This window comes from Lentzea kentuckyensis, assembly GCF_002150765.1.
GTDB lineage: Bacteria > Actinomycetota > Actinomycetes > Mycobacteriales > Pseudonocardiaceae > Lentzea > Lentzea kentuckyensis.
On sequence record NZ_MUYM01000081.1, the window covers coordinates 57,672 to 99,903 of the forward strand.

The 42,232-nt window shown below is 66.2% G+C and carries 34 protein-coding genes (1 of these 34 running past the window's edge); 19 read left to right on the forward strand and 15 right to left on the reverse strand.

Features of this window, described 5'->3' with window-relative positions; genetic code table 11:
• The 3 genes in view from B0F77_RS33865 to B0F77_RS33875 are tightly spaced (each overlapping or abutting the next) and all read right to left on the reverse strand, a layout consistent with a single transcriptional unit that may run on beyond the window.
• On the reverse strand, positions 1 to 807 hold the 5' portion of the coding sequence (locus tag B0F77_RS33865) for a cysteine desulfurase family protein (protein WP_086667101.1). Its footprint begins 342 nt before the window's first position; 807 of the gene's 1,149 nt are visible here — the first part of the coding sequence; its start codon is at positions 805 to 807; its stop codon lies off the left edge, out of view.
• A complete protein-coding gene (locus B0F77_RS33870; RefSeq protein WP_245848986.1) occupies positions 804 to 2,042 on the reverse strand; it encodes an MFS transporter in 1,239 nt (412 codons plus the stop codon). The genes B0F77_RS33865 and B0F77_RS33870 overlap by 4 nt, the downstream gene beginning before the upstream one ends.
• The gene (locus tag B0F77_RS33875) at positions 2,039 to 3,391 is read right to left on the reverse strand and encodes an MBL fold metallo-hydrolase (protein ID WP_086667102.1); all 1,353 of its coding nucleotides are present in this window, start codon (positions 3,389 to 3,391) and stop codon (positions 2,039 to 2,041) included. Before B0F77_RS33875 ends, B0F77_RS33870 begins: the two co-directional genes overlap by 4 nt.
• Positions 3,392 to 3,445: 54 nt before the next feature.
• Here B0F77_RS33875 and B0F77_RS33880 point away from each other — a divergent pair, with 54 nt between their 5' ends.
• From B0F77_RS33880 to B0F77_RS33895, 5 genes are all read left to right on the forward strand, one after another.
• A complete protein-coding gene (locus tag B0F77_RS33880; protein ID WP_086667103.1) occupies positions 3,446 to 4,099 on the forward strand; it encodes an ArsR/SmtB family transcription factor in 654 nt (217 codons plus the stop codon).
• 11 nt (positions 4,100 to 4,110) lie between these two features.
• Complete coding sequence (locus B0F77_RS33885; RefSeq protein WP_211294182.1) at positions 4,111 to 5,322, forward strand: MFS transporter; 1,212 nt, start codon at positions 4,111 to 4,113, stop codon at positions 5,320 to 5,322.
• 94 nt (positions 5,323 to 5,416) lie between these two features.
• Positions 5,417 to 6,307 carry a carboxymuconolactone decarboxylase family protein gene (locus tag B0F77_RS33890; RefSeq protein ID WP_086667104.1) on the forward strand — a complete coding sequence of 297 codons (891 nt, stop codon included), beginning with the start codon at positions 5,417 to 5,419 and terminating at the stop codon, positions 6,305 to 6,307.
• Positions 6,308 to 6,377: 70 nt separating this feature from the next.
• Complete coding sequence (locus B0F77_RS49280; RefSeq protein ID WP_211294183.1) at positions 6,378 to 6,719, forward strand: YciI family protein; 342 nt, start codon at positions 6,378 to 6,380, stop codon at positions 6,717 to 6,719.
• Positions 6,716 to 7,900 carry an RNA polymerase sigma factor gene (locus B0F77_RS33895; protein WP_245848988.1) on the forward strand — a complete coding sequence of 395 codons (1,185 nt, stop codon included), beginning with the start codon at positions 6,716 to 6,718 and terminating at the stop codon, positions 7,898 to 7,900. The genes B0F77_RS49280 and B0F77_RS33895 overlap by 4 nt, the downstream gene beginning before the upstream one ends.
• Here the strand turns inward: B0F77_RS33895 and B0F77_RS33900 are convergent.
• Genes B0F77_RS33900 through B0F77_RS33910 form a run of 3 tightly spaced genes read right to left on the reverse strand, consistent with a single transcriptional unit; the run spans position 7,890 to position 9,813 of the window.
• Complete coding sequence (locus B0F77_RS33900; protein ID WP_086667106.1) at positions 7,890 to 8,513, reverse strand: class I SAM-dependent methyltransferase; 624 nt, start codon at positions 8,511 to 8,513, stop codon at positions 7,890 to 7,892. The genes B0F77_RS33895 and B0F77_RS33900 overlap by 11 nt on opposite strands.
• On the reverse strand, positions 8,510 to 9,211 hold the full coding sequence (locus tag B0F77_RS33905; protein WP_211294184.1) for a helix-turn-helix domain-containing protein: 702 nt from the start codon (positions 9,209 to 9,211) through the stop codon (positions 8,510 to 8,512). Before B0F77_RS33905 ends, B0F77_RS33900 begins: the two co-directional genes overlap by 4 nt.
• A 26-nt stretch (positions 9,212 to 9,237) precedes the next feature.
• Positions 9,238 to 9,813, reverse strand: a complete 576-nt coding sequence (locus tag B0F77_RS33910) for a TetR/AcrR family transcriptional regulator (protein WP_245848989.1) — start codon at positions 9,811 to 9,813, stop codon at positions 9,238 to 9,240.
• 91 nt (positions 9,814 to 9,904) lie between these two features.
• On the opposite strand from B0F77_RS33910, the gene B0F77_RS33915 reads away from it, so the two are divergent.
• The gene (locus tag B0F77_RS33915; RefSeq protein ID WP_086667108.1) at positions 9,905 to 11,086 is read left to right on the forward strand and encodes a cytochrome P450; all 1,182 of its coding nucleotides are present in this window, start codon (positions 9,905 to 9,907) and stop codon (positions 11,084 to 11,086) included.
• On the opposite strand, the gene B0F77_RS33920 is transcribed toward B0F77_RS33915, so the two are convergent.
• On the reverse strand, positions 11,055 to 11,807 hold the full coding sequence (locus B0F77_RS33920; protein WP_211294185.1) for a hypothetical protein: 753 nt from the start codon (positions 11,805 to 11,807) through the stop codon (positions 11,055 to 11,057). The two genes, B0F77_RS33915 and B0F77_RS33920, sit on opposite strands and share 32 nt — an antisense overlap.
• A 533-nt stretch (positions 11,808 to 12,340) precedes the next feature.
• Positions 12,341 to 14,509, reverse strand: coding sequence for a hypothetical protein (locus B0F77_RS33925; protein ID WP_086667110.1), 2,169 nt, complete (start codon positions 14,507 to 14,509; stop codon positions 12,341 to 12,343).
• Between the two features lie 833 nt (positions 14,510 to 15,342).
• Here B0F77_RS33925 and B0F77_RS33930 point away from each other — a divergent pair.
• Entirely contained in the window at positions 15,343 to 19,074 is a 3,732-nt protein-coding gene (locus B0F77_RS33930; protein ID WP_086667111.1) for an HYR domain-containing protein, read from the forward strand.
• Positions 19,075 to 19,700: 626 nt separating this feature from the next.
• On the opposite strand, the gene B0F77_RS33940 is transcribed toward B0F77_RS33930, so the two are convergent.
• Entirely contained in the window at positions 19,701 to 23,057 is a 3,357-nt protein-coding gene (locus tag B0F77_RS33940; RefSeq protein WP_158102893.1) for an NACHT N-terminal Helical domain 1-containing protein, read from the reverse strand.
• Positions 23,058 to 23,138: 81 nt separating this feature from the next.
• Between B0F77_RS33940 and B0F77_RS33945 the strand changes: the two genes are divergently transcribed.
• The 7 genes from B0F77_RS33945 to B0F77_RS33975 all read left to right on the forward strand — a co-directional run bounded on the left by B0F77_RS33945 (position 23,139) and on the right by B0F77_RS33975 (position 31,305).
• On the forward strand, positions 23,139 to 24,299 hold the full coding sequence (locus B0F77_RS33945) for a DUF5677 domain-containing protein (protein WP_086667114.1): 1,161 nt from the start codon (positions 23,139 to 23,141) through the stop codon (positions 24,297 to 24,299).
• A 430-nt stretch (positions 24,300 to 24,729) separates the two neighbouring features.
• The gene (locus tag B0F77_RS33950; RefSeq protein ID WP_143467026.1) at positions 24,730 to 25,179 is read left to right on the forward strand and encodes a hypothetical protein; all 450 of its coding nucleotides are present in this window, start codon (positions 24,730 to 24,732) and stop codon (positions 25,177 to 25,179) included.
• Complete coding sequence (locus B0F77_RS33955) at positions 25,169 to 26,167, forward strand: tyrosine-type recombinase/integrase (RefSeq protein ID WP_086667116.1); 999 nt, start codon at positions 25,169 to 25,171, stop codon at positions 26,165 to 26,167. The genes B0F77_RS33950 and B0F77_RS33955 overlap by 11 nt, the downstream gene beginning before the upstream one ends.
• Before the next feature lie 108 nt (positions 26,168 to 26,275).
• Positions 26,276 to 27,091 carry a hypothetical protein gene (locus B0F77_RS33960; RefSeq protein ID WP_143467027.1) on the forward strand — a complete coding sequence of 272 codons (816 nt, stop codon included), beginning with the start codon at positions 26,276 to 26,278 and terminating at the stop codon, positions 27,089 to 27,091.
• A 163-nt stretch (positions 27,092 to 27,254) separates the two neighbouring features.
• On the forward strand, positions 27,255 to 29,000 hold the full coding sequence (locus B0F77_RS33965) for a translation initiation factor IF-2 N-terminal domain-containing protein (RefSeq protein ID WP_086667118.1): 1,746 nt from the start codon (positions 27,255 to 27,257) through the stop codon (positions 28,998 to 29,000).
• A 92-nt stretch (positions 29,001 to 29,092) separates the two neighbouring features.
• Positions 29,093 to 30,169 (forward strand): hypothetical protein, encoded by a 1,077-nt coding sequence (locus B0F77_RS33970; RefSeq protein ID WP_245848992.1) that lies wholly within the window; start codon positions 29,093 to 29,095, stop codon positions 30,167 to 30,169.
• Complete coding sequence (locus tag B0F77_RS33975) at positions 30,166 to 31,305, forward strand: hypothetical protein (RefSeq protein ID WP_086667120.1); 1,140 nt, start codon at positions 30,166 to 30,168, stop codon at positions 31,303 to 31,305. Before B0F77_RS33970 ends, B0F77_RS33975 begins: the two co-directional genes overlap by 4 nt.
• 206 nt (positions 31,306 to 31,511) lie before the next feature.
• Here B0F77_RS33975 and B0F77_RS33980 read toward each other — a convergent pair whose 3' ends face one another.
• Both B0F77_RS33980 and B0F77_RS33985 read right to left on the reverse strand, forming a co-directional pair.
• A complete protein-coding gene (locus tag B0F77_RS33980) occupies positions 31,512 to 32,048 on the reverse strand; it encodes an ImmA/IrrE family metallo-endopeptidase (protein ID WP_245848993.1) in 537 nt (178 codons plus the stop codon).
• A 30-nt stretch (positions 32,049 to 32,078) separates the two neighbouring features.
• Positions 32,079 to 32,465, reverse strand: a complete 387-nt coding sequence (locus B0F77_RS33985) for a helix-turn-helix domain-containing protein (RefSeq protein ID WP_086667122.1) — start codon at positions 32,463 to 32,465, stop codon at positions 32,079 to 32,081.
• Between the two features lie 162 nt (positions 32,466 to 32,627).
• Here B0F77_RS33985 and B0F77_RS33990 point away from each other — a divergent pair, with 162 nt between their 5' ends.
• The 5 genes from B0F77_RS33990 (at position 32,628) to B0F77_RS34010 (ending at position 40,331) form a co-directional block, all read left to right on the forward strand.
• On the forward strand, positions 32,628 to 32,903 hold the full coding sequence (locus B0F77_RS33990) for a multiubiquitin domain-containing protein (RefSeq protein ID WP_086667136.1): 276 nt from the start codon (positions 32,628 to 32,630) through the stop codon (positions 32,901 to 32,903).
• Between the two features lie 5 nt (positions 32,904 to 32,908).
• A complete protein-coding gene (locus B0F77_RS33995) occupies positions 32,909 to 33,283 on the forward strand; it encodes a hypothetical protein (protein ID WP_245848994.1) in 375 nt (124 codons plus the stop codon).
• Positions 33,265 to 34,623 (forward strand): ThiF family adenylyltransferase, encoded by a 1,359-nt coding sequence (locus B0F77_RS34000; protein ID WP_086667124.1) that lies wholly within the window; start codon positions 33,265 to 33,267, stop codon positions 34,621 to 34,623. Before B0F77_RS33995 ends, B0F77_RS34000 begins: the two co-directional genes overlap by 19 nt.
• 223 nt (positions 34,624 to 34,846) lie before the next feature.
• Positions 34,847 to 38,476: a toll/interleukin-1 receptor domain-containing protein gene (locus B0F77_RS34005; RefSeq protein WP_143467028.1), complete on the forward strand. Its 3,630-nt coding sequence runs from the start codon at positions 34,847 to 34,849 to the stop codon at positions 38,474 to 38,476.
• A 568-nt stretch (positions 38,477 to 39,044) separates the two neighbouring features.
• Positions 39,045 to 40,331, forward strand: coding sequence for a M14 family zinc carboxypeptidase (locus B0F77_RS34010; RefSeq protein ID WP_086667126.1), 1,287 nt, complete (start codon positions 39,045 to 39,047; stop codon positions 40,329 to 40,331).
• A 274-nt stretch (positions 40,332 to 40,605) separates the two neighbouring features.
• On the opposite strand, the gene B0F77_RS34015 is transcribed toward B0F77_RS34010, so the two are convergent.
• The 4 genes from B0F77_RS34015 to B0F77_RS47335 all read right to left on the reverse strand — a co-directional run bounded on the left by B0F77_RS34015 (position 40,606) and on the right by B0F77_RS47335 (position 42,161).
• The gene (locus tag B0F77_RS34015) at positions 40,606 to 40,917 is read right to left on the reverse strand and encodes an EthD family reductase (protein WP_086667127.1); all 312 of its coding nucleotides are present in this window, start codon (positions 40,915 to 40,917) and stop codon (positions 40,606 to 40,608) included.
• 218 nt (positions 40,918 to 41,135) lie between these two features.
• Positions 41,136 to 41,333: a hypothetical protein gene (locus B0F77_RS47325; RefSeq protein WP_143467029.1), complete on the reverse strand. Its 198-nt coding sequence runs from the start codon at positions 41,331 to 41,333 to the stop codon at positions 41,136 to 41,138.
• 139 nt (positions 41,334 to 41,472) lie between these two features.
• Positions 41,473 to 41,892, reverse strand: coding sequence for a transposase (locus B0F77_RS47330; protein WP_158102894.1), 420 nt, complete (start codon positions 41,890 to 41,892; stop codon positions 41,473 to 41,475).
• Positions 41,892 to 42,161 carry a hypothetical protein gene (locus B0F77_RS47335; protein WP_143467031.1) on the reverse strand — a complete coding sequence of 90 codons (270 nt, stop codon included), beginning with the start codon at positions 42,159 to 42,161 and terminating at the stop codon, positions 41,892 to 41,894. The genes B0F77_RS47330 and B0F77_RS47335 overlap by 1 nt, the downstream gene beginning before the upstream one ends.
• Between the last annotated feature and the right edge of the window lie 71 nt (positions 42,162 to 42,232).

Genomic DNA, 42,232 nt, shown 5'->3' on the forward strand with positions numbered 1-42,232 from the left:
GTGGCCGCCTGATGCGAGGTCTTTCGCGGCGAGTTCGGCGGCGGTGCCGAGGGCGACGGCGAGAGCGACGTTCTCGGTGCCCGCGCGCAGGCCGTGCTCCTGGCCACCGCCGTACACCAACGGCTCCAGGGGTACACCGGGCCAGATGCACAGGGCGCCGATTCCCTTGGGTGCGTACATCTTGTGCCCCACCACCGTCACGAGATCGAGCTCGGTCGCGTCGAACTGGATCTTGCCGATCGCCTGGGCGGCATCGGTGTGGAACACCACGCCGTACTCGCGGGCGATGCGGGCCAGTTCGTCGATCGGTTGCAGGGCACCGGTTTCGTTGTTCGCCGCCATGACGGACACGAGGACGGTGCGCGGGTTGATCGCCGCGGTGAGATCGGCCGGGTCGACCAGGCCGTCGGTGTCGACGGGCAGGAACGTGACCTCCGCGTTGTGCCAGCGGCGCAACGCCTCGCACGCTTGGAGCACGGCGGGATGCTCGGTGGGCTGGGTAATCACGTGCGGCCGGTTGACGCCGGAGGCGAGCACGGTGCCGCGGATGGCGAGGTTGTCGGCCTCGGAGCCGGACCCGGTGAACACGATCCGCTCAGCTGACGTGCCGAGAAGCGCTGCGACCTGATCACGGGCGTGGTCCAGCGCGATGCGGGACTCGCGGCCGTAGTGGTGTGTGCTGGACGGGTTGCCGAACTCCGCGGTCAGGTACGGCAGCATCGACTCGGTCACCGCTGGATCGATAGGTGTGGTGGCGTTGTAGTCGAGGTAGATCGGTCCGTCGAGGAGTCCACGTGGGACGGTCACGTGTTGACCTTCCTGTTGGAATGGGTTTCGTACATGCGCACGGCGACCACGATTCCGGACAGCGCTGTGAGTGCGGCGACCACCCACACCGCGGCGCGCAGGCCCCAGAGGTCGGCGACGATGCCGCCGAGCAGAGCGCCCACCGCAAAGCCACCGTCGCGCCAGAGCCGGTAGACGCCAACCGCTCGCGCACGCCACGCTGGGTGCGCGACGTCGCCGATCGTCGCCAGCAGGGTCGGGTAGACCATCGCGGTGCCTGCGCCCAGCAGCACGGCCGCCACCAGCCACACCGTGAAGGTGTCGGCGACCGCGACGAGCGCGAGCGCGGCAGCTTGGATGAGCATGCCTGCGGTGATCAGGTGTTTGCGGCCCCACCGGTCTGACAGCGGGCCGGTGACCAGTTGCCCGAGGCCCCACACGGCCGGGTAGACGGCGGCCAGGACACCGATCTTGGCGACCGAGAGGCCGGCGGTGGCGAACAGGATCGGGAACAGGCCCCACGCCAGACCGTCGTTGAGATTGTTCACCATCCCAGCCTGGCTCGCCGCCGACAACGCGGGCTCCCGCAGGCTCGTGCGGGTGAAGATCTCCCGGTCACTCGGCATGCCCTCAGCGGCAGCGGGGTGCTGTGTCGCTTCAAGCCGGGCGTGTTCTCGGGTCTCCCGCACGGCGAACACGGTCAATCCGATACCGAGGACCACATAGGACAGTCCGAGCAGGAACGGTGCCGGCCGCAGGCCGTAGCGGGCGGCGAGATAGCCGGTGGCGAGCGCGGTGACCGCGACGGCGATGTAGCCGGCGGCTTCGTTGAGGCCCATCGCGAGGCCACGGCGGGACGGTCCGGCCAGGTCGATCTTCATGATCACGGTGGTGGACCAGGTCAGGCCTTGGTTGACGCCGAGCAGCACGTTCGCCGCGACCACCCAGCCCCACGACGGCGCCCAGATCAGCATCAGCGGCACGGGGATCGCGGCCAGCCACCCGGCCAGCAGCACCGGGCGGCGCCCGAAGCGGTCGGACCAGGTGCCCGCGAAGTAGTTGGTGGCGGCCTTGGTCAGACCGAACGCGACCACGTAGGTGAGCACGAACGTATAGCCGGTCAGGCCGAACTCGTCCTTGGCCAGCAGCGGCAGCACCGCGCGTTCCTGTCCGAGCACACCGCCGACCAGTGCGTTGACCGCGACGAGCAGGCTGAACTGGGCGAGGTTGGCGCGCAGGCCGAGTTGGAGGCTCACCGGCCGCTCTCCAGGCGTCCGCCGGTCGCGTCTGCCCAGTCCTGAGGTCCGCCGGTGAGGACGGCGACGTCGCGGTGTCCTGCCTGTTCGAGGAGGCTGGCCGCGCCCATAGCGCGCTCCCCGTGGCCGCACATCACGACCAGCGGCTCCTGTGGGACTTCGTCGACGCGGCTGGGCAGGTCACCGAGTTCGACGTGCTGCGCGCCCGGCAGGTGCCCGGAGGCGAACTCGGGCTCCTGCCGGATGTCCAGGACCGGTCCGCTCACCTGGTCCGGGCCCACCAACCTGGTTGTGGTCGTGGGAAGTTCGGCGGCAGTCCACGCGTCCATCCCGCCGGCGAGCTCGCCCGCGAGGTCGAGGTAGCCGATCTTGGCCGCCTGCCAGACGATCTCCGCCGGGTCCTGGCCAGCGCCACGCACCACGACGAGCGACTGGTCGTGCGGCGCCAGCCAGCCGAGCCACGATGCGAACGCCGGCCGCAGCGGAATCGACAGCGCGCCGGGCACGTGCGCGGCGGCGAACTGGTCGAGCGGCCGGACGTCGATCAATCGCGCGCCGTTGGCCAGCAGCCGCCGCACCGCACCAACTTCTAGCGGCGGCAGCTCAGGTGTTCCCACCAGAACGCCCTGGCGGTTGATCTCGCCGAGCCGGCGGAAGTACGGCGGGTAGCTGCCCAGTGAGCCGAGCAGCTCCTTCACGAAGGCGTCCTCGTCAGCCGCACGCAGCAACGGGTTCGTCGCCTTCTCCCTGCCGATCGTGCTGGTTCGGTCCGCGCCAGGCGGAGCCGAGCAGAACGATCCGGCTCCATGCGTGGGCCAGACCGCCACGTCGTCGGGCAGCTCGGCGAGCCTGCGCAGCGACGCGTACTGAGCGCGAGCGAGCTCCTCGGTCCGGTCGGGTGAGACGAGGTCGGTGCGGGCGGCAGCGCCGACGATCAGCGAGCCACCGGTGAACACCCCGAGCGGACGGTCGCCGTCGAGCAGCAGGTACGACAGGTGCTCGTCGGTGTGGCCTGGTGTCCCTAACGCTCGCAGCCGTAAGCCACCGAGGTCGACCTCGTCACCGTCACGCAGCCCGCTATGTGCGAACTCGCGGTGCCCGGCCGCTGAGGCGAGCACGCGGGTGTCCTCGGTCGCGGAGAGCTGGCGGGCGCCGGACAGGAAGTCGGCGTGCAGGTGGGTGTCAGCGGCGAACGCCACGCTCAGCCGACGTCGCTGCGCCGCGCGGCCGATCTCCCTCAGGTCGAGGCTCACGTCGACGACCAGCGCCCGGCCGTCGCCCAGATCGACCAGATACGCGGAGTTCCCCAGCCCCTCGTCGACAAGCGAAAGCACCTCAGCCACGGTCATCGTCTCCTTCCCACATCCAGTGTTCTACACTATTCCAAGGATGATTGGAGAACCATGGGCGATCGGGATGCCAAGAACGCGTTGTTCGACCAGTTCGCTCGGGTCGGCAAAGCCCTCGCGAGCGGCAAACGACTGGAGCTGCTCGACCTGATCGCTCAGGGCGAGCGCACGGTCGACGCGCTCGCGAAGTCGGCGGAGCTGGGACTGACGACCGCGTCGGCGCATCTGCAGACGCTCAAGCAGGCCAATCTCGTGGTCACTCGGCGCGAGGGCACGAAGATCTTCTATCGGCTCGCCGGAGACGACGTCGCCGCGCTGTTCGCGCAGCTGCGCACCGTCGCGGACGACCGGCTGCCGGACGTCCGCACCGCGCGTGAGGCCTACCTCGGCGACGACACGGAAGCAGTCAGCCGCGAGGAGCTCCTCAAACGCGTCCGGTCGGGACGCGCGACGGTGATCGACGTGCGGCCCGCCGAGGAGTACGCCGCCGGGCACATCCCCGGTGCCGTGTCCGTTCCGCTGGACAAGCTGGCGGACCGGCTAGCCGAGCTTCCGGTCGACCAGGAGGTCGTGGCGTACTGCCGCGGCGCCTACTGCGTGCTCTCGCACGAGGCCGTCCGGCTGCTCACCGCGCAGGGACGAACTGCCCGGCGCCTGGCCGACGGCATGCTCGAGTGGCGCCTCGCCGACCTCCCCGTCGCGGTCTGACGCCCCGAGAAATGGACACTCTGATCAATCGTCACCCTGCCCAGCGACGCATCCTGACGGTGCTTGTCGCGGCCCAGATCCTCAGCGGCGCCGGACTGGCCGCGGGCATCACCGTCGGCGCGCTGCTGGCCCAGGACATGCTCGGAGCCACCAGCGCTGCAGGCTTACCCGCGGCCCTGTTCACCATCGGCTCCGCGCTCGCCGCTCTTCTGTTTGCCCGCGTCTCCGGCCTGCACGGCAGACGCGTCGGTCTCGCCGGCGGTTACCTCACCGGCGCAGTGGGCGCGCTCGGAGTCGTCATCGCCGCCGCCACCGACAACGCCGTGCTGTTGTTCGTCGCATTGTTCGTCTACGGCGCCGGCAGCTCGACCAACCTGCAAGCCCGCTACGCCGGCGCTGATCTGGCTGCCCCACAAGGCCGCGGCCGTGCAGTGAGCACGGTGCTCGTCGCCACCACGGCCGGCGCGGTGCTCGGCCCCAACCTCGTCACCCCGACCGGCGAGCTCGCCGCGAGCTGGAACGTCCCGGTGCTCGCGGGGCCGTTCATCCTCGCGCTGTTCGCCTACACCGCAGCCGCCATCGTGCTGTGGGTGATGCTGCGGCCCGACCCACTCCTCACCGCCCGGTCCCTGCCCGCCGATCCCGTGGCGAGCGGCAACTCCAGCGGCAACAAACGGCTGCTGCTGATCGGCGCGACCACCATGGTGATCATCCAGCCGGTGATGATCGCGATCATGACCATGACCCCGGTCCACATGCGCCACCACGGCCACGACCTGGCGGCCACCGGGTTCGTCATCGCCGTCCACGTGGCCGGGATGTACCTGCCGTCGCCGATCAGCGGCTGGCTCGTCGACCGAATCGGCAGGCTGCCGGTCGTCGCCGCCTCCGGCGTCACCCTGCTCGCGGCGGGGCTGGTGGCCGGTTTCGCACCCGCCGACTCCACCGCGCTGCTCGCCCTCGCGCTCGGGCTGCTCGGGCTGGGCTGGAACCTCGGACTGGTCAGCGGCAGCGCGCTCGTCACGGACACAGTTCCACTCGAGACTCGCGCCACCGTGCAGGGGCGGATCGACACGGCCATCGCCGTGTCCGGTGCCACTGGTGGCATGGCCTCCGGGTTCGTCGTCGCGAGCAGCAGTTTTCCCACTCTGTCGTTCGCGGCAGGAGTCATCGCGCTGGCTCTCGTGCCGCTGGTAGCCGTCCGCCCGCGTCTCAAGGTCTGATTTTCTGGGGTCGATCTGGCCCTGCGTGTCGAGTTCGGGTGGGGTTCGATCGTCTTCTACTCGACGAGATGGCCGCCCCCACCGGAGGTGCGTGATGCGACTCGACGTGCTGGACCACGAGCACCGGCTGCGCGTCCGGATGTTCTTCTCCTTCGCGGAGCTGACCTCGCGGGTGCCGATGTCCGACGTGCCGAAGACACTGCTGTACCGGCCGGAGTTCCTCGGCGCACCGCTGCTCGACCTGTCCGCCGAGATGATGCGCGGCCCGTCGTTCTGGACCGCGGGTGAACGCGAGTACATGGCGATGTTCACCGCCCAGCTGCTGCAGTGCCCGTTCTGCATCGACAGCCACACCGAGATGACCAGGATCGCCTCAAACGGCGAGATCGACGCGGCCGACCCCGGCTCGGCACGACCCGAACTCACCGCGGTCCTAGCCCTGCTGGAGAAGGTCACCACCGCGCCGGACGAGGTGAGCGCGGCCGACGTCCCTCAGGGTGTTGGGCGCGAGGCGGTGCTGGACGCGTTGCACGTCAACCTGATCTGGAACATCGTCAACCGGCTGGCCAACGCGTTCGGCTTCCAGCTCGACTCCGAGGAGCAGCTCCTCAAAGGCACGAAGTCGCTGCACCGCTTCGGCTATCGCTTCCCAGGCTTCCTGACCGGCCCGACGAACGGCGTCACGACCGGTGATCGGTACGTCCGGCTGGTCGGCAACCTGCGCACGACGGTGTTCGACTCCCCCGCCAAGACCGACCCGGCGACGCGGCGCGCTGCGGCGAGCGGTGAACCGGCCGACGCACCGTGGGCGTCGTATGCCGCGAAGGTCCGCGACTCGTCGTTCCGGGTGACCGACACCGACATCGCCGATCTCAAGTCCGCGGGTCTCAGCGAGGACGAGATCTTCGAGATCACCGCCGCCGCGGCTGTTGGCGCCGCGCTGCGCTGCCTCAACGCGGGCCTACGGGCTGTCCCGCAAGGCTGATCGAAATTCCTCGCGGCCGATGTCGTGGCAGGCTCGGCGCCGATCGTCTTCTGGTCAGGAGGTGTCGAGCATGAAGTACGTGCTGATGTTCTGCGAGACCGAGCAGTGGGAGAAGGACTGGGAGGCGATGGACCAGGCCGAGCGCGACGCGGGCTTCGCCAAGGTCCAGCAATGGATGGCCGAGCATGCGAACAAGATCACACACAATCGCAAGCTCGCCGGGCCGGAGACCGCGACCACCGTGCGGCTGGAGGACGGCGAGCCGATCATCACCGACGGCCCGTTCATCGAGGGCAAGGAAGTGGTCAGCGGCTACGTCGAGGTCGAGGTCGCCGATCTGGACGAGGCGCTGCGCATGGCGCGCACCTGGCCTGCCTGTCCGGTGGTGGAAATCCGCCCGGTCTTGATGTGACCTCACCGGATGCCGTGCTGGCCCGCGTGGTGCGTGAGCACGCGGGCCGACTGGCCGCATCCTTGGTGTCGCTGCTGGGCGACTTCTCGGCCGCCGAGGACGTCGTCGCCGACGCGGTGGAGACGGCACTGCGGCGGTGGCCGATCGAGGGTGTCCCGGAGAGGCCGGACGCGTGGCTGTTCACCGTGGCCAAGAACCGCGGGCTGGACGTGCTGCGCCGCCAAGCCCGCTACCGCGAGAAGCTCGCACAGCTGCAGTGGCCCGTGCAGCCCGAACCGGACGACCGGCTAAGGCTGATCTTCACCTGCTGCCACCCCGCGTTGTCCCGCGAGGCGCAGATCGCGCTGACGTTGCGCGTGGTGTGCGGGCTGACCACCGCGCAGATCGCCCGCGCGTTCCTGCAGCCGGAGACCACGGTGGCGCAACGGCTGACCCGCGCCAAGCGCAAGATCACCGACGCGGGCATCCCCTACCGGATTCCCGCGCCTGAAGAGCTCGGCGAGCGGCTCGCGCAGGTGCTGCACGTGGTCTACCTGACGTTCAACGAGGGCTACCTGTCCAACAGTCCGGACCGCGTGCAGTCATACGACCTCGTCTCCGATGCCGAGTGGCTCGCCTCGTTGCTGCACGGACTGATGCCGCGCGAGCCCGAGATCGCCGGCCTGCTCGCCCTGATCCGGCTACACCGCGCTCGCGCTGACGCCCGCTTCTCCCCCGACGGCAACCTGGTGCAGCTGCAGGATCAGGACCGGTCGCGGTGGGACCAGCAGGTGATCGGCGAGGCCGTGGAGCTGCTCACCCGTGCTGCCCGCGATCGCCGTCCTGGCCCGTATCAGCTCCAGGCGGCCATCGTCGCGTGCCACGCGGAGGTGAAGTCCTGGGAAGACACCGACTGGCCGCAGATCGTGATCCTCTACGACATGCTGCTCTGCCTCGCGCCGTCCCCTGTGACCCGGCTGCACCGCGCGATCGCGCTCCGGTACGTCGCCGGGCCGGAGAAAGCGTTGGCCGAACTGGATTCCCTCGCCTTGGACCGCTACCACCTCTACCACGCCACGCGCGCCGAACTACTCCGCGACCTCAGCCGTGACGACGAGGCACGCGAGGCAGATCAGCGCGCGTTGACACTGACCGCCAACCCTGCCGAGCAGGCTCTGCTGGAACAGCGGCTCAGGCTTTGACCGCGGCCACCCGTTCGACCATGCCGAGCTTGAGCCGTTCCTGCCGCTGCACGACGAACCCGGCCTGTTCCACCAACGGCAACGGCCGCCGGGTTTGGTAGTCGCCGCACATCCGCACGCTCAGCTTCTCCAGCAACGATTGTCCGAAGTGGACAACTCGGTGGTGACTGCCGACGTGGTCGAGCAACAACAGCTTCCCGCCAGGACGCAGCACGCGGTGCATCTCGGCGATCGCCGCACGCTCGTCCGGGACGCCGCACAGGCCGAGCGTGCAGACCACGGTGTCGAATGACTCGTCCGGGAACGGCAGCGCCTGCGCGTCTCCCTCGTGCAACTCGACTTCACGCCCGAGCTCGGCCGCGCGAGTGCGGGCGATGTCGAGCATAGCCGGGCTGAGGTCCAGGCCTGTGAGCCTGACGTCCGCCGGGTAGTGCGGGAGGTTGAGGCCGGTGCCGATCGCCACCTCGAGCACGTCACCGGTCGCCTGCGGGCACACCCATTCACGGCCGCCGCTGAACTGGACGCGTTCGAAGAACCCGATGTCGCGGTCGTAGCGCGGCGCATAGCGATCCCACACCTCACGCAGACCTTCGTTGCTGAGCTTCTTGCTCATGTCGATGCCCCTTCAGGCAGCAGTCCACGCGTGAGCAGGCCTGCCAGCGTGGATGGAACGGCAGCGGTGTCCTGAGGCTCTTGCCGGGCGGGGTCCCAGTGCAGATGCACCGCCCACAACACACAGGTCTCCAGGATCGTGCGAGCGACCAGCGGCGCCGGTCCGGGAAGCCGCAACGCCTTGCGCCGCTGGAGATACTCGGTCAGCACCACAACGAGACCCGACCGGCCCTGGCCGAACCAGACGTCGGCCAGCTCCGGGAGCTCGGGGGCGCAGCGGTCGACCAGCTTGATACTGACCCGGTGCCGGGACAGCGTGTCGTACAGGTTCGTGATGATCTCGGTCAGCTCCACGTCGAGCGGGCCACGTCGTCGTTTCGACAACGCCTCGACCAGCCGCAGCTGCCCGACCTCGCCCCCCAGCCGCTCGGCCACCATCGCGGCCAGCTCGCCCTCCGCCGGCGCACGGACCGGCAGGTCGGCCACCTCGGGCAGCGACTCCACCCCGTCGGCGAACCGCAGCGCGGCCCCGAGCAACGCGTCCTTGTTCTCGACGTAGCCGTAGACGGTGCCCTTCGCCACCCCCAACGCGTCGGCGACGTCCTGCATCTGAGTCCGTTGGAAGCCCTGCGCGATGAACGTCTCGGCCGCGGCCGAGACCAGCTTCGGGAACATGTCCGCTGAACGAGTGCGTGGCACCCGCCCAGCATAAATGACCGACCGGGTCAGTCAACACCGTTCGCCGCCCGGATGGCGCTGTGCACTACCAAGGCGATGCGGTCAGCGGCCTGCTCCGGGTCAGGTTGACCGGCGTCGAGCCAGGCGATCACGGCCTCCAGGGTGACTGTCGGCACGTACTGCACTGCCCAGTCCAGCCACGGACCTTCCGGAATCACCGCGGCCAGCTCGCGCCGCGTGACCTCCGCCGACATCGCACGGATTCCGTCGACCACGTCGCGGAAGTCCGGTTCCCGCGCGGCATGCCTGAACAGCAACCGGAACCCGTCCGGATCTTCGGCGGCAGCGCGCATCAGTGCAGAGATGCTGCCTTCGTCGTAGTCACCGGAGCCGACGGTCGCCTCAAGCCGAGTACACGCCCTGTCAAGCACAGCTCGGTACAGGTCGGCCTTCGAGTCGAAGTGCCGATACAGCAACACAGAGGTGACCCCGGCTTCGGTTGTCACACCGTCGAGCCCGGTCGCCACATATCCAGTACGGGCGAACGCGCGGGTCGCGGCGTCCAGGATCTGCTCGCGCCGCTGAGCACGCGGCATGCGCCGCACGTTCTGAGGACCCGCCACCACTGCACCTCCACTTGTTTAGATCAGACTAAACAAGTAGCTTTGTTTAAGTCAACTTATACAAGAGGATATAAACAAGGGGGCGCACACGATGGTTTTGCCTGCTCAACTGCCGTTCGATCAACCCCAGCCGTTGCAGGTTCCGCCGCAACTGCGCGTACTCCAGTCCCAGGGCGCGGTCCACCGGATCCGCACGGCAGTGGGCCACGACGCATGGCTGGTCACCGACTACGCCTGCGTGCGCGAGCTACTCGGCGACGACCGCCTCGGCAGATCCCACCCCGACCCGCAGAACGCTGCACGCACCGGCGAATCCGCCCTGTTCGGCGGCCCGCTGGGAGACTTCGTCACCGAACGGGCCGACCACGCCCGCATGCGGGCGCTGCTGCAACCGCACTTCTCCCCCAAGCGCATGCGCGCACTACGTCCCCGCATCGACGCACTGACCGCACAACTGCTCGATCAACTGGCCACCTCAGGGTCTCCAGCCGATCTGCACGCCGCGGTCGCGGTCCCGCTGCCGATCCTCGTGATCTGCGAGCTGCTCGGCGTGCCCTACGACGACCGCGACCAGTTCCGCGCGTGGACCGAGGCCGCCGCGAACATCAACGACCACACCGTCTCCGAACAAGGTCTCGGCAACCTGTTCGGCTACGGCATGCGCCTCGTCGAGACCAAGCGGCAAGAGCCCGGCGACGGCGTGATCTCCCGCCTGTGCGCGACCGACGGCGTCTCCACCGAGGAAGCCGCCATGCTCTCCATGGCGCTGCTGTTCGCCGGCCACGAGACGACCGTGGTCCAGATCGGAATGGGCGCGCTGCTCCTGCTGGCCAACCCCGATCAGTGGAACGCACTGCGCGACGACCCCGGCCTCATCCCGAACGCCGTCGAGGAGATCCTTCGCGCGCCAGGCAAGGGCGGCGGTGGGATCCCCCGCTACGCCCGCACCGACATGGAGATCGACGGTGTCAGGATCAGCGCCGGCGACCTCGTCCTGCTCGACATCGGCGCCGCCAACCACGACGCGACCGTCTTCGCCGAGCCGGACCGCGTCGATGTCTCGCGCCAGGCCTCCGCTCATCTCACCTTCGGACACGGCCTCCGCTACTGCATCGGCGCACCACTGGCCCGCATGGAACTGCAAGCCGTGTTCTCCCAACTGATCCTGCGCTTCCCCACCATGCGCCTCGCCGTCCCCGTGGAGGACCTGACGATCCGACGCGACGTGCTGACCGGTGGGCTTACCGCACTTCCGGTGACGTGGGCCCGTTGACCTCTCGCAGGGTGCGTTCGTGCTCCTCGGCGTCAAGGATCTCCCACGTCGCCTGGCCGATGGCGAGGACGACGCGGGCAGGCAGGGCGACGCCGCCGATCTTCGGGTTGTCCTTCAAGCGGACTGGAGTTCCCAGGTCGACTCCGCCGAACATCGCGTGGGAGTCGTCGACGAAGTACATCCGCTCGGGCATGAGCTTCCCGAAGTGGCCACTGGGCATGACTCCTGCCATTTTGAGATGCCCCATGCCCAGTGCTTGCGCCATGCGCTCGCGGGCGCGAATCAGAGGTCGCGGACGCCAGGTGGCGAGCGGCATCGCCGAGCTGAGGACGTTGATCACGTCGAGGAGTCCGGTCGAGCGGGCGGTGAGCGTCCATTCCAGTGCAGGTGAATCCATCGTGATGTGGGCAGAGGTCTTGCCGGTCCAGGTGACCTCGATGTGGGCACGTCCCGTATGGCTGCAGGCGGCGCCGTAGTAGCGGGGGCACGCTGTGTCGATTCGTGGGCCGTCGACGTAGATCGCCCAGTTGCCGTCGGGATCGCGGTGCCAGACGGTGAGGTACGGACCGAAGTCGCTTTGCGGGAACACCCGCAGAGCAAGTACGTGGCCGGAGTCGAACGGCAGGCCGAACACGCCCCACCCCTTGGCGTACTCGTGGCCGGGCCATGGGGCCGTTCCCGTTGTTACGGGCAGTTTTGACAGCGCAGACAAGTCGAGCATGGTCATCACCTCATGCCGGAGCCCACGGCTCGCACGAGTCACGGGCATCGAAGGTAAGCCGATCAGCCCGGCACCGCTCGTTAGCCCCCGACAAAGTACGGCAGCAGCCGCGCAAAGCGATGTACCTCGTCGCTGGAAGTAGCCCAAAGATCTGTAAAGAGAACTGGAGCTGCGCCGTTGGAGAAAGCGCGCCGAGACCCTGGTTCGACCCCGCGGATGTCAACGACGTCGAAAGCGAGGCTGAGGGCCAAGGCCCCCGGACTTCATGAAAGCTCGGTGACTGCGACCTGCCCGCGCAGCGGTTGGGTTCGATCGAGACGGGTCGTCGACACCCCCACTTGGGTCAACCGAACGGCAGGTTCGAGAACCAGCCCGCACAGACTATCCAGCGGTCGGCCGTAGCGGGCTCGACCAGTTTGCTCACTGTTCGAGCCCGCCATGAACACCAGGCTGCCTGCTGCGGCTACGCCATGACACGCAGCCGAACTACGGCGACAGTCGGCCTATAGCTCCAGACCAACCTGGCTGTCAGGTCACGAACACGACGCCGGATGATCCGCGACGTCGGGCCACGCACTGATCCGGTCGAACGGCACGTTGTAGATCACCGGATGTGTGCGGGCCAGGCACAGGTACGTGCTCCCGTCCTCAATGGTCGAGATCCTGCCCGCACCGTCGATGAACCACGAGCCGTTGCCCAACCAGTCGGGCTTTTTGAGAATGACGTTGTCGGGCACGTTCCCGCCGTGCCGCACTCCGGTGTACGACCAGGCCGGACCAGACCGATCGCACGTCAGGTCGACGTCGACGACCGGCGTCGAGCCGCCGGGCAGGATCAGCACGAACCTGTCGCCGTCTTGTGAAGGCTGGACGTCGTCCATCACGTATCGGCTCATCGCGAGACAGTTGAACTGGTCGTTGGTATCGATGTGGATCGCTCGGACCGGCCGTCCACCGCCCGTTTCCACGAGGTAGGCGCGTCCGTCGTTGATCCTGGCGATGTAGGAGTGATCACCGGACGGGCCGTCCAGACGCCCTGTCGCGGGCGGAGGAGGCGGCGGCGCCAACGTGCGCATCCGGACCGTCCGGCCCTGGCTCTGCCAGATGTCGGCGGCGGACAGGGCGAGGTCCACGGCGACCAAGGGCCGGCCGATGAACTTCGCGATCAGCCGTGCCCCGCTCGCCAGCTTGGCCTTGAGGCGGTCATTCCCCACATACCGTTCCGCGGCCTGAGCCATGAGTTCGGCGAGGGGCTTCGAGATGCACTCGAGGAGCGCACCGGCGAAGTCCGCACCAGCGAGGAAACCCAGCTCCGCCGCGCAGGTCACGTACAGCTGGTGGGCGCGCTGGACATCGTCGAGCGGAAGCAGGTCGAGCGCCTCGTCGAGAACGGCGACGACTTGCTGAGCGGCCACCCATCCGGAGGACCAGCCGATCGCGGCACCTGCGTCCAGCACCGTGTCGCCGCTGCCGACTGTCTTGCGGACCGTCAGTTTGCCGTTCGGAGGCAGGTAACCCTGCTCGATCGCGCTGTCCGCGAGCCAGTTGCTGAGCACACCCATGTCGCCGCGGACGGCTGAGTGGTCGAACGTGCCTCCGGTGGGCACGGCCGGGAACACAACGCCTGACTTCACCAGCCCGCCACTGTTGTTCTCGAAGGTCCACTCCCCCGTTTCACCCATCATGTCCGCGACGCAGCCGAGCCCGCTCGTCGTGAACCCCGCCGTTCGTGCGCGCACGTTCCGCACATCGCAATTGGTCGCCGAGAGCGCCATGGTCCGTGCCATTGCGGTCGCCCATTGCACGGACAGCGCGCGGTCGGAGGTGTCCCTGGCGGCAACGCCAGAACAGGCGAAGATGCCGGTGCGCGCGGGATCGGCGCAAGTGCCAGGAAGGTAAGTGGTGAAAGTGCTCAGCGACGAAGCCGCTGCGGTCACTACTCGACCTTCCGGTGTCGTCGACTCGACGGTTCCCTGGTTGAAGGAAGCCGACATCTCCCCGTTGCCGCGGTCGTGCGCGACCACGAGGTCGTCGATCCCCTCGGAATGTGGCGGTGCGGGCACCCGTACCGCGACTTCCGGCGTCCAAGTTCCGTGGATATGGAAGTCCGCGCTCGGCAGCACGCCGAGCTCACCTGGCAGGGGCTTCACCGTCGCCCATGCCCCGGTCTGGCTGACCACGCGCCCTGGTGGCACGAAGAGGGTGTACCTGGAGTCCTCGGCGGAGACCTCGGCGCCGTGCTGTCCGGACGCCCAGCGCCAGCTGGTGCCGGAGAAGCGGAACGGCGCGGGGGTCACGCACACGGCACCGTCGTCGACGAGCCGCTTCACCGCTGGTCGTGACAAGCCGGGCACACGCGGGGCCACGACCTGATCCAGGTTCTGCGGAAGGGGACGCGCAGCGATCAACCGATCGACGGCGGGCCGACCGAGGCCCGTACGCGACGTGATCTGGTCGAGCGACGCGGACTGCAGGTCGACGGCGCTGCCTCCCGCAGCACATGCCAGAGGCGAGGGCGGGGGCAGTTCTGTCGGAGTCGCACAGGCAGACTCCACCAGCAACGTCTCCTTGGACGGGCCGATGCCCGCCACCGAGATCAGGTCGACGGTCCGGTGCCAAGGCCGGCCGCTCACCACTGCGGTGGCCACAGGCTTCGCCAAGTGCAGCACCCGTTCGATCTCCTGGGCAGCCGCGGTGTTCACGTCAATCTGCCCAACCAGGCAATCCCGAGCCAGCGGTCGCATCGCTGCGACCGGATCGGTAATGCCCTGTTGTGGGTTTTGCAGATCGACGGACGACATGGCGGCCTGGTCAGGATTCGGTTCCGCCTGCGCCGCCGAAGGGATCACCGCGCTCCACGCGCCCAAGGCCACGACAACGGAAATCCGGCACAACAAAGGGACATAACCACGTCTTCGAATCATCCTCACCACTCCAGCCGAACATGCCTTCACCGCAGGCATGACAGCATTGCCCGCGACAAGGGAGTCACCGTTCCCACCGATTGCGAGACAATTCCAACCCTGCTCCTCACCAGGGCCTGATCACTCGATCGAATGCCCTCAGCCAGGTGTTACCTGGCCCCACTCCGTTCATCCAGATGCCGCAGCGCCATAGCCACCTGGAATAACGGTTACAATTTCCAGTCGAGGACAAGCTGCATGTGCTCACAACAGCCAACGCGGGAGGGGTCCGGAACTGGCGGACGCCGCATCGTCGAGCAACCACTTCACAAGCCACAACGCCACCTGGTAACACGGAGGCATCGTCAATGGTCGCAGGCACTTCGATCGAGGGCTCAACCAGCGGCCGAAGCTGCGGCACGGCATCATGACCGAGCCGACCGAATCCACCAGTGCACGGATCATGTCCGAACCCACAAGAGGCCAATATTCCTATTAGTCATGGAATTTCTGCTTCGAGGTAACGCGAACCGCGCGAGTTGCGACTTTGCTATCACCAACCGAGGCGGCGGCTAGCACTAGTGATCGAATGCGGTCGCTCGCAGGTCGATCAAGGCCGGAGATGAGCCGAGATGACCATGACACGAAGAGCTCGAACATCCGCCCTTCGGCTGCTCCTGACGATCAGCATGCTGGTCGGTGCCATCTGCATCGCCGGCCCCGCCCTGGCCGCCCCATCCGGCTACATCTGGCTGTCCAAAAGAACAGTCCCTGATTGGCCGCTGCGGCGCGACGGCAACTTCGCCCGGACCACGGGCTATCTTTCCACGTCGCTCGACGGGCGCTACGGCCTCATCAGCGCGGGCACCGCCAACCCTGCGCATCCAGGAGGCGACTGGACATCCATTTACCTGAGCGACAGCTTCGCCGGCCAGCTCACTCTCGCCAGCACGGATGAACAGGGGCAGAAGTTCGCGTCAACCCTGGTGAACGTAAATGGGATCCTGTCACCTCACGGTACCTGGATGGCATGGACTCACTACGACCCAACGACCACGTTCAGCACCGTCTTCGCCCGCGACAACCGCCTCGGCCGGGTATTCCGGTCGATATCAAACGACAACGCACAAGGCGCCTTGTTCGTCACCGACGACGGCAAGGTCTACGGGAACTTCCATGCCTCGCCAGCTGCTGGTGCACCCATCGAAGTGTGGAATGTGCCAGGCTCCACCCTTAGCGTGTTGCAGCTGCAACCCCAGCCCGGCCCCGCCTACGTCGCCACGATGAGCGGCGATGGTAGAACGGCGATTGTGGTCTCAGGAGGCAAGTACCTCGCCTACGACGTCGCCACCGCGGTCACCTCCCCACTGCCGCTGGCAGTTCCGCCGAAGATCTACGTCAACGCCATCAGCCAGACCGGCCGGTACATCGGGTTCACCTCCGAGGACCCGAGTCTTAACCCTGAAGGGCTCACGAAACGGCACGTGTATCTCTTCGACAGGGTGACCGGCACCACGACCTGGATATCTGCACCTGGGCACGGCGGAACATCCGACCCGGCGGTGAACTACTGGCTGGCGCCCCGCAGCATTTCAGACGACGGACGGTTCGTGATCTTCGGCGCGGAAGGCGTGCAGTTCATGCCGCCTTTGGACCCCGCCCACGCTGGAGAACGCGTACTTTACTTCTACGGCGGCACGTTCGAGCGAGACGTGAGAGCCGCCGACACCCGGCTGGTGGTCGCGAGCTACGCCAACGGCATCGCGCCCAACGCTGGCGTGGTGCAGTTCGACACCTTCAGTTTGGATTCTGCTGATCCTCCCGGAGACTTCGACGTCTACCTGTCGGGCGCCCCGAATCCGCGGGTCTCCGCTCCGTCGGTATCCGTAACCGGCATCTCGGCCGGCGCGAACTACGAGTTCGGCGCGGTGCCGACTGCGTCGTGTTCGGCGGTGGACTCCGCCGATGGAACCTCGGTCTTCAGCGCCACGCTCACCGGCCCGTCCGGCCCGCGGGCGGCCGACGGGTTGGGATCGGTGACGGCGTCGTGCGCCTACACGAACTCCGCGGGCGTGTCGGACTCAGCGTCGGCGTCGTATTCCATTGTGGACACGACAGGACCATCAGTCTCCGTACCGGACGGGGTGCACGTCGAAGCGTCGGGAAAGTCGACGCCAGTCTCGTTCGTGGTGACCGCCGTCGATCTGGTCGACGGCTCCCGAGCGGTGTCGTGCGATCACGCAATCGGCAGCGGTTTCCCGGTCGGAAAGACGGTGGTCAACTGCGGAGCCAACGACGTAGCGGGAAACACGGCTTCGGCAACGTTCGAGGTGACGGTAGTCGACACGACGGCGCCGACGCTCACGCTGCCGTCGAGCGTGACCGTGGCTGCGACGGGATCCAGTGGCGCGGTAGCCACCTATTCCGCGCCGACCGCTGATGACGCCGTCGACGGATCGGTTGCAGTCACCTGCGACCACCCCAGCGGAGCACTGTTCGCGTTCGGCACGACCGTGGTCACCTGCACCGCCAAAGACGCTGCGGGCAACACAGCCACCGGATCCTTCACGATTCGGGTGCAGGACCAGGGTGCTCCGGTGATCAGCGTCCCCGCACCGTTGACCATCGAGGCATCGGGGCCTAACGGAGCCGCCGCGAACTATCCCGCGGTGACGGCTGTCGACGATATCGACGGCGTTCTTCCCGCAACGTGTGACCACGCCAGCGGCGCAGTGCTGCCACTGGCAACCACTGTGGTGACCTGCACCGCCACAGACCGCGCCGACAACACAGGCTCATCCACCTTCACCGTGACGATCGTGGACACCACTGCCCCCACGGTGATCGTCCCGGCCCATAAAACGGCCGAAGCCACAGGGCCCCTAGGTGCCACGGTGACCTTCCCCGCCGCGGCCGCGAGCGATGCCGTCGATGGGTCAGTGATGCCGACATGCACGAACTCATCAGGAGACCCGTTCGGTCTCGGCGACACCATCGTGACCTGCACCGCAGTGGACAGAGCAGGTAATTCGGCCAGCGCAACATTCGTCGTGACCGTCAACGACTCCACCGGGCCGGTTGTGACGGTTCCCGCCGCAGCAACCGAGGAAGCCAGCGGCCCAGACGGCACACACGTCAACTACAGCACCGCGACGGCCATCGACACCGTCGACGGACCGATACCTGTTTCCTGCACACCGGCCTCCGGATCGATATTCCGACTCGGCCTCACCACCGTCACCTGCACCGCGAGCGACGCTCACGGCAACACCAGCAGCGGATCCGTCACCGTCACCGTCACTGACAGCACCCCGCCGAGGATGGTGCTGCCCGCCAACCAAACCAAGAACGCGACAGGGCCGTCCGGAGTCACTGTCGACTTCTCCTCCCCCACTGCGATCGACACCGTCGACGGAACGGTCTCCGTTGCCTGCGACCACCAGTCCGGAACCGTCTATCCACTTGGTACGACCACAATCACCTGCACCGCGTCCGACCACGCCGCCAACGTCACTCGCGGCTCGTTCACCGTCAGCGTTATCGACGCCGACTCGCCCGCCGTCACTGTCCCCAGCACCATCACCGCTGAAGCCGGCGGCCCCAACGGCGCCATCGTGACCTACCCCGTCCCGTCCTCGCACGACACCGTCGACGGCGACCTGCCGGTCACTTGCGATCACGCCTCAGGCGCCACATACCCCCTGGGCGACACCACGGTGACGTGCAGCGCCACCGACAAAGCGAACAACGCCAGCACCAACACCTTCACCATCCGGGTAGTCGACACCACGCCTCCCTCGTTGACTCATCTCGCGGATCAGGTCGTCACCGCGACGACCTCGAACGGCGCAAGCGTCTCCTACACGCCACCTACCGCAACGGACCTCGTGAACGGTGGTCTATCGGTCGGCTGCACTCCCTCGCCCGCAACTACGTTCAGCCTCGGAACCACCAAAGTCACCTGCACGGCCACCGACGCAGCAGGCAACGTCGGCAGCACCTCGTTCCAAGTAGTCGTCACCTACAGCTGGTCAGGACTCCTGCAACCGGTGTCCGAAGGAGCTACCTATCGGCTCGGCGGCACCGTTCCGGTCAGGTTTTCGCTGACCGGTGCCAGCACTGGGATCACCACCGCCACCGCGCGGCTGTGGCTGGCACAAGTCGCGGGTGGCAGTCCATCGAGCGAGATCACGGCGACCCCCACCGGCTCAGCCACCTCGGGCAACACGTTCCGCTACGACCCCACCAACAACCTGTACATCTTCAATCTCAGCACCAAATCCCTCGAACCCGGCAAGTGGCGACTCCGCATCGACCTCGGCGACGGCTCCAGTCACGTCATCACCATCACCCTCACCCGATAGGCCGCTACTTTCACTGCCACAAGATCACCAAGAAGCGCCTGTTGATCGGAGCGTCGGCGGTGTGGCGTCACGCGTCGCACTCCTTCCAGGACAACACGTTGTCGCTGATGCCGGTCGCCATCGCTCTGTTCGCAGCCGGTCCAATGTGGTGGGACGTTCACCTCTGGGGTGTCTGGTGGCCCGTCGGCGTCGTGGCGCTCGGCCTGTTCTGGTTGTTACGACGATCCAGCTCACGGAAAACGGACGACTCCTCCGGCAGCGGATCGCCGGCGGAGAACATGCGCAAGGCCATCAAAGTCGCCAGGGTTCCTGCGCTAATCACCGGTATCGGGCTGCTCGTCACCGGGTGGATCGTCTACCCGTTGGTCTCGATCAACCAGCAGGGCTCGGTGGTTGATCGAAATCGTCGACACAGTCGCATAGGGGGTGGCGAAGCGGTTTCCAGCCGCGGCGGCCCTGGGCCTCGCCTGCCCCGTCGCCGCAGTCGTAGCGGCTTGGTTCGAGCTACGCCGCGGCTAAAGACCGCTCGAGTTCAGCCGCGACCGAACGCCTACAGGGCTGGACGGGGATGGTCTCTCAGCCATACCAGGCATCTCGCTGCTGCAATATCGCTTCTCAACCAAGGTTCATCCAGCTGACAGTCTCAACGATGGGAAGCGGCGTTCGAGTCGTTGAATCGCCACGTGGTCCGGACGAAGACGCGCTGCGCGCCGAACCAGCTCCAACACCGGCTGGCGCACGGAGCCGCGGCGTCTCAGTTCCCTTTGCCAGTGAGCCTCCGCATCGTCAATGATCTCGGTGAGGGCGTTGTCCAGCGCCTCGGCAGACAGTTGGTCACAAACCTGCAGAAACTCAGACAGCCCCTCGCGATCGGACCCGTGAACTTCCAGAAGCAGCCCTTTCTTGATCGATTCGTGGTTGGCTGCCAAGACCCGTTCTGCCGTGTAAGCGTGACAGCCTCCGAGTGCGGTCAGGGCATCTGCCGCGAGCTTCCAACGCCCAGCTGAGGCATCAAGGTCAAGCGCCACGCCGCGGCTCAGCGCCTCGATTGTCGCCTGTGGAGCGAGGACTGCGTGCAAAGCCACCAACGGGTCCGAGTCTGCAAGCATCGGCGCGATCATCCGCTCGGCCTCCTGCCGCCTGGCTTCTGCCATCACTGCAACGATCTGCAACATGTGCATGTCGTTCTGACCGAAGTACGGCTCGATGGCCTCAGCAAGCGCTGACATGTCCACGGCAGCAATGATCTTCTCGAAGGTCCCTAGGTCGGCTTCCCAGACGAACTCCATCAGTTCCGAGAGTGCTTGCCACCCTCGGGGCACAGACGAGCTGATCGCGCGGGCCAGCGCCATGGCGTCGAGCTTCGAGACGAGTTCGGCTGCCAACCTCCTACTGCGTCTTGTTGGCTTTCGGTAGCGCAGGAAGTTCGGGCCGAATCCGAGTACGTGCCATAGAAAGTCGTACACGCCGTCAGGCCAGGACTCCACAGGATCGGCGTTGATCGCGGCGGCAACCTTTGGCAGGAACACCTCTCCCAACCGCAGGCTAAGCGGTGGATTAAGCCATGCGATCGTCTTTGCCATTTGACAGCCTGCCCAAGCCTCGCTCTTGTTGTCCTTGAACAGGTCGAGCAGGGCCCTGGCGTCGAGTGCCTCGGCTATGGACGCGTGCAGCGCAGGACCACCGGCGTACCAGATCCTGTCGACCGCCTCTCCAAAGATTGCGGCTGATGTCATGTCGTCGGCGACCCACCTGGAGGTCAAGCTGCGCACGTCGATGTCCCGTAGAAGCTCCGTGGTGAAGTCGCTACGTTCCGCGCCAAGCCAGTTGAACAACTCCCTCAGGCCTGAAGCGTCCTTAGCCGTCATCTCATCGACCCACTGCTTGAGCACGGCAGCCAGGGAGGTGACTTGGCTCGTCTGCGCAAGGCCGTCCTGCCAACGCCCGAGATAGCAGAAAACATAAGCGCGGAGGCCGATGTCGGTGCCTCGCTCGCCCACGGCTACGAGCCGATCGATCAACTGCGCGATCGTTGCGTCGCTCGCAGCGCCGTACGACCGCAGGATCCAGATGTGATGCCAGCCGAACCCGTGCCAACTGGTGAGCCAGGCAAGTCCGGTGAGACTGGTCGTCGGATCAGCGATCGCAGCTTCGACGACAGCGGCGATGATGCGGCGGTCTCGCTCCACCTCGTCCCTCGGTGGAGGTGGAGACGGAGTCGACTTGCGAAGCGCTGGTTGTGCCGTCACCGGTCGGTCCCCCGTATCCACGATTGGGGGTACCTTCGGTCGTACGTCTGGTGGCGTCTCGTGTGGATAGGGATCCAGTAGATACCGCAGAGCGTTCCACGCTGCCTGAACGTGCGCGCACCTGTAGAAGCCGTCCTCTTCGTAGATCAACTGTTCGGCGCGCAGAACCTCGAGGGCTCGAACTACCCATGCCTCGTCACGTCCTATAAGGACCGTCTTCTCACGAAGAGCTGCCAGCGACGTGCCCGCGTCTGCGGTCGCAATCTGCTCGACAGCGATGACAACCAGCGCTAGGTGGGCTTCCTCTCGATCACGCACTCGTGCGATCGCTCCCGCAACGCGACGCCACCTACCGGACAACACGAAGCAGAACTGCCAAGGCGTTCCCTGGTTCGCCGCGGCGCGGAGACGAGGAACTACCGACTCGTCATGAAACCTCTCACCCACATTCGGGTCGACGCGACTCACCTGCCGAGTCAGTGAGGCAAGATCTTTCGACAACTCCGCGTGAAGCGTTGCTACGGCACGCTTCTCCACCATCCGCACCACGGGCGCAGGCCCTCGCACCTCCTCCGTGCTTACGACCAGAACGCAGCGATCTGGCTCTGCAGCCTCGAGAATTTCGCGCAAGGTATCGCCCGGAACGGACTGAGCATCGTCGATCAACGCGATGAGAGGGCCTTCGACGGCAAGCAGTTCGTCCACGAGCAGGCTGCCGTCGACGTGTCGTGCCGAGTCGCGGAGCCGCAGGGATTTCCATCCCTCGCGGACCCGATCGGCGATGACCTGAAACGCGGTGACCGACTTTCCGCTGCCGCTTCTACCCACCAGGATTGCCGCGCAGGTGGCCTCAAGCGCGGTCTGCACCTCAACGACCTCATGAAACCGTGGGCAGACGTCAGCGGCTCCGGGACCGAGAGGACTGCCGCTCAGCGCCGTCGCGAGCTCCCAGCGTCCGCCGAAACGAATGGGGCGCCAAGCAGCCGTTCCAAGATCCGAGGCAATCAGTTCCGTCGGTGATCGGTCACCCCAATAGGTGATGTTCAGATTGCCGGACACGTGGCCCGCCTGGACAACCGGTCCGGAGACCGAGCCGTCGACGGAGTTCTGCACAACGGAACCGGATGGCCCTGCTTCAGGCTGCGACGCTAGCAACGGATCCAGCCGGGCGTTTAGTTTGGCGAACTCCTGCAACACGGTGAGGTCCAGCGTGGTCAGTCTCGAGAGCGTCTCCGTGCCGGCTGCGACTAGAAACTCCTGCCGACGGGTCGTCAACGCTACAACCTGAACGCATGCCGCTTGGAGCAGCTGATCGAAGTACTCCTCGCCGTCCCCGCCGAGCGCTGTCCGTCGCAGGATCTCGTCGGCGCCGTTTCGAAGGGCAGTTGCCAGACGACCTGAATCCGCGTTATTGCGCGCAACGAGACTCTGCTGGTCGCCGCACTGCTCAAGTACCTCCACCACGGCAGCAGCGGCGGCAGCTCGATCGTTCTCGGAGAGGTTCCTGTACTCGTGTCCGTACGCGACGTACAGTTCGTCGCCCAACCGTTGTGCCACCTGGGAAAGTGCGCGATGGACCTTCCGGTCGTCGGACAGGCTGGCAGCGCGCCCGCCGAGCACACCCACGGTCCCGCCACCCAACTCGCCCGCGACCTTGCTACCAGTGCCGGCTTCGACGGCGAACTTCACCACCGTCTCCGCAAGCTTGACGAGCACGGCTCCGAGCAGCGACACATTCTCCTCCCCCACCATTCGACCAACTAGAGGCAGTATCGCTTAGACCAGACCGCCGCATGTCAGCCGTAGCATGCCCCCATGAGGCTCCTCAGGCGCGGGGGACGCGACGACTTCGACCATGACACCTTCACGATGCTCGTCGAAGGAACTCGCCGATTCACGGACGCCGGCCTAGCAGAGGACGAGGCCACAGAAGCTTCAGCGAAAGCCTGGATCCAGGCGATGGACCGAACTGCCCCTGTGGTGGCCGCAGGCATCCGGCGAACCGCGCCACGAATGTTGCGACGCCGCCGCCGGGGACACAAGCTGTTCCAGCGCGCACTCCAGGCGTATTGGGGACGTCCGCTTGATCTCTATCTCGCCGTCTGTGTCGCCGTTCACGAGGCTGGGGAGCGGTTCGACAAGCGGCTGGCCCGCGAAGCCGAGGAGCGACAGGATTTTCACTTCGAGGTGCTAACCGGCCTGCACGCTCGGGCATGCCGGACAGCCTTCGAGGTGCATCACGCGCTCGCCGGTGGCTTTCCCATGGCCGCGCTCGCTCGCTGCCGCACCCTGCATGAGATCGCTGTGATCATGCGCGTCCTCTCAGAGTTCGGAGAGACCGACGACCACGCAGATCTGGCTGAACGCTTCTACCTTCACGAGGCGGTCCTGACCGCCAAGGACGCGAGGACTTACCAACTCCACTGCGCCGAACTGGGAACCGATCCTCTCCCCGCAGAGGAGATCACCCAACTCGAGCAATCTCGACAGGAACTCCTCGACAGGTTCGGGACCGAGTACAAGGAGTCTTACGGCTGGGCCACAGGACTCAACGGACTGAGACGTCCCAACTTCGCCGAGTTGGAGAAGCTCGTCAACGTCGCCCACCTTCGAGGTCACTACAGCTGGGCCAGTCACGAGATCCACGCCGATGCGAGAGGGTCGTTGCTCAACGTCTTCGAGCAGGGGCAGACGCTGTACAAGCAGACCGGACCGATGTTGTTCGGGTTTGCCGAGCCCGCCGTCTGGGCGCTGGCATCGCTGGAACTGTGCGTCCGGACGTTGCTGCACAGCACAGACAAGGTTTCTCCGATTGAGCTTCTTGGTTGCAAGGCGTTGGAACATCTGATCGCCGACGGATCCCAGCTGTTCGAAGACGCAGAAACGTTCGTGGAGAAGATGGAACAGCAGGCGCATCGCTGGACTCCATGGAGACGTCACCTTTGGGTCAGGTGGCGCCTGATCTTTTCGAAATAGTCGCAGCACCCGACGTTTGGCGACTAGGCGAATTCAGCTCGAGAGGTCCGCAACCAGCTGGAATCATGCAACATCCGCCGGTCTGGTACCTTCTGCAACCATGGAGCAGATTCCCCAGTTGGGGGAACTCTCCCCGGTTGCAGGTAGTCGGAGGCATGACGGGACGCCGGTGCGTCTCCCCCGTTTTGGGGAAATTGCCCCGCGGTGGGGGTTCAGTCCCCCCTCGGACACCAGAACGGCTGGAATCCCAGCTCCATAGTCCCACGCAAGGTCAGCGATCAGCTACCGAGCGTGGGATTTCTCGTTCCGCTGGGACTTCCTCTGGGCCTGAGCAGCGGGGTGACTTCCCCTCTTCCCCGGCGCCGCGTGTCTACGCGGCCGCAGTTAGCACCACTGTCGCTGGAATTTCAGCTGCGGGTGGTGATCCCGCGTGACTGAACGTCCAGTGCCGCCGTTATTGCCACCGGAACCGCCCGCACGGCACCTATCCAGGCAGGTGCTCGCTCCCGTCGAACAAGGCAGTGAGCCCTCGGACCTGCTGGTGGCCGCGGCGAAGGTCGACCATTCAGGCCGTGTCGGCGACCGCGTCCTGCTCGATGCGTTGGGCTGGCGGCCAGGCGACCGACATGGCGTTCGGCTGATCCGGCACGGCGTGGAGTTGTACCGCTCCCCCTCCGGACGATTCCGCGTCGACGCCCGCGGTAACGTGTTTCTGGCAGCCGCAACTCGAAACCTGCTCGGAGTTCGCAGCGGCGACCGCGTTGTGCTCGTCGCAGCTCTGAACACCAAAAGGCTGCTCATCCATCCCATCGCCGTTGTGACTGCGCTTCTCGCGAACCTGTACCGCGAATCCGTGGCGGTCGATTCCGATGTCGAGTGACGCGGAGAAGCTGCGCCTGGCGCAGAACCTTGTCGAGGAGCTCGGCATCCGCTGGGCCGACGTGACGGCGCCCCGTGCGATTCCCACGATCAGCGAGTACCTGCCACACGTCGTCGCGGCCGCCACGCCAGCGCAGCGAGACAAGTACGCCAACTACTGGAGTCGCGCCGAGTTGCTGTTCGGCGACCGGCGGCTCGACGAGCTGCGGACGAGCGACATCCTGGCGCTGCAACAGGAGTCAGCCGGCTCCGCCCTTCGCCGGTCCAACAACCGCAATGGCCGACACGCTGGCGAGGGATGTATCCGCGCGATGCGATTGCTCTACCGGCTCGCCGTGGCCGACGGCCTCATCAGCAGCAGAGCCAACCCTGCCAATCGTGCACCGCTCCCCCGTAGGCTGCCCAACCTCCGCCGCGCACTCACGGTCGGAGAACTCGCCGAGATCTACGACGCCGCCTACAACGGCGGCAACGACGTCGTGCTCGACGCCCTGCTTCTGCGCCTGCACGTCGAGAGCGCCTGCCGCCGGGGCGGCGCGCTCGCCCTGTCCGTGAACGACCTCGACGAAACACTGTGTTCGTTGCGGCTGCGGGAGAAGGGCGGAACCACGCGCATGCAGCCCATCAGCCGCACGTTGTGCTCGGCGCTGCGCATCCACGCCCAGTGCCGCGGTGCGGTGTCCCCAACCGACACCCTTCTGCGGTACGCGAACCACACGCCGTTGACGAGCCGCCGCTACGACCACCTCTGGTCCCGCATCCGCGCAGCGCTCCCCTGGGCTGCCAAGCTCGGCGTGTCCACCCACTGGCTGCGCCACACCACACTCACTTGGGTTGAACGCAACTACAGCTACGGCATCGCCCGCGCCTACGCCGGCCACACCGACACCAAAGGCGGCTCCACCCTCACCTACATCAAAGGCGTACCAAGCGAAGTCGCCACCGCACTGTCGGCGTTGACCGGCAAACCTCATCCGCTGTCGCGTTGACGATGATCGGCGCGTTGGAGCTCTATCCCTCGTGTGGGTGGTGCCGACGCCATCGCTGCGGTGGATACAGTCGGTAACGGCACGCCGACGGACACGAACAAGGACACAATGAGGCACGACGAGTTCACTGCCGAACAAGAGGAACTCCTGGCGGGGCAAATGCTGCGCCACCAGGTCGGCATCGACCCCGATCGAGTGGGTGCGGTGCTGGACATGGCGGCTGTCGGGCTGGTCAACGGCGCGTGGCGCAACAGTCCTGTGGAGGACTGGCACGCAGGTCATTGCCCGCTCAGTGATGGCGACATGCTGCGTATCAACTCCCACACGACCCATCGGGTCCGCGACATGGTCCGACGCTGGCGAACCGGCTGCGGCATCGACGCCCACGCCCTCACCGCCGAGTTGGACACGATCGACATCGACGCCGTGGAATGGCTTCTCCGCGATCTCTACCGCTGGTTCACCGACCCCAAGCGCAAACTGCCCATCGGACTCACGCTCGCAGACATCGCCGGTGACGAACTCGACCAGTTCGCCGACCACGTCGCAGAAAGCCTAGGTGCTGTCGTCGTCCTCGCCGAGGAGCGCGGCAACCGCTTCGCATTCACGCGCGCGGCAGCGCACGGCGGACTCGCGTGCCGCCACTGGTGGGGCACACCGGCGTGGCCACAACTGGTCAACCGCTTCACCACCGCGGTCGACGACGCTGCCGACCCGCACTGGGGACAGAACGGACAGTGGTTCGCCAGCCTTCCCACACGCCCGGCACAGATCACGGACAGCGACAGCCTTCGACGCCTGCTATTACGACATCCCTGGAAGCTGGATACGGCGTCGGCGAACTACATCGTGACCGCCGGCATTGGCTATATGCGCGACTCCGTGCCCCCACTGCCGACCTTGGCCACGCCATACGACCACTGATCTCCGGGTCGGTAGTCATGAAATTCCTGACGGCTTGGACTAAGGGCCGTTTCAACCTCGTTCTTGAATGTCCTCGCCGGACAGCAGCACGTTAGCTAGGGTGATCAATCTGCCCGACGAAACGCATGTATTGCATGCGTGACTACGAGGAGATGGATCGCCCGTGCAACCTCGCGTCTACGAACTGGCCAGAGAACTGGGCATCACGTCCACCAAAGTTCTCGACCGGCTGGCTGAGATGGGAGTGCGGGTACAGAGCGCGTCCAGCCTCGTACAGACCGAGATCGCCATACAGGTCAAAGAGTCATTCGGCCAGTACGCAGCGGCAGCGGAGGCGGGAGCCACCACGCCGCGCCAGTCGACCTGGAACGCCAACCCGGTCAAACCACCGACCCACCCCGATTGGCTGTTCAACCTCAACCGGCTCAAGCAGTCGTTTCCGGTAGTCGAAGAACACCAGCGGATTCTCGGTCAGCTCGGCTCGCAGTTCGTCTACTCCCTGCACGGCCGCGTACCGAAATTCGAAGAGTGCGGGTTCGCGCTCGTGCGGTTCAGCGGAGCGATTGAGTCGGCGTTCGGCCTCACGCGAGAGGTGTTCTTCTTCTACAGCCCGCACAAGGACCTGCAGATCAGGACCTTCCGCGCGGCCAAGCAGGCACTGGTAGGGCTGCAGCGCGAAGTCACGCCGGACATGATGTTCATCTGGTCCCCGGATCCGAAGTTGCGGATGAAGCTGGACGACTGGTCCTCCGGAAACTTCCTGGCGATCCCGCTCGTGCTGCCTGATGACGGGAACCCGATCTCCTTCATCACCCTGCTACGCGATCGCGTCTTCGCCCGTGATCTCTTCTATGAGACCACCCCCGTGCGGGGCGACCGCTTCTTCGGTCGTCGCAGTCTCCTGCAATCACTCCGCGATGACATACGCAACCAGCGTGTCTCAGGGGTCTTCGGCCTGCGCAAGGCTGGCAAGACGAGTGTCATGTCCGAGCTCGCAGAGTCGCTGTCCAGTCCTGAGACGGTGTTCATGCTGCGCGACCTTGAGAGCCTGCCATCTCCGCCGGAGGATCCAGTGCCGATCCTTCTCCGGGATCTCGCTGACGATCTGGCCGCGAAGTTCTCGGGTCGCCGCAAGGACATGGCGGAGATTGCCAGGCTCTCGGAGAGTCCCACCATCTCGGAGTTCAAGCGAGCCTTCCAGGCAACCCTGCGCGGGCTTGACGAGGACGGAATCACCGTCGTCCTGATGCTCGACGAGATCGAGTACCTAACCCCTTCCGACCGTATCGACATCCACGAAGGGGACATGACGTCGATCTCCCAGTTTCTGGGGATGCTGCGCAGCCTGGTGCAGGAGAACCCGAACTTCACGTTCCTGCTGTCCGGCCTGACGAGCGCGATCATCGAGAGCGGCAGGCTGTACGGCAGGCCGAACCCGTTGTTCTCGTGGGCGAAGGCGAACTTCCTCACGCCGTTCGAACGGCACGAAGCTGACGACCTCGCCCGATCGGTCGGGCAGAAGATGGGCATCAGCATCGACGACAAGGCGCTGGAGGCCCTGTTCGAGGCGACCGGTGGCCATGCGTTCCTGTATCGGCACCTCGCGTCCAAGGTGGTGAAGGAACTGCCGGTCGACGTATTTCACCGCGAGATCAAGAATCCGCTGGTGCTGCGCACTGTGAACTCCTGGCGCCTCGAGGTCGCGGGCAACATGCGCGAGATGCTCGATCACGTCAAGAGGTACTACCCCGACGAGTCCTACCTGATCGAGATCCTCAGGACCGAGCCGGACTCCTTCGTGATCGTCGCGGAGGCCGCCCCGCTCGCTTTGGGCCATCTGATCAACCTCGGGCTTGTTCAAGAAGTCGACCACTCCTACGAACTGACACCGGTGCTGCAGCTGCTATGACTGACAAGATCACAGAAGCCGCACGAAGCCGTGCGGAGGAAGTACGCCGCCGGATGAAGCGGTTCAGGCTTGTCTTCGTCCAGTGTGGAGCGATGTTCGATGTCATCCGGGAACCTCTGCTCGAGGAGCTGGGCGGGTCCCGGATGAAGGCCGACGCGTTCGCCGCGGGCGACTGCGAGACCGACGAGAACACGACCACAGTCGTGCTGGACGACGTGGAGGTCTTCGCGGCCACCGGGAACAGCCAGGGCACGACACTGGGAGCGCTGCGCCAGAAGGTGAACGAGCTGTGCGATCAGGACATCATGGTGTGCCTGGTCTCGCGCAGGCCGCGGAACGCCTTCGCCCCGGTGACCGGAAGCAACCTGCTGGTTGACGCCTCCCCCTGCTACCTCCCACTACTCAACGAAGACGAGTGCCTTGACGGCACCCACAACACGGCCGGGCCGACACTGCCGGCCGTGGGCCTCGACGAGAACTGCGACCTGGACGCGCTGTTGCGGGCGACAGCCCGCGAGCTCGGTGTCAACGTGCTCACGGAGCTGGACTTCGCGCTCTTCGAAGCACGGCACGGGATCAACTTCCCGCGAGAGCTCGATCCCGTGATCGTCGACGCCCTGCGCAGCGCGGGTCTGCTCCACCTGGTGGGCGAAGAACCGAAGTTCGTATTGACCCGGTTGGAGCGGCTCAGCGACGCGATCGCAGAGGCCATGGCCGAAGCTGTCACGCCACAGGACGATCTGGCGGCGGTGTCCGATGGCCTCTGGCAGATCGAACGCACCATCCGCAGATTCCTCAGAAGCGCCGCAATCGACCAGTCTCCTGCCAATTGGCGCAAGGAACTTCTCAACGCCGACCTGGCTGGAAAAGTCCTGGGACGAGCACGCGGGGACGTCAACGTCACCGCCAGGAGCATCGCCGAACTACGCGACCCGATCGAGTGGCTCAGTCTCGGCGAGCTGCTCGAACTCGTGCAGTCCAAGAAGTTCAGCGGGCTCTTCTGGGACGACCTCACCTGGCGGCTCTTCAAGAACGACGTTGTGCCAATCCGCAACCGGCTGTCCCACATGCGTCTGCTCAAGAAGGGTGACAAAGCAACGGTCCGGATGTGGGCGAGGCGCGTAGCGAGCATCAAGGCCACCGCGAAAGTCACCAGGCTCCCATCATGAGCTGGGTGACGGTTCGTCAGTTCGCCTGGACGGTGACAAGGCTGTCCACTGGCGCGGTGAAGGTGGACGAGTTCTCCCGCCTTCGCGCCGACACCACGCTGCCCGTCGACATCGCGGAGCTCATCTACGTCAACGCGCTCGCCCCAGCCGGGCGGAATCCGGTCAAGTACGCGACTCGGGTCCACGAGCTCGCCCTGATCACCACGTACCTCACCTCGCTACCCGACAACGCGCTCGCGCTGAGGAAGGCTGATTTCCAGTCAAGCTCGCTGCACATCAAGCGGTTCGTGAGCGAGTCGCTCGGGCTGGGGATGCTCACCGCGACGGTCGAGGCTCTTTACCGCTGGGACCAGCAGAAGTTGCTCTACAACTTCGACGCGTTGCCGGTGGCACTGGCGCAGGCATACGCGAAACGAGGGCCGCGACCGGATCTGCTGTTCGAGCTCGACGACATCGACCTGGCGGGCGAGGCCCGTGGACGCTCCCGCAGTGCGCCGGCTCATCCACAACCCGAACACTGTAAGAAGCTCGACAGCCTCCTTGCGTGGTCTCACCAGCACAACGGCCACGAGATCGTCATGACCTGGGCGTACCTGACACCCAAAGGCATCACCGTCGACGTCTACACAAGACCGGGCGAGGCTTCCTGGCTGCCTCAGGACTTCGGGCAGCCGCTCCCACCCGAAGCCGTACTTCCGGCGATGTCGGACGCCGTCGAATCCCTTGCGCTGAGGCAAATTCGTTCCCCAGCGGACCCTCCAGGGCCCAGCGCTGCTCCTCGACCTCCTGATCCCACCCCACCCGGCCAGTTGATCCTGTCGGCGCGGGAGAACGCCGACCGAGTCGTGCGGGATCTCTTCGCGTCCGCCCCCGACAGCGATGTGGAGTTCGCGGGCCGTCCGCTTAGAGGTGGCTGGGTGCCCGCCGACGTGCTTGGTCTTACGCCCGGTGCACTCCTCCTCGGTGTGCTCCCCGAAAGCCTTCCACCAGAGAACAACGCACGGTTGACCGAAACACTGCATCGACGAGGGCAGCAGCGCGACCGGTTCACTGCGACGGTGCGAGACCGCCTGGTGGTCGCATACGCGCCTGGCCGGAGTGACGCGCCCTGGGACCTGCTGGACGACATCCGCTAGCGGTCGTCCAGTTCAGCGAGCCACTTCCGGCCTCCCCTGCCGGTCCGATCAAAACGCACACGTCGTGGATCGCGATCGCGTCACGATGAAGGCCAGCCGCAGCTGAAGCGTCACTTTCGATCCTGTGCCGCTCGAAAAGTCATCGCTGCACGTTGACGAGTCCGCCGACGACTTGGACGCACAGCAGCCGACCGGTTGTTGCCGACCTACCTGACGCCCCGCTTGGCGCGCATGTTGCGGGCAGCCACGCGCGCTCCGGACATCCGCATCTGCGCGAACTGCTCGCTAACCCCGTACATCTGCGCCACCTGCGCGTTGGTCATGTCGTCGAAGGCGGCCTGAAGGGCACCCTTCCATGGCACGAGCAGTTCGCCGGACACGAAGGTCGCCTGCTTTTCCTTGTCCTGGTTGAACTGGCGGCACCCCTTCTCGGTCAACAGGACCTCGTCGAAGGGGTGCTCGAGCAAGAAGTGGCCGAGTTCATGGGCGATGCTGGACCGCCGCCGGACAGGCGCGTGAGAGGTGTTCTCGATGATCAGCCGTCGCTGCCCGACCGGCACCAGGGCAGCAGACCAGGCGGACGTCCGCGTCGTGGCGAAGTGACGAACGGCGCGCTCGCAGTCCAGCAGCTCGTTCATCGAGTAGACGGGGATCCCGTGCGCCTCCGCCAACCGGTACGGATCTAGCGGCTGGTCCAAGGTCAGGCCGAGTTCAGCCCGCTCCTCGTCGGCCACCTCCCGCATCTTCGCCTGGGTCCAGCGGCAGTTCATGCGTCAGCCCTTCGTCCTCGCCCGTTCCGTGGCGAACCTCCGCACAGCGGAGCTGATGAGGTCCTCGAGGTACTCCACGTCTTCCTGCTGGAGGTCACTTCGCGCCCGCAGCAGCGGCGCCAGCTCGGCGAGCAGCGGCGGCTCCTCGCCGGTCCTGGCGGACAGGTCGTCCTCGTCCACCATGAACTTCTCGGCGGGCACTCCGAGCCACGTCACCATCGCGGCGAACGCGTTCACGTCGGGCTTCGCGTCCTCGTTCGCCAGCCGCGACATCGTCGATGGGCTCACCCCGAGCTCCTTGGCCAGCTGCCGCCAGGACATGTCCTTGCTCTCTCTCGCGGCGTCCAACGCTGCGTGCAATCGAGCCACGTCGACCGTCATCCGTGCCATGCACACCCCTCACTGGTCCGTGTCGTATTTCTACCACTGCTCGACAAGTCGAGCACTTGTGGTATCGTTCGACTTCAGTGTTCGACATGTCGAACACTGAGAGCAAGTCGGGACACTCGTTTGGAGCAGCCCGGCCATCACCACGACCAATTGGAGGACACGATGTCCATCGCCACCGAGCACACAGACCGCGGAACTCACGAGCACCCGGTCAGGATCCAGGTCACCGTCAACAGGCACGCGGTGACGCTCACCGAGCACCGGATGACCGGTCTCGAGATCAAGCAGGCGGCCAAGAACCAGGGGGCCGCGGTCGAAGTCGACTTCCAGCTCTCCGTGAAGCGGGGCAACCGCTACGAGGTCGTCGGCGACGACGACACGATCGCTGTCCACAAGGGGCAGGAGTTCATCGCCGTCGCGCCCGACGACAACTCGTGACGGCCATGACCCCGGCGGTCACCGAGGCCGTCGCCGCCATCCGCGAACACTTCGCCGGCCACTCGGTCGAGGTCACCGCGGACGGCGCCGGCGGCGCGATCGTCGTCATCGACAACGTGGACTTCGGAGCCAGGTACTCGCCGCGGACCACGTGGCTCGGCTTCCTGATCGACGCCGCGTGCCCGCACAGCGACATCTACCCCTTCTACTGCGGCCGGGTCGTCCGCACCGACGACTGGGCGCACGGCGAAGGCATCCAGACCGTCGAGTGGCGCAACCGCCCCGCTCTGCAGCTGTCGCGCAAGTCGAACCGCCGAAACGGCTTCGACAACGCCGTCCTCAAGACGAAGAGGGTCATCGAATGGTTCACCACCAGGTAAACCCGCCAGCCGACGGCTGGAGCCTGACGCTCCCCCCACACCTCTGGGCCCAGCTCGCGCAGCACCTGTTCACCGACGGCGGCGAGCACGGCGCGGTGATCCTCGCCGGCCTCGCCGACGGGCCCCGCGGACCCCGCCTCCTCGGCCGGGAGCTGCTCATCGCGCGGGACGGCCGTGACTACGTTCCCGGCACATATGGGTACCGGGCGTTGTCGCCCGAGTTCGTCCGCGACGCTGCGGTACGCGCCGCCGACGAGAAACTCGCCTACCTCGCGGTGCATAACCACTTCGGAACCACCAGCGTCGGCTTCTCCCGAGTCGACCTCGCCAGCCACGAACGCGGCTACCCCGCCCTGCAGCAGATCACCGGCCAGATCGTCGGCGCCGTCGTCCTCACCCCGCAGGCGGCCGCCGGGGACCTCTGGCTGCCGAGCGGTGACCGGGTCGACCTGGCCGAGGTCGTCATCCCGGGCAACAACGTCGTCCGGCTACGTCCGCATCTCGCCCCGGTCGTGACCTCGGACCCCGGTCACGACCGGCAAGCGCGCCTCTTCGGCGGTCAGGGGCAGCAGACCCTCCGGCGACTCCGGGTCGCCGTCGTCGGCCTCGGCGGCGTCGGCAGCATGATCGTCGAGTTCCTGGCCCGTCTGGGTGTTGGGCACCTGGTCCTCATCGAGGATGACAGGACCGAGAAGAGCAATCTCGCCCGCCTCGTCGGCGCCGAACCGTCCGATGTCGGAAAGCTCAAGACCGAGTTGGCGGAGCGCAACGCCCGCCGGGCGAACCCAGGCATCACGATCGACGTGATCCCACAGCGCGTCGAGCACCCGGAAGCGCGGCGAGCACTCGCCGGTTGCGACTGGATCTTCCTCGCCGCCGACACCGACTCCGCACGACACTGGGTCAACGAGGCCGTTCACCGCCACCTCATCCCCGCCACGCAGGCCGGCGTCAAGATCCCGGTGAGCGCCAACGGCACTATCGGCCAGATCCACGCAGTCACGCGCCTGCTCGTCCCAGGCAAGACCTGCCTGTGGTGCGACGGCCTCATCAGCTCGACCAACCTGGCCATCGACATGCACAACGCCGAGGAACGCCGACTCGCCCGCTACATCGACGAGGTGCCCGCCCCCAGCGTGATCGCTCTCAACTCACTGGCGGTCGCCGAGGCCGTCAACCACTTCATGCTCGCGGTCACCGCGCTACACGAGGACAGCACCGACACCGCGACCTCGCTCCACCGCCCGAGAAGCCGCGAACGCGACCTCGTCGTGTCACGTCAAGACCCGACATGCCCGGCCTGCGGCCTCACAGGCCCGCTCGGACGCGGCGACAACTAACCCTCCACTCCGCCGAAGCCCTCGCCACCGCCGCCCGCCTGCACCGAACCCACGGCAACCCCAGAGCCGCTTCCTCGGCCATCGCCCGCCAGGCCCTCTGAACAGATCGGTGGAGAGCGGGCGTCATCATCCTTTGTGGACAAAGCCGCGTCTCCCGGAGACTACCGCGAGAGGAGACGGGAAACCGGTGGTGCTCAACGGAGAACCGGAGCACCCTGGCCACATGTTGTTCATCAGCTTTCGCGTCGGCGACGGTGAGGACAAGGCGGCCTGGCTGGACGCCGAGCTCAACACGATCTTCGGCAAGAATGGGGTGTTCCGCTCGAGCAGGTCCATCAGCCTCGGGCACGACTACGAACCGATCATGTGGGGCGCGGTCGAGAACTGCTCCGCGATGATCGTGGTGATCGGCGACAAGTGGCTGACCGAGTTCGGACCGCGGTTGTTCGAGCCGGACGACGTCGTCCGCAGGGAGGTTGCGACGGCGCTGTCCGCGGGCAAGCCCGTGATCCCCGTTCTGGGGCACGGCGGGCGGATGCACAGAGCACACGAGCTGCCCGAGGATCTCGCCGAACTGGCCAACCACCAGTACATCCGGCTGACTTACCGCGACCCGCACATGCTCCCCGGACTGGTCGACCGCTTGATCGACTCGGTTCCCGAGCTCGCGATCGGTGTGCGGGAGGGGATCAAGGATCTGGCGACGTGGACCCGCGAGCGTTCCGTGTTCGCCGGACCCGAGATGCCGCCAGACCTCGTGCTACACGGACGGGAGACCGCGTCCGAACAGCTGCAGTCCTGGCTGGCCGGACCGCCCGGCAACCTGGTAGTCCAAGGCCAGACCGTGGACGAGGTGGCGGCGTTCGCGGCGGCCGTCCTGGAACGCCACGACCCACACCACCGAGCGATGTTGCTGTCCTCGGAGGCGGGGTGGGGGCACGCCCTGCGGATTCCCCCATCGTTCCCCGCCGTGGTGGTGAGCGACAGCGTTCCGGTCCGGCAGACGCAGAACACCAGGCACGTGATCATCGCCCGCGACGGGTTCGAGGGCCGCGCCGAGGGCCTTGTGCTGCCACGGGTTCCCCGGGAGCAGGCACGTGACGCCTTCCTGGCCCAAGGCCTGCCTCTACACAGGGCAGACGAATACGCGGGTCTCGTCCGGCGCAGCCTTCGCGCGGTGACCCGCAGGCTGCACCCGAACGAGCCACGTCCGGCGTGGACGCAGGCGCCCGCCTCTGCGATCGCGGCACCGTTGGTTCTGGTCAGCAGGTGGTCCGCGACCAGCGAGGCCGATCACGCCGCGATCGCGCGCATTGCCGGGCACGACTACGCCGAGGTCGACCGGTTCGTGACGTCCTCCGCGGCCTCCGGAGACCCACTGGTCCACCGCAGTGGCTCACGATGGCAGCTCGCAGACCCGTACGACGGGTGGAGTCAGCTGATGTCTCTGGTGAGCGCCACGGACATGAGCAGGTTCTGCGACACGGCCATCGAAGTCCTGAGCGAGGTCGACCCGGTGCTCTCGCTCCCCGATCCGGAGGTGATGTCGGCTGGCATCAAGGGCATCGCCCGGAACTGGTCTAGCGACCTTCGCGAGGGTCTCGCCCACGGTCTGGCCCGCCTCGGCGACGCCGGGACGGCGAAGGTGGCCGGAGACGAAGCCCAGAACCACGCGGCACGAGTTGTCGTGCAACTGCTGCGCAAGGCCAACGACGACCGCACCGGTCTGCTCTGGCGTTCCCTCAACGACGTCCTTCCCCTGCTCGCGGAAGCCTGTCCGCAGGTGTTCGTCGAAGCTGTGGACAGAGCACTTCGCGGCGACAGTCCTGTGCTGCGAGCGGTGTTCGAGGACGCTGGGGAACGAACCCTGTTCCGGCACTCCGCGCACACAGGTCTGCTGTGGGCACTGGAGACGCTGACGTGGTCCCCAGAGCACAGCACGCGCGCGGTGCTGCTAATGGCACGTCTCGCTGAAGTCGATCCCGGAGGGAGGCTGAGCAACCGGCCGGCCCAGTCGCTGGTGGACGCGCTCACCCACCGGCCGGTGAGCCCCATTCCACTGGACCGCCGACCGGCTCTCATCAACCAAGTGCGGGCGCGTCATGCCGCAGTGGGATGGCAGTTGCTGATGGACCTGACCGAGCCGAACCATTTTCTGATGTACCCGGCTCGGCCGAAGGTGCGGATCGACTGGATCGGCGGCGAGCAGACGTCGTCCGAGATGGTGGAGGCCTACCGGGACGACGTGTTCAGCGCTGCGATGGCCGACCTGCTCGCGGCGCCGCGGCGCTGGGCGGAGTTCCTGCCGCGCATCACCTGGCTTCCGCCGGTCTGCCGTGATCGGCTCCTCACCGCTCTCGAAGCGGTCGACACCGAGGCCCTCGGTGTCGACGGGGCACGCGAGCTGTGGAAGGAAGGAAATGAGCTCGTACGTCACGAGCTGGCGACCGAGGACGGGCCACGACACCTCTCCCCTGGGCACACTGATCGATTGTCGTCTTTCTTGGACCGGATCGAATCGGAAGCGGACTCGACCAGGCACGCATGGTTGTTCGGCTGGCATCCGGACCTGCCCGGCATCGACCCGACAGACCACGAGCGCCACCGCACCGCGGTCGAAGAGCTGCGACGTGAGGTCGTCACCGAGGAGCTGGCGCGGCACGGCATCGATGGCCTCGCGCGCCTCGCGGCGGTAAGCCAGCGAGGAGATCTGGTCGGCTGGACGCTCGCACAAGTCGAGGGAGACGCGGTGCGGGACGAGGTGTTCGCCGTCCTCGGAGACCCGTTCACAAGCGGGTGGATCCGCTGCAGGGCGCGAGACGGCGGGCACGACTGGGTCGCTGAGGCGGCTGCTGCGGTGCCGGCGGATCCGGCAGCCAGGACCGCCTTCCTGCTCGCGCTTCCGGTGGAGTCGGCGATGGAGCAGATCGCCGCCGAAGGCGCGGAAACGCGCGACCGGTTCTGGTTGTCGACTCCCGCATTCCCGTTCCCCGAGGAGAGGGCCGAGGAGTACCTAGCTGAGATCCTCGGCCGTGACCGACCGGAAGCGGTCATCGACGCGTTGGCGTTGGCGTTGCACGAAAACAGCGGGGCCTGGCGGCCTTCGACTGATCTCATCGAGGCCGCCTTCGACAGCCTGTTGAAGCTCCCGCGTCGGGTCAACTCCCGAATTGACTACGAGGTGGGCAAGCTCCTCACCTACCTCCACGTCGGCGGACATGATCTGCCCGCAGTCGCGAAGTGGGAGATCTCCTTTTCCGGGCTGTTCCACGACCGGCGACCGAGTGCGCTGCTCGAGCTGATCGCCGCTGACCCTCGCGCGTTCGTCGAGCTGCATCAGTTCCGTTATCTGCCGACCGGGAAGCTCAACCCCAGGGCGATGGCATTCTTCATGACCGGTGAAGGACTGCGTTGTGTCCCGGGGCAGACCGGAGACCTGATCGACGGTGAACGTCTGCTCGGTTGGGTCCGGCAGGCTCGCGAGGCACTCGCTGAAGCCGATCTTCTGAGCAGCGGCGACAGGTCCATCGGATCGTTGATCTCCGCAGGGCCGAAAGGAGAGGACGGGGCCTGGCCAGCCGAAGCCGTCCGGGACATTCTCGAGCTGGAGGACGCCTATGACCTGCGCGATGGGTTCGGCATAGGACTCGCCAACAACAACGGCTTCTCGACCAGGAGCCTGTACGAAGGCGGACGGCGGGAGCGGGAAGAAGCGGCGCAGTACGCGGCCTGGGCGGACCAAGTCGAGAGCAGCTGGCCGTACACCGCTCAGGTCCTCCGCGACCACGCCGGATCCCTGCTGGCACAGGGCAGGTACTGGGACAAGAGAGCTGAGGACGACCAGGACGAGTAGCCGGGAGCGACGAGCCGGGTCAGCGTGAGAAGCCTCGGGCCGCGAGCAGCAACGCCTCGCTGACCGCGGCCTCCACACGCCCTGCCTCGTCGTCAGCTGGCCCCGGCGTCGTGGCGGGAGCTCCCACGTTCGATCGCATGCTCGCGAGCGTTGTGCGTGCCGAAAACCTGCATCCACGCAGGTTAAGCGGGATGGTGGTACTCGCGGATGACTCCACCGAGACGGTCTGGGTGAGACTAGCCGCGGTGGACCTGAGGCAAGCCCAGCTGTTCTGCTACCTGCCGAGGTAACCCGTGTCGACGGCGCGCGAGGCAGCGGTGCCGGCGCGTCCCTGCCCGATCCACGGCGCCGTTGAACTGCGCGGTAAGCGTGTCCCTGGCGGCGTACTGAAAAGCAAGTCGACTTCTGAGTCTGCCTGCTTCTGCGGATTCAACGCGAATCGTTACGTTCCGAAATCAGTTGACCACCGTTCGTAGGTGTTTTCGCACTCTCGCGTAGCCCCATACTCGCGCTCGGCGCGGCGGCCACCGTCCCCCTGTCCCGGCCGCTGGCTGCCCTGGAGGTATCGATGAAAGCACGGGTATGTCTTGCCGTGGTGGCGTTGGTCCTGTTCGGGACGAACGAGTCGGCTGCCGCGCAACCGGACGAACGACCGTTCTACTGGCAGGTTCAGGGAGCTGACGAACTCACGCTCCAGGCGGCCGGATTCGACGTCGAGCATGGCGTCGACGGCACCCTGCAAGTGGTCGGCGACCAGCGCGTGGCTGACCGGCTGCACGTACTCGGCTACCGGCCGCAGAAGTTCGACACGGTCTACAAGCCGGTACCGGCCGGACCGGCGGCGACGGCCAGTGCCCTGACCTTCTACGGCGGATACCACACGGCGGCCGAGCACGAGAAGCATCTGACCGACGTGGCAGCGGCGTTTCCCGCACTGACTCAGGTATTCGACATCGGCGACAGCTGGCGCAAGTCACGCGGCCAAGGTGGTCACGAAATCAAAGCCATCTGCATCACCAAGAAGCAGACCGGTGACTGCTCGCTGAAGCCGAACTCCACCAAACCCAGGTTCGCCATGATGGCGCAGATCCACGCTCGGGAGCTGGCCACCGGCGAGCTGGCGTGGCGCTGGATCGACCACGTCACCAAGGGATACGGCACGGACGCGGAGGTAACGTCCATTCTGGACACGACCGAGCTGTGGGTGGTGCCCATCGTCAATCCCGATGGCGTGGACATCGTCGCGTCCGGCGGCAACTCGCCGTTGATGCAACGCAAGAACGCCAACAACACCAGCGCCTCGTGCTCCGCGCCGAACGCGGGCGTGGACCTGAACCGCAACTCCACGTTCAAGTGGGGCGGCGCCGGCACCAGTCGATGCGGCGAGACCTACCAGGGAACGGCATCCGGTTCGGAGCCGGAGACCAAGGCGATCGAGGCGTGGTTCAAGCAGTTGTTCCCCGACCAGCGTGGTCCTGGTGACACCGACCCGGCACCAGTGACGACCAAGGGCGTGATGATCACCGTGCACAGCTACGGCAACCTGATCATGCCTCCGTGGGGCTGGACCTGGGACTCCAACCCGAACGCACAGCAACTGGCCGCGCTCGGACGAAAGATGGCGGCCTTCAACGGATACACGGTCGTGGCGGAAGGCGACACCACCGGCACCACCGATGACTTCACCTACGGCAACCTGGGCATCGCGAGCTACACGTTCGAGATCGGTTCCGGCAGCGGCAGCTGCGGCGGGTTCTTCCCGCAGTACTCGTGTGTGGACAGCCTGTTCTGGCCCAAGAACAAGGGCGCGTTCCTGACCGCGGCCAAGGCCGCCAAGGCTCCGTACGCGAGCTGAGCTCGCTGACGCCTGCGGGGACGGACCGCACAGCGACAACGTCCCCGCAGCGGTGAACCTGCCCGGAGAAGGGTTTCGAACGCCAGTCGCGGTGCGAATTCGTTTGTCCGTAGACACCATCGCCACCGATTTGGCCGCACGGTTTCAATCCGCCCACACGGTGAAGAGACCACGCCGCAACACATGCTCATGCCGAGGAGAGTGCGGGGACCGATTCTGCGAGGATGTGGCGAACATGGCTCACCGCGGATAGGGCGGTGCATCGAGGCTTGGCTCAGCCGGTGCCGCTCTGCACCGGATAGTGGATGACGACCGCACCACCGGTGGCGTAGTTGGCGACATCGGCAGCCACCGCCTGGCCCTGCGGAGACGCCCTCGCAGCGGTCATCGCCGCAGCGTCAACGAACTCGGCCTCGAAGACCGCGAAGTACGGCGTCTGTCCCTGCGTCGCTGCCACCTCGAAGCTGTAGCGCCACGCGAGCACGCCGGGCATGCGCGTGACCAGCGGGAGGTGGTTGCTCACGTAGTAGTCGCGGAAGTGGTCGGGATCGGCAGGCTCGGGATACAGGACCACCAGCTTGTGCACAACAACCTCCGTTCGGCGGCGAGCGACCACAACGTCCGGGAGATCTCGGGCCGCCGCCATACCGGCACCACCCTAAAGGCACACGACCAGCAGCATGAGCGAATATCCGCTCATGCCGCGAGTGGCGTCTTCAGATGCCGACAAGCAGCCATCAACGATGCCGCCAGGCCTGCGGCATTTCCGCGACGCTCGGGATCAAACGGTTAAGGACCGCCCGATCACCAAAAGTGGGCCAGATCCAAAATTCGCACGCCGTTGACACCAAGGCCGGAAACCAACCACAGCGCGCGCTGTGGTTGCGATCCTCGCCGAACGCGGACGCACGGATGCTGTAGCCAGTGCCGGAAGTTGTCCGGGTTGGTGTTGCCGTTGCGATCCTCGCCGGGCGCGAAGGCACGGCGCTGCAGGCTTTCCATCTCGCCGCGCCCCCAGACGAGAGTTCTGGCACCTCACAGGCCTCGGCGGCCTGCCGACGTATCGCGCCGCGCCGAAGCTCCGGGTTACGCCGTGCCCCATACGGAATGTTCACGCCGCTTAGAGCCTGTTGGTAGATGGTCATGCCGTGTTTGGGCTGGGTTGTCTGGGCTGGCCCCAGCGTGCTGGTGGTGGGTCGCCGGAGAGTTCTCGGGTTAGGCGGCGGGTCGTGATCGTGACGGTGGCCCACCACACCATGGCTTCGTGGTGTTCTGGTAGGCGTTCGTAGTCCCGGACGAGGCGTCGATGGCGGGTCAGCCAGCCGAACGTCCTCTCGACGACCCATCTGCGGGGCAGTACCACGAAGCCCTTGATGTCGTCGGTGCGTTTGACAACGGTGAGTGTCAGGCACAGCACGGCTTTGGCCCACGTGAGGAGGCGTCCGGCGTAGCCGCCGTCGGCCCAGACCAGGGTGATGGTGGAGAAGTGTTCGCGCAGCAGTGCCAGCAGCCGGTGGGCGCTGTCGCGGTCTTGCATGCCGCCGGAGGTGACGGTCACCATTAACAGGAGTCCGAGGCAGTCAGTGGCAATGTTTCTCTACGGCCCTTGGTCTTCTTCCCCGCGTCATAGCCGGCGCCGTCGGCTGCCACGGTGTCGGTACCGCGCACGGTCTGGGCGTCGATGACCGCTGCGGTAGGCAACTCGGCCCGGCCACACGCGATCCGGATGCGTCCCCGCAACCGGTCGACCAGACGCTGCGGCAGGCCCCGTTCGCTCCACCGTTCGAAGAACGCACACACCGCTTCCCAGGGCGGGAAGTCGACCGGCAACGCCCGCCACTCGATGCCTAGCGGGTCAGATAGCCGATCGCGTCCACCACCGCACGCAGGTCATGCTTCAT

What these genes read in the sequence shown, in the direction of transcription:
- B0F77_RS33875 (WP_086667102.1), bottom strand. Translation starts at nt 3,391, where the DNA reads ATGACCGTGGCTGAGGTGCTTTCGCTTGTCGACGAGGGGCTGGGGAAC.
- B0F77_RS33880 (WP_086667103.1), top strand. Translation starts at nt 3,446, where the DNA reads ATGGGCGATCGGGATGCCAAGAACGCGTTGTTCGACCAGTTCGCTCGG.
- B0F77_RS33885 (WP_211294182.1), top strand. Translation starts at nt 4,111, where the DNA reads ATGGACACTCTGATCAATCGTCACCCTGCCCAGCGACGCATCCTGACG.
- B0F77_RS33890 (WP_086667104.1), top strand. Translation starts at nt 5,417, where the DNA reads ATGCGACTCGACGTGCTGGACCACGAGCACCGGCTGCGCGTCCGGATG.
- B0F77_RS49280 (WP_211294183.1), top strand. Translation starts at nt 6,378, where the DNA reads ATGAAGTACGTGCTGATGTTCTGCGAGACCGAGCAGTGGGAGAAGGAC.
- B0F77_RS33900 (WP_086667106.1), bottom strand. Translation starts at nt 8,513, where the DNA reads ATGAGCAAGAAGCTCAGCAACGAAGGTCTGCGTGAGGTGTGGGATCGC.
- B0F77_RS33915 (WP_086667108.1), top strand. Translation starts at nt 9,905, where the DNA reads ATGGTTTTGCCTGCTCAACTGCCGTTCGATCAACCCCAGCCGTTGCAG.
- B0F77_RS33920 (WP_211294185.1), bottom strand. Translation starts at nt 11,807, where the DNA reads ATGCTCGACTTGTCTGCGCTGTCAAAACTGCCCGTAACAACGGGAACG.
- B0F77_RS33930 (WP_086667111.1), top strand. Translation starts at nt 15,343, where the DNA reads ATGACCATGACACGAAGAGCTCGAACATCCGCCCTTCGGCTGCTCCTG.
- B0F77_RS33945 (WP_086667114.1), top strand. Translation starts at nt 23,139, where the DNA reads ATGAGGCTCCTCAGGCGCGGGGGACGCGACGACTTCGACCATGACACC.
- B0F77_RS33955 (WP_086667116.1), top strand. Translation starts at nt 25,169, where the DNA reads ATGTCGAGTGACGCGGAGAAGCTGCGCCTGGCGCAGAACCTTGTCGAG.
- B0F77_RS33960 (WP_143467027.1), top strand. Translation starts at nt 26,276, where the DNA reads ATGAGGCACGACGAGTTCACTGCCGAACAAGAGGAACTCCTGGCGGGG.
- B0F77_RS33970 (WP_245848992.1), top strand. Translation starts at nt 29,093, where the DNA reads ATGTTCGATGTCATCCGGGAACCTCTGCTCGAGGAGCTGGGCGGGTCC.
- B0F77_RS33975 (WP_086667120.1), top strand. Translation starts at nt 30,166, where the DNA reads ATGAGCTGGGTGACGGTTCGTCAGTTCGCCTGGACGGTGACAAGGCTG.
- B0F77_RS33980 (WP_245848993.1), bottom strand. Translation starts at nt 32,048, where the DNA reads ATGCGGGAGGTGGCCGACGAGGAGCGGGCTGAACTCGGCCTGACCTTG.
- B0F77_RS33985 (WP_086667122.1), bottom strand. Translation starts at nt 32,465, where the DNA reads ATGGCACGGATGACGGTCGACGTGGCTCGATTGCACGCAGCGTTGGAC.
- B0F77_RS33990 (WP_086667136.1), top strand. Translation starts at nt 32,628, where the DNA reads ATGTCCATCGCCACCGAGCACACAGACCGCGGAACTCACGAGCACCCG.
- B0F77_RS33995 (WP_245848994.1), top strand. Translation starts at nt 32,909, where the DNA reads ATGACCCCGGCGGTCACCGAGGCCGTCGCCGCCATCCGCGAACACTTC.
- B0F77_RS34000 (WP_086667124.1), top strand. Translation starts at nt 33,265, where the DNA reads ATGGTTCACCACCAGGTAAACCCGCCAGCCGACGGCTGGAGCCTGACG.
- B0F77_RS34005 (WP_143467028.1), top strand. Translation starts at nt 34,847, where the DNA reads ATGTTGTTCATCAGCTTTCGCGTCGGCGACGGTGAGGACAAGGCGGCC.
- B0F77_RS34010 (WP_086667126.1), top strand. Translation starts at nt 39,045, where the DNA reads ATGAAAGCACGGGTATGTCTTGCCGTGGTGGCGTTGGTCCTGTTCGGG.
- B0F77_RS47325 (WP_143467029.1), bottom strand. Translation starts at nt 41,333, where the DNA reads ATGGAAAGCCTGCAGCGCCGTGCCTTCGCGCCCGGCGAGGATCGCAAC.
- B0F77_RS47330 (WP_158102894.1), bottom strand. Translation starts at nt 41,892, where the DNA reads ATGGTGACCGTCACCTCCGGCGGCATGCAAGACCGCGACAGCGCCCAC.